The sequence below is a fragment of the Streptomyces sp. NPDC046909 genome, from assembly GCF_040644695.1.
Classification (GTDB): Bacteria; Actinomycetota; Actinomycetes; order Streptomycetales; family Streptomycetaceae; genus Streptomyces.
Genome location: NZ_JBEYXC010000025.1, coordinates 1 through 53,985, shown reverse-complemented (window position 1 = coordinate 53,985; position 53,985 = coordinate 1). Strand labels below are relative to the sequence as shown.

The window sequence follows — 53,985 nt, the reverse complement described above, 5'->3', positions numbered from 1 at the left end:
GGGTTCCGGGACGGGGACGACGTCGATGCCGAGCACGACCGGGTCCGGCCAGACGAACCCGCCGTCGGAACCGCTGCCGGGACCGACGTATGTGGTGACGCCGGCGCTGTAGGCACTCCAGCCGAGTGCCTCCGCCCAGAACCGGCCGACCGCCGAGGCGTCAACAGCCTTGATGTTCACATGAACGGGTCGCAGTGGCATGCCCGCGATCCTATGCACCCGCCCCCCGGCCCCCGTCCCTCCGCCCCCGCCCACACGTCGGTCACGACCGCGCGGTCCGGAACGCGAGATACCGCCTGAAGGCCTCATGGCTGTCGGGGGTGAAGCGCCACTCCCGCAGGGCCGACCGCAGCTCCGGCTCGGTCAGCCAGCCATACCAGGCGATCTCATCGGGATCGGCGGTCACAGCGTCCGGCACCACGGCTTCGTGCACGCCGAGCCAGTGAGGGCTCAAGCCGCTGCGGTTGATGAACGTGAACAGCAGGCGCGGCAGCGCACCAATGCCCAGCTCTTCGGCCACCTCCCGCGCGGCGCCCTGTTCATAGGACTCACCGACATTCACGGCGCCACCGGCCCCGACCTCATAGAACCCGGGGAAGCGCGACAGCTGCTCCGACCGCCGTGTGACGAGGATCCGCCCCCGCTCATCACGACACACCGTCAGGGCGATCCGGTGCAGCCAACCCTTCCGAACCGCCTCCAGACGGTTGACCACCCCCAACACGCGATCTTGAGCGTCGACACGCTCCACCAATTCATCCACGACGCACACCCTGGCAGAGCCCACTGACAACGCTGCTTCCCAGCGACTCCCTCCCCCCCCACGTGGCGTGGCGCACTTTTGCAAGCGGGTGCTTGCAAAAGTTAGCGGGAGTGCGGCAGAGTAGAGGCATGGCATCGCTCAACGTCGGCAATCTCGGTGAGTACCTGCGCGAGCAGCGGCGAAACGCCCAGCTCTCGCTCAGGCAGCTCGCCGACGCCGCCGGGGTGTCCAATCCGTATCTGAGCCAGATCGAGCGCGGGCTGCGCAAGCCGAGCGCGGAGGTGCTTCAGCAGGTCGCCAAGGCGCTGCGGATCTCCGCCGAGACGCTGTACGTCCGCGCCGGCATCCTCGACGCCGAGCGGGACCGGGACGAGGTGGAGACGCGCGCCGTCATCATCGCCGACCCGACGCTCAACGAGCGGCAGAAGCAGGTGCTGCTCCAGATCTACGAGTCCTTCCGCAAGGAGAACGGATTCGGGATCGACACCGGGGAGACCCGGGAGGCCGAGGAGAACGGCTCCGCGGAGCCGGAAGCTCCGGTGGCCGACGTGCCGGGCAACGACGCCCAGGGCAGCGCCACCAAGCGCCGTACCCGCAAGAAGACCACGGCCACTCGCAAGAAGAGCACGGCCGACGGCAGCGACGCCGACCCGCAGCAGACGGCCAGTTGAGAAACATGTGCCACAGACACACGCACCACTCACACCGGCCCGACTGACCGCGGGACCCCAAAACCCTCACCTGAAAGCGACCGGGAGGTCCATCACCATGGCCATCACCGACGACATCCGCAAGGCCGTCACCGACCCGACCCCGCTCTACTTCCTCGCCGGCGCCGGCGACCTGGCCTACCAGGAGGCCAAGAAGGTCCCCGGCATCGTCGAGCAGCTGCGCGCCGAGGCCCCGGCCCGGATCGAGGCCGTACGCGGCACCGATCCCAAGGCCGTGCAGGAGAAGGCCGCCGCCCGCGCCAAGGAGGCCGGTGCCCGCGCCAAGGAGGCGCAGGAGACCCTCCAGACCAAGGTCAACGAGTTCATCGCGACCCTGGACGGCGACATCAAGAAGCTCGGCTCCACCATCGACGCCGACCTCAAGAAGTTCGGCGAGTCCGCCCAGGACCTGGCCCTGCGCGGTGTCGGCGTCGCCGCCGAGTACGCCGTCAAGGCCCGCGAGACCTACGAGAAGGTCGCCGAGCACGGCGAGCAGGCCGTGAAGACCTGGCGTGGCGAGGCCGCCGAGGAGATCGAGGAGCTCGCCGTGGCCGTCGAGCCCAAGGCCGAGCCCGTCGAGGTCAAGGAGGAGCCGAAGCCGGCCGCCGCCGCTGCCCCGGACCCCGCGCCCGCGAAGAAGACGGCCGCCAAGAAGGCTCCGGCACGGAAGACCACCGCCAAGAAGACGACGCCGCCCGCCAAGTAAGCGGCGGTACCTGAAGCGGGCCGGGCACCTCTGGGGTGTCCGGCCCGTTCTCCGGGTACGGTGACCGCGTAACGACGAGCCGAGTCGGGTGGTGGATGTTGTGCTGATGCAGGGCTTCGCGGGGTTGATGTGGCTGCTCTACCTCGCCATGCTGGCGTTCGCGGTGGTGGCCTTCGTGATGGCCGCCCTGTTCCGCGAGGACGCGTACCGCGCCGCCGACAAGCAGAACAAGGGCTTCTGGCTGATCATCCTCGGCGTGGCCGTAGCGGTGAACCTCCTGGTCCCGATGCTGTTCCTCCAGCTCGCGGGCCTGGTCGCCTCGATCGTCTTCTTCGTGGACGTACGCCCGGCGCTCCGCCAGGTATCGGGCGGCGGAGGCAGGGGCGGCAGGGGCAGCAGCAGCGACGGACCTTACGGTCCTTGGAACGGCGGCAGGTAATAACGCGGGCCAGGACTGACGCGCCCCTTTAGGGGCGCGGGGCTGTATCAACGTGCGGCTCCGCCGCGTGGGCGCGACCAGCCACAACGGACCCGCAGTCGACCCACGACCGATAAAGCGGCCTCAGCTCACCCGATCCAGCAGCAAGACAGCCACGTCATCCGTCAGCTCGCCCCCATTGAGCTCCCGCACCTCACTCACCGCGGCCCGCAACAACGCCTCCCCGGCCAGCCCCTCGGACAGCTGACGACGGACCATCTCCACCATCCCGTCCTGCCCGAGCCGTTCCCCACCGGCTCCGACCCGGCCCTCGATCAGCCCGTCGGTGTAGAGCATCAGGCTCCACTCCCGCCCCAGCTCGACCTGCATACGAGGCCACCGCGCCCCGGACAGCAGCCCGAGCGCGGGCCCGTTGTTGTCGTACGGCAGCAGCTGGGCCGGCCGCCCGGGACGCGCGACCAGCGGCGACGGATGCCCCGCGAGACACAGCCCCGCCCGACGCCCGTCCGGCGCGATGTCCACCGTGCACAGCGTCGCGAAGATCTCCTCGTCGGACCGCTCGTGCTCAAGGACCTGCTGCAACGTGCCCAGCAGCTCGTCCCCGCACAGCCCCGCCAGCGTCAGCGCCCGCCAGGCGATCCGCAGCTCCACGCCGAGCGCCGCCTCGTCGGGCCCGTGCCCGCAGACGTCGCCGATCATGGCGTGCACGGTGCCGTCGGGGGTCCGTACGACGTCGTAGAAGTCGCCGCCGAGCAGCGCGCGCGAGCGCCCCGGCCGGTATCGCGCCGCGAACCGCAGCGACGAGCCCTCCAGCAGCGGCGTGGGCAGCAGCCCGCGCTCCAGGCGCCGGTTCTCCTGCGCCCGTACCCGGCCCTCGGCGAGCCGTCGCTCGGCCGTGTCGGAACGTTTCCTCTCCACGGCGTAGCGGATCGCGCGGCTCAGCAGCCGCCCGTCCAGTTCATCCCGGAAAAGGTAGTCCTGGGCGCCCACGCGCACCGCCTCCGCCCCGCGCTCGGCGTCGCCGGAGGCGGTGAGGGCGAGTACGGCATGGCGGGGCGCGAGCTGGAGGACGTGCTTGAGCACGGCGAGCTCGTCGCCCCCGTCACGGGCGGGCGCGGGCAGGGCGAGGTCCAGCAGGATGCAGTGGACGTCGTCGGTGAGCAGCCGCTCGGCCTCGGTGAGATTGCGGGCCGTGCGGACGCGGATGGGGTTGCCGGCGGAGTCGAGAAGTTCGGGCACGAGCGTGGAGCCGCCGGGATCGTCCTCGATCACCAGCAGCGTCAGATGGGTGCCGTTGTTCTTCTCGACCGTGACGTCCTTGCGCGGGGCCTCTTCCCTTGATGAAGGGCCGCCGACTGCGGTAGCGGCCTGCGCCTGACCACCTTCCACGGCCGGGATCGCTCTCTGCCGCGGTACGGGTACGGGCATCGTCCTGGGTTCCTTCCCTCCCCCCGAGGGCATGGCGGGGACGAGGGACCTCGACCCACCGACGGGGACCATAGCGGTAGTCGGCGCCGGAGCGGAATGGTGTACGGCACCCGGCTCGGCGGGCGGCCGCTGTCATATGCCGCGTTCCCTACCGCAGTTGGACACCCCGCCCGAGGTGCGGGAATGACGAACGTCACGTCGGCCGGGGGTTTATTCGACGCCCGAGGTGCCCTGCATCACGTGACCCCGGTCTCAAGCACCCACAGGCATCTCAGGCATCCGGCCGCACGACCGCCAGTATCGGCATCGACCCCGCCCCCGCGATCGTCACCGTCCGCCCCGGACGCGGCGCGTGCACGATCGCGCCGTCGCCTATGTACATCGCGACATGGCTGGCATCGGAGTTGTAGATGATGAGGTCCCCGGGCCGCATGTCCTTGATGTCCACATGCTCCAGCTGCTTCCACTGCTGCTGCGAGGTCCGCGGAATGGCCGTCCCGGCACTGGCCCAGGCCTGCGAGGTCAGCCCGGAGCAGTCGTACGACCCGGGCCCCTCCGCACCCCACTCATACGGCTTGCCGATCTGCGAGGTCGCGTACTCCACGGCCTTCTTGCCCTGCGCGGACGCCTTGCCGTTGATCTCGTCGAGGATCCCGGAGTCCAGCCAGGCGGTCTGCGACTTGTACGCGGCCTCCTGCTCCAGCCGGGCGAGGCGCTCCTTCTCCTCCTTCTCCAGCTTGGACTCGAGCTCCTCGGCTGCCGCGATCTGCTCCTTGACCTTCTTCTTCGCGGCGGCCTTGGTCTTCCGGTTGGCCTCCAGCTTCTCCCACTGCGTGGAGGCGTCCTTCGCGTACTGCTCCAAGTCCTGCTGGGTGCGGGTCATTTCCGCGATGAGCCCCTTGGTGGCGCGCTGCCCCTGGAGCACCCGCCCGGCACCGTCGAGGAACTGCCGTGGGTTGTCGCTGAGCATCAGCTGCGCCTCGTCGGGCAGCCCGCCGCTGCGGTACTGCGCGGCGGCGGCCGCCCCCGCCCGCTTCTTCAACTCGGCGAGCCGCTCCTGCCCCTTGACGATCTTCTTCGCCAACGCCACGATCGCGGCCGACTGCTGGTCGGCGGCCTCCTCGGCGGCGTTGTACGCGTCCGTGGCCACGGCGGCGGCGTGATAGAGCGCGTCCAGCTTCTCCCGTACGGCCTCAAGGTCCTTGTTGGTCCCGGCGGTGGCCGAAGCCGAAGGCGTGGGACTGGGGGTGGGGGTGGGGGTGGGACTCGGGCTGGCGAACGCCGTACCGGGCGCCGCGAGCACTGTGACCGCACAGACCACGGTCACGGCAGCCGTCACCAGCCCGCGCTTGCCCGCACCCATACCCCAGCCCCCAAATCTGATTTACCGTCAGTAACTTACGGACGTCTGGGGGATCGTGCCATGTCGTGAAAGAAAACGACAGAGGTAGTACGTCCCTCCCCCTGATCCACCCGCCCCATGACGATCTCCCCGCCTTTGTGACGAACGACTCAAGGAGATCGTTCCCCGCAGGTCAGACAGGCAAGTGCGATGTCAGCCGCGCGGCGCCAACGCCCCCCACGCCAAGGTCACTTCCCCCTGCCGCCACCGCACCGGCCCGTCCACGACCGGCCATTCGGCCGTGAGATCCCGTACCGCCCGCATCCACCGCTGCCGGGCCCCGTACGAGGCATAGGGCGCCGCGGCGGCCCACGCACGATCGAAGTCCCGCAGAAAGGCATGCACGGGCTCACCGGGCACATTCCGATGGATCAGCGCCTTCGGCAGCCGTTCCGCGAGATCGGACGGCCGCTCCAGCGACCCCAACCGGGTGGCGAAGGTAACCGTCCGAGGCCCTTCCGCCCCGAGCGCGACCCACACATGCCGCCGCCCGATCTCGTCGCAGGTCCCCTCGACCAGCAGCCCGCCCGGCGCGAGCCGCGCGCACAGCCGCCCCCACACCTCGGCGACCTCGCCCTCGTCGTACTGCCGCAGCACATTGGCGGCCCGGATCAGCATCGGCCGCTGCGGCACAGGGATCTCGAACCCCCCGTGGCGGAACTCCAGCCCCTCCCGCTCGTACGGCTTCGCGGCCGCCACGCGCGCGGGCTCGATCTCCACACCGACGACACGCGCGCGTGGAGCGACCGTACGGAGCCGCGCGAGCAGCTCGACGGCGGTCCAGGGCGCGGCCCCGTACCCGAGATCGACGGCGACGGGATCGGCGGCGCGCCGCAGCTCGCCCCCATGCACCGCGGCGATCCACCGGTCCATCCGCCGCAACCGATTGGGATTGGTGGTCCCGCGCGTGACCGTGCCCACAGGTCGGACGGAGGCACGGGATGTCATGCCTACGAGGGTATGCGCCCCGGCCGGGGCATCACGCACGCCGGCGCAACGGCGAGCAGGGGACGTACCGGGGGTGTCCGCCCGCAGCGGCGCGACGCGAGCCCCCACTCAGGGACGGGGCCGCCGCAGGCATCGACGGACGCACCCGCACCCCGAACAGTTGAGCGACCAACGGTAATGCCCCGGTAAAAATCACCGCCCCCGGAATGGGAACCCGTCCCTCCGATGTTGCACCCCCTTGGAGGGCGCCCCGCACCCTCCGTCCGGCATGCCCGCTGCAAGGAGGACCGCCACGTGAGCCAGTACGTCAGCAGGCTCGGGCGACGCTCCCCGGCAACGCCCCCGCGGCTCAGGCTGCACCGCCGACCCCGCCGTATCGCGATGCTGTCGGTGCACACCTCCCCGCTCCACCAGCCCGGCACGGGCGACGCGGGCGGCATGAACGTATACATCGTCGAACTCGCGCAGCGCCTCGCCGCGATCGGCGTCGAGGTCGAGATCTTCACGCGCGCGACGACGGCCGCACTGGAGCCGACGGTCCAGCTCGCCCCCGGCGTACTCGTCCGCCATGTCGACGCCGGCCCCTACGAGGGCCTCGCCAAGGAGGAGCTCCCCGCCCAGCTGTGCGCCTTCACGCACGGCGTCATGCAGGCGTGGGCCGGCCACCGCCCCGGCTACTACGACCTCGTCCACTCGCACTACTGGCTCTCCGGCCACGTCGGCTGGCTCGCCGCCCAGCGCTGGGGCGTCCCCCTGGTGCACGCCATGCACACCATGGCCAAGGTCAAGAACGCCAACCTCGCCGACGGCGACACCCCCGAGCCCGCCGCCCGGGTCATCGGCGAGACCCAGATCGTGGAAGCGGCCGACCGCCTCATCGCGAACACCACCGAGGAACGCGACGAACTCGTCCACCACTACGACGCCGACCCCGCCAAGGTCGCGGTGGTGCACCCCGGCGTGAACCTGGACCGCTTCAGCCCCGCAGACGGCCGCGCCGCCGCCCGCGCCCGCCTCGACCTCCCCCAGGACGCGCTCATCCCCCTCTTCGCGGGCCGCATCCAGCCCCTCAAGGCCCCCGACATCCTCCTCCGGGCCGTCGCCGTCCTCCTCGACGAGCGCCCGGAACTCCGCTCCCGCATGGTCGTCCCCGTGGTCGGCGGCCCCAGCGGCAGCGGCCTCGCCAAGCCCGAGGGCCTGCAAAAGCTGGCCTCTCGCCTGGGCATCGCGGACGTCGTACGGTTCCGCCCGCCCGTCGGCCAGGACCAGCTCGCGGACTGGTTCCGGGCCGCGTCCGTCCTGGTCATGCCGTCGTACAGCGAATCCTTCGGCCTGGTCGCCATAGAGGCCCAGGCGGCCGGTACGCCGGTGCTCGCGGCGGCGGTCGGCGGGCTGCCGGTGGCCGTACGCGACAACCAGACGGGCTTCCTCGTACGCGGTCACAATCCCGCCGACTACGCGCGCGTGCTCCGCGACCTCGCGGACCACCCGGACCTGGCCCCCCGCATGGGCGAGGCCGCCGCCCGGCACGCGCAGTCCTTCGGCTGGGACACCGCCGCCGCCGCGACCGCGGACGTCTACACAGCCGCGATGCAGGCGCACCGCCGTCGCGTACGCTCCCACCATGGCTGATGCGCAGAAGGTCATCGAGGGCGTCCTCAAGGACGCCGAGCTGGAATGGGAGAGCCCCGAGCCCGGCCATTACGTCATCCAGCTCCCCGGCACCCGCAAGCTGAAGACCACGGTCTCCCTCCTCGCCGGCCGCCACTCCCTCTCCCTCAACGCCTTCGTCATCCGCCACCCCGACGAGAACGAACCCGGCGTCCACCGCTGGCTCCTGGAGCGCAACCTCAAGCTGTACGGCGTGAGTTACGCCGTCGACCAGCTCGGCGACGTCTACGTCACCGCCAAGCTCCCCCTCGCCGCGGTCACCCCGGACGAGATCGACCGCCTCCTCGGCCAGACCCTGGAAGCGGCGGACGGCGCCTTCAACACCCTCCTGGAGCTCGGCTTCGCGTCCGCGATCCGCAAGGAGTACGAGTGGCGGGTGTCCCGCGGCGAGTCGACCCGCAACCTGGACGCCTTCACCCACCTGACGCAGCGCCCGTCGTCGGCCTGACCGGGCCGACGTCTCACCTGGCCCGCAGCACGTCGTACCCCACGAACTCGAACATCCGCTCCCCGCGCACGAGCGGCCGCAGCTCGCCGCCGAACCGGTGCGCCCCCACCCCGAACCCCAGCCCCGGGTCGGACACCCACAGCCGCTCGAACCCCCGCTCCTCCAGCCACGCGCACACCTGAGGCACCAGATCGGGCTCGATGTGCCGGCTCCGCGTCCAGATCACCGTGCCGCCGGTACGGCACAGCCGGGTGCAGTGGTCGAGGAGCCGCTCGACGTCGGCGTCGGTGATGTTCCCGAGGATCCCGCAGATCAGCACGAGATCGGCGGGCACGAGACCGGCGTAGTGATCGGTGAGCGAGGCGTCCCCAGCGACGACCTCGACCCCCGGGAGTCCGACGGCCGCAGCCCTGGCCGCGGCCACGTTCCGTTCGTCCAGCTCGACCAGCCGCGCCCGTACGTCGTCCCGCCGCGGATGGCCGGCCAGTACGCCGATGAGGTCCCGCCCCTGCCCGGCGCAGAGGCTGACGGCGGTCAGGGGGCCGGGCGGGGCGTCGTCGAGGGCGGCACGGACGCGGTCCTGGACGAGGGCGAGGCGTCGTCCGAGGTAGGAGTCGGGGGAGTCGTACTTCTCGTGCCAGTCATGCCAGTCCATGGGGTGGACGATAGGTCGGCCGCTCCGCGAACCGCCGCCGGTTTACGCGGACTTCGCGTAGCGGCCCGGCGTGACCCCCACCAACTTCCGGAAGTGCCGGGTGAGATGGGACTGGTCGAAGAACCCGGTGGCCGAGGCGACGTCCCCCGGCCGCTGCCCGTCCAGGAGCAGCCTCCGGGCGCGGTCGACGCGGCGGGAGGTGAGGTACTGGTGCGGGGCGATGCCGTACGCGGTGCTGAACGCCCGTACCAGGTGGGCGGGATGGGCGTGGACGAGCGCGGCGGCCTCCTCCAGGGAGACGCCCTCCACCACCCGCTCGTCGAGCAGCTCGCGCAGCCGGCGGGCGAGGGCCGGGTCGGTGCGCGGGACGTCGGGGACGAGGCGCGGGCGCAGTTGCGCGGTGAGCCGCTCCCCGATGAACGTCAGCCTGCTCGCGGCCTCCAACTCGTCGCCGGGATGGTCGAGGGACTGGTGCAACTGGCCGACCCGGAGCCGCAGCAGCGGATCGCGGAGGTCAGGGGTGTCGACGGCGGGCCCGACGAGGTCCTCGCCGAGCAGCGAGGTGTCGAGGTAGACGACCCGCTTGCGGAAACCGCCCGGCGTGGCGGGGGAGCCGTTGTGCGGGACATGCGGCGGCAGCAAGGTCACCGTGTCGTGCGGGGTGCCGTGCTCATGCCGGTCGAGGTCGTACCGTACGGCCCCGTCGTCCACGATGAGCAGCGTCCACGCCTCATGGACGTGCATCGGATAGGCGTACTCGGTGAAGTGGGCGTGGAAGACCTCGGTGACGCCCGGGACCCGGGGACGCCACGCGGTGACTTCCTGCCGGGCGGCCATGCAAAGAACGTACAAGACGTAGTCGGACCGCGGTCGGCAGTCTCAGTGCATGAGCACCGAACCTCCTGCGAACGCCGAACCCATCCGCTTCGACACCAAGATCGCCGTCCTCCTGCGCGAGGACCTGGAGCCCTGGCAGCGCCTGAACGTCACCGCGTTCCTGGTCAGCGGCCTCGGCACGGCCGCCCCCGAGGCGATCGGGGAGCCGTACGAGGACGCCGACGGCGTGCCCTATCTGCCGATGTTCCGGCAGCCGGTGCTGGTCTTCGAGGGCACGAAGGAGACGCTGAAGGCGGCCCACGCGCGCGTGCTCTCCCGTGCCCTCCCGCGCGCGGTGTTCACGAGCGACCTGTTCTCGACGGGCAACGACCGCGACAACCGGGCGGCCGTACGGGCGGTCGGGACGGACGGTCTCGACCTGGTGGGGATCGCTGTGTACGGGCCGCGCAACGCCGTGGACAAGGTGCTGAAGGGCGCGCGGATGCATCCGTGAACCGAATCTGCACAGTGCTTGCGCAACCGCGCGGCGGGCGGGGGCCGTTGACGGGGAGTTGCTGGGGAGTTGTCCTGTTCGCGGGTCCCGGGGCAACGGCTGTGAGCCGCCTGTGGCGCCCGCGGTGTAGAGAAGCTGCCCCCAATTGGTGTGCGCGCCCTCATGGTTCCGTCGACCGGTGGACCAACTGCCCTTCCATGGCCGCGATCGCACTGGATGCCGGGCACGCTCCGTGATTTGATCCTGCGCACCGCACCCCGCCCGCTGTCCCCCGCGGGGCGGTCCCCCCTCTGTACGTCCACGCGAAGGGCAGTCTCCCCATGAACTCCGCTCCCCAGATCCAGACCCTCGAGATCTCCGACGCCGACCTCGACGCCGTCTCCGGCGGCCTGGCCCCGCAGATCACCGTCACCGCCGGCGACACCACCCTCAGCAGCAGCGACGTCCTGGCCCAGCTGGACGGGGTCAAGGCGACGGCGCTGGGTGCCCTCGATGGCACGCTCGGCGCGCTGCCCACCCAGGTGGGCGTGACGGTCGGTCTCTGACCTCTGCTCGTGCGAGAGGCCCTCCGCCCGCGGTTCCGCGCGGTGGGGGGGCCTCTCTCCGTTTGGCCGAGCCGTGCTCGGGAGTGTGCTTCAGGCCGCGCTGACCTCGGGTTTCACGACGGTCGTGGTCGGCTCGGCGACCATCGGTTCCTCCGCCGGCAGGCCCCGCATCAGGACGGCGTACCCGACCCCGGCGACCGTGCCGACGACCGCGCACAGCCCCCACAGCCACTCGGCGCCGTAGTGGTCGATGACCAGGCCGGACATCAGCGGGGCGATGAGGGAGGCGACGGCCCAGGACAGGGTGTACATGCCCTGGTAGCGCCCGCGCCCGTGCACGGGGGAGAGCCGCACGACCAGGCTGGTCTGAGTGGGCGCGTTGACGATCTCGGCGAGGGTCCAGACGCAGACCGTGAGGGCGAAGACGCCGATGGACCCGGCGAAGGCGGTGAGCCCGAACCCGTACCCGGCGAGCAGGGACGAGATGACAAGCAGCCGGCGCGGATCGCGGTGCTGGATGAACCGGGTGACGGGGATCTGCAACGCGACGATCAGCACGCCGTTGACCGCGATGGCCATGCCGTAGTCGGCGGGCGTGAACCCGGCCTCGCCCATGGCGACGGGGAGTCCGACGGAGCCCTGCTGGAAGACGAGGGCGACGAGGAAGGAGAGGGAGACGACACCCATGTACCGCCCGTCGCGCAACACGGTCCCGAGCCCCACTTCCGGTGCCGCCTTCTCACCGGTCGTGCGCTCGGGCCGGGACTCGGGGAGCTTCAGGAAGACGACGACCGCGCATACGGCGGTCATGCCCGCCTCGATGAGGAAGCCGGCGAGGTAGCTGAACTCGGCGATGAACCCGGCGCCCATGGAGGAGACGGCGAACCCGAGGTTGATGGCCCAGTAGTTGAGCGAGAAGGCGCGCACCCGGTCCTCGGGCCGCACGATGTCGGCCATCATCGCCTGCACGGCCGGCCGGGACGCGTTGCTGGTCATGCCGACGAGGAAGGCGACGGCGGCGATGGCGGCGGGGTGGTGCATGAACCCGAGCAGCGCGACGGAGCCGGCGGTGGAGGCCTGGGCGACGAGGAGGGTGGGCCGCCGCCCCAGCCGGTCGGTCATCACCCCGGCCCCGACGGAGGAGACGACTCCGCCGAGCCCGTGGAGGGAGGCGACGAGGCCGGCGTAAGCGGCGGAGTACCCACGATCGAGGGTCAGATAGAGCGCCATGAAGGTGGCGACGAAGGCGCCGAGCCGGTTGACGAGGGTGCTGGTCCACAGCCACCAGAACTCGCGGGGAAGCCCGGAAACGGACTCCCTCAGGGCGCGTCTCATGGTGGCTGGTGACATGGCGGTTCCCCCGGGGTGATGTAAGCGTCTCTGGCGGCATCGGCAACTTACAAGTGGCAGGCCCGGGGAGGCCACTGAATTAACAGATCCCGTCAACCGTCCGCCTGCCGAGCACCGGCACAAGCGAGCGAGTCGGTGGATTACGCTCATACGCATGGCCGACGCACCGTACAAGCTGATCCTCCTCCGCCACGGCGAGAGCGAGTGGAACGCGAAGAACCTGTTCACCGGCTGGGTGGACGTCAACCTGAACGAGAAGGGCGAGAAGGAGGCAGTCCGCGGTGGCGAGCTCCTGAAGGACGCCGATCTCCTCCCCGACGTGGTCCACACGTCCCTCCAGAAGCGCGCGATCCGCACGGCCCAGCTCGCGCTGGAGTCCGCGGACCGCCACTGGATTCCCGTCCACCGTTCGTGGCGCCTGAACGAGCGCCACTACGGCGCCCTCCAGGGCAAGGACAAGGCACAGACCCTGGCGGAGTTCGGCGAGGAGCAGTTCATGCTCTGGCGCCGTTCGTACGACACCCCGCCCCCGCCGCTGGAGGACGGCACGGAGTTCTCCCAGTCGGCCGACCCCCGCTACGCCTCGATCCCCCCGGAGCTCCGCCCCCGCACGGAGTGCCTGAAGGACGTCGTGGTCCGCATGCTCCCGTACTGGTACGACGGCATCGTCCCCGACCTCCTCGCCGGCCGCACGGTCCTGGTCGCCGCCCACGGCAACTCGCTCCGCGCCCTGGTCAAGCACCTCGACGGCATCTCCGACGCGGACATCGCGGGCCTGAACATCCCCACGGGCATCCCGCTCTCCTACGAACTGGACGCCGACTTCAACCCGCTGAACCCGGGCGGCACGTACCTGGACCCCGAGGCGGCGGCTGCTGCCATCGAGGCGGTCAAGAACCAGGGCAAGAAGAAGTAGCCATTGCGATCATGCCCCTGAGCTGCGCATACGGCGCGGCTCGGGGGCATTTTCATGCCCCTGGGACCTCTCCGGGTGCCTCCAGGACAAAGAACAGGAAGCACATCTGGGTCGAGAGGCTCGCGAAGTCGTCGGGGAACAGGGTCCAGTCGGCCGTGTAGCTGGTGGTGGCGTGGTAGTCGGGGCGGGGGTCCTGGATGACGTAGTCCACGAACGGGTGCTGCACCGAGGCGAGCAGGCGGCCGCCGGGTCTCAGGACGCGCCGTATCTCGGTCAGCGTCGGGCCCCAGTCCTCCAAGTAGTGCAGCACCAGCGAGGCGACGACATCGTCGAACGTCCCGGCGTCGAAGGGCAGGGGGTCGCTCAGATCGGCTATCCGTATGTCCGCCCCCTCTCCCAGTCGCCGCCGCGCCAGCTCCACCATTCCCGCACTGCGGTCGAAACCGCTGACCAGGGCGCCTCGCTCGCGCAGTGCGGCGGACAGCGGACCTGGGCCGCAACCGGCGTCGAGGATGCGGCGGCCGGACACGTCACCCGCCAGCGACAGCATCGCGGGGCGTTCGTAGTAGGCGTTGAGGAAGCTGGTCTCGCTCAGGTTCGCGTACGCCTCGGCGAAGCCGTCGTAGTCGTTCGCCCGGGCATGGTCATGGGCATCGGCATGGGCATCGTGGTTGGCGGTGGTCATCTCGGGATCTCCGTCGTCGTGAAGCCCGCCGAGCGGTCCAGGTGGAACGGGGGGCCCGGGGCCGTGGGGAGCCAGCCCGCGGTGCGGGCCAGTTGGATCGAGCGGGCCACGTCGGAGGGGAGGACCGGCTTGGACTCGCGGCCGAACCAATTGCCGGCGTGGGGCTGGTCCGTGGTGACGACGAGGGTCGTGCCCGGCGCGTCCGCGTGCTCCACGGCGTACGTGCACGGCGACCACGTCAGGGCCTGCGAGTAGGTCGGCCTGCGGCGCAGTCGCCAGCGGTATGTCGTGCCGTCGACGACGATCCGCCGTGCGCCCTTGCGTCCCACTGCCATGGCTCCCCCTCCGCTCAGGCCGGTATCCAACCAGGCCACTGTGGCGGGATGTTGCTCGCGGGGCAGTTGCCGGAGTCGCCCGGGTAGTCGGACAACGTGCCCACCGTGGCGAAGAACCACCAGGCGAGCAGGACCGTGGCGCAGAGCACCGACAAAGGTGGCAGGCAGCGGCGTACGAGGGGCGGTGCGTGGCGGGACAGACGGCGGGCGACAGCGAGGGCCGCGAGTGCGGTCATGCCTCCGGCGAGCGCGGTCACGGGGAACAGGGCGTTGAGTTCGAGGCGGCCGCCGGCCTCGTACCCCGCGTCGCAGTACGCGCGCGCCCATGCCGTCAGGGTCCAGGCCGCCAGGCCCATCGCGGCGCCGAAGCAGCACGCGACCGCCCCGGGCAGGCAGCTGGTGCGCTCGGACTCGACAGTGCTCATGACAGGGGACGACGCCGATCATGGGCACTGTGGTTCCGGCGGCTGCTCGCCCTGAGCGTTTCCGTTTCCTGCAAACTCGCCAAACTCGCCTACGAGATCGTCAGCGGCACCGCGTGGATCTCGTCCGCCTTGTGCCCCGTGCGCTCGTGGATGCGCTGGACCGCGTCCGCCGAGGGGGCCTCGGAGAGGCAGTAGACCGTGCCGGACTCGGGGTCCGCCCAGGCCCGTTCGAAGTGGACGCCCTCCTCCTTCTCTATGGCGAGGTCGGCCTGGTGGGCCTGCTTCAGCTGCTCGGCCGTGATGCCCTGCATCCCGTGATGTACGTCCATGAACCGCGTCATGTCCCGCACCTCCTTACGGCTCGTACCGCTCGTACCGCTCCCTTCCATGCTGCGCCTCACACGGCAGCAGAAGCGACCGCACACAGACGAAGGGCCCCGGCAGCACACCGGGGCCCTTCACCGTCGTACGACAAAAATCGCGGCGTCAGCCGCACTGGCACGGATTGCCTGACTGGCACCCGCACCCGCACCCCGAACCGCAGCCGCACGCGCCGATCAGCATCAGGTTCCTGATCTCGGCGGGCTGCTCGGTCTGGCGTTCCTGGGTGGGGTCGGGCGTGGGAGTGCTGGGGGAATCGGCCATGGGTCCCTCCTGGAAGGCTGGATGCCTGTACCCATTCCATGCCCGTTCAGCTGGGCGCATCAACGGCGCACTGAGGCTTGCGCACGCCCCGAACAGGCACCCACGCGCCCGACGTCAGGCCCCCTCCACCCCCGTCACCGGCTGGATGTCCGCCTGGAGCTCGTCCGCGTGCTCGCCCGTCACCAGGTACACCACCCGCTTCGCCACCGACACCGCGTGGTCCGCGAACCGCTCGTAGTAGCGGCCCAGCAGGGTCACGTCGACGGCCGTCTCGATGCCGTGCTTCCAGCGGTCGTCCAGCAGGTGCTGGAAGAGGGTGCGGTGCAGCAGGTCCATCTCGTCGTCGTCCTGCTCCAGCTGGAGCGCGAGGTCGACGTCCTTGGTGATGACGACCTCGGCCGCCTTCGCCATCAGACGCTGCGCGAGCTGGCCCATCTCCAGGATGGTCGCGTGCAGGTCGGCCGGGATGGCGCGCTCCGGGAAGCGCAGCCGCGCCAGCTTCGCCACGTGCTGGGCGAGGTCGCCCGAGCGCTCCAGGTCCGCGGACATCCGGAGCGAGGTGACGACGATACGGAGGTCCGTCGCCACCGGCTGCTGCCTGGCCAGCAGGGCTATGGCGCGCGCCTCCAGGTCGTGCTGGAGGTCGTCCACCTTCTGGTCGGCCTCGATGACGCTCTCGGCCAGCTTCAGGTCGGAGTCGAGGATGGCGGTCGTGGCGCGCCCGATCGCCGACCCCACCAGCCGGGCCATCTCCACCAGACCGTCGCCGATCGAGTCAAGTTCCTCGTGGTACGCGTCCCGCATCAGGGATCCCTCTCTTACGTCTGCCTCGGGGGTTCCGGGGGCCAGAACCGGCCGTCGGTCGCTTCCGAAAACCGGCGCTGTGAACCCCACGCTCCCACGTTCGGCCCTGTACGCGTCGATTTCCGTCACCCCAAATGAACCATCACTGGCTCCAAGGTGAACTCTGGGCGACGAGTGTTCGAGCTCGCACTCCGATGGCTGTGGCCAGGACCGGACCCATGCCTAACCTGGATGCATGGACGTGAACGCGGCGGTCGCCGCAGTGGCAGCGATCGCCGGAGCAGTCACCGGCGTGATCGCCATGCTGGCGTTCCGCTTCAGCGAGCGGGAGCAGAAACGCCCCACTCGCAGCTCTCTGCACACCGACCCGGTGCTCCCGCCGGGCGTGGACACCGTCCTGTCCGTCCTCCGCTCCTCCGCCGTCGTCCTCGACGAGGCCGACGGCGTCGTCAAGGCCAGCTCGGCCGCCTACGCCCTCGGCCTGGTCCGCGGCGGCAAACTCGCCGTCGAGCCCATGCTCCAGATGGCCCGGGACACCAGACGCGACGGAGAGATACGACAGGTCGAGCTGGACCTCCCGAGGCGCGGGACCGGGCGCGGGGAGGCCCTCGCCGTCTCCGCCCGCGTCGCGCCTCTCGGCTCCCGGCTGGTGCTCCTCCTCGTCGAGGACCTCACCGAGGCCCGCCGTATCGAGGCCGTCCGCCGTGACTTCGTCGCGAACGTCAGCCATGAGCTCAAGACCCCGGTCGGCGCTCTCTCCCTGCTCTCCGAGGCCGTCATGGACGCCTCCGACGACCCCGAGGCCGTCGAGCGCTTCGCGGGCCGGATGCAGATAGAGGCGACCCGGCTCACCAACCTGGTCCAGGAGCTCATCGACCTCTCGCGGGTCCAGAACGACGACCCGCTGGAGGACGCCGAGCCGGTCCGTATCGACGAGCTCGTCGCCGAGGCCATCGACCGCTGCCGGCACCAGGCCGGCGCGAAGAACATCACCATGGCCGCCGGCGGCACCGCGGACCTCAGGATCTGGGGCAACCGCGGCCAGCTCGCCGCCGCCCTCGGCAACCTCGTCGAGAACGCCGTGAACTACTCCCCGGCCCGCACCCGCGTCGGCATAGCCGCCCGCCGGGTGACCGCGCCCGGCGGGGACCTCATCGAGATCGCCGTGACCGACCAGGGCATCGGCATCTCCGACAAGGACAAGGAGCGCATCTTCGAGCGCTTCTACCGCGTCGACCCGGCCCGCTCCCGTGCCACCGGCGGCACGGGTCTCGGCCTGGCGATCGTCAAACACGTGGCCGCCTCCCACGCGGGGGAGGTCACGGTGTGGAGCTCCGAGGGACAGGGCTCCACGTTCACCCTGCGGCTGCCGGAGGCGGGGGCTGCCCGCGACCGCGCAATCCACCACACCGACCTCGACGACGAGGACGGCCCCGACCCATCCCCGTACGAACCGCTTCCCGCCCCGGAGGTCCTTCCGTGACCCGAGTGCTTGTCGTCGAGGACGAGGAGTCCTTCTCCGACGCCCTGTCGTACATGCTCCGCAAGGAGGGCTTCGAGGTCGCGGTCGCGACCACGGGCCCCGACGGACTCGACGAGTTCGAGCGCAACGGCGCCGATCTCGTCCTCCTCGACCTGATGCTGCCGGGGCTGCCCGGCACGGAGGTGTGCCGTCAGCTGCGCGGCCGCTCCAACGTCCCGGTCATCATGGTGACCGCCAAGGACAGTGAGATCGACAAGGTCGTAGGCCTGGAAATAGGAGCCGACGACTATGTCACCAAGCCGTTCTCCTCGCGCGAGCTGGTCGCCCGTATCCGTGCCGTACTGCGCCGACGCGGCGAGCCCGAGGAGGTCACCCCGGCCGCACTGGAGGCCGGCCCGGTCCGGATGGACGTGGACCGCCATGTGGTCACGGTCTCGGGCTCCAAGGTCGACCTCCCCCTCAAGGAGTTCGACCTCCTGGAGATGCTCCTGCGCAACGCCGGTCGCGTACTGACCCGCATGCAGCTCATCGACCGGGTCTGGGGCGCCGACTACGTGGGCGACACCAAGACCCTCGACGTCCACGTGAAGCGCCTGCGCGCCAAGATCGAACCGGACCCGGGCGCGCCCAGGTACCTGGTGACGGTCCGGGGTCTGGGCTACAAGTTCGAGCCCTAAGCCGTACGACGACGAAAGGGCGGGACCTCCTCTGAGGTCCCGCCCTTTCGTATACGACTGCCCGGTGCCTGACGGCGCACTACTGCGCGGCGCTCTCGCTCGCCGTCGCGGAAGCCGACGCCTCGTCGGTCGAGGTGGCGGTCGCCGAGGGGGAGGCGGTGCCCGTGGCGGACTCGGTCGGGGAGGCCGACGGGCTCTCGCCGGTGCCCGGGGCCTCGGGGACCTCGGTCGGGCCCCACTTCTCGAAGTAGTGCTTGGCGGGCACGACGAACGCGCGCAGGCTCACGTCACCGGTCTTGCTGAAGGTGAAGGTGATCTTCTGGGCGTTGCCGTCCTTGATCGCCTCACGGCTGCTGGGCAGCACCGCGGAGGCGTTGCCCTTGCCGCCGATGATGACGTAGCCGCCGGCCGGGATGGTCAGCGCGCCCTTGCCCTTGGCGGGGGAGAGCTCGGCGGACTTGCCGGTGCCGGCCACGGTGATCGAGTCCAGCGTCTCGGCGGTCGTGCCGTTGTTGAACAGGGTCGCGGAGATCACCGCCGGGCCCGTCGACTCCAGGTCGGGCTGGGTGATGACGACCGCGTTCTGCACCTTGATGGTGCCGACGGTCGTGGCGGCGTTGTCCGGCTTGATCTCCAGCGTCTGGGCGTTGTTGCCGGCACCGCACGCGGCGAGCGAGGCGATCGAGAACGCGATGACGGCGGCGGCGAGGGCGCCGCGTCGAAGGCTGCTGCTCACGGCGGCGGCAACTCCTTGACTCGAACGGGGCGGGCGAATAAAGCCGCCCTAAGTGTCTGTCAGCGGCCTTAGGTTACCGAGCCGTTCCCGCGTCGCCGCACCCGACCCTCCCCAACGGGCCGTGTTCGTTCCTCGGAGCCCCGTCGCATCACCCGCATCACTCGCGTCACCCGCCACAAGTGACTCACGAGTCACTTTGGACTCCCACTCGTCCGCCATTCACATAAGACCCCCGCGTAAGGCCCCCGCGTAAGACCCCGCGCATCCGCTCGCAAATCTTCCGTGAAGGAAATCGCGATCGCCCACGAAATTGATCACGGGCTGATCCGGTGGCTCCCGGCGATTGCGAGTGATCAATTCCGGAAACGGCGCGGAAGTGACTCCGGGCACCGAACGGAGTAGCGGAAGTCGCACACTTGGAACCAGACATATGTGGACGTTCGTCTACGCTGAAGGGCCTCCGGATGTGTGTAACGTACGCGTTTCACCTCCCCCGGAGAGCCGCTCCGACCTGCGAATACCTTCTTCCGCTCGGCCTCCGCAGCACGTTCCTGTTGCTGTTGTCAAGCCCCGAGATATGCCCTGACCTGCGAAAACGCCATTCAGAACCCGCAGTTTCCGTGTTACCCTGGATAGCCACGGAAGGGGTACCTGTCACATGACGTTCAAGGTTGGCGACACCGTGGTCTATCCCCATCACGGGGCCGCGCTGATCGAGGCTATCGAAACTCGCCAGATCAAAGGCGTGGACAAGACCTACTTGGTGCTGAAGGTCGCCCAGGGTGACCTGACGGTACGTGTGCCAGCGGACAATGCGGAGTTCGTCGGCGTGCGTGATGTGGTCGGTCAGGACGGGCTGGACCGGGTCTTCGAGGTGCTGCGCGCGCCGTACGCCGAGGAGCCCACGAACTGGTCCCGTCGTTACAAGGCAAATCTGGAGAAGCTCGCCTCCGGCGATGTCATCAAGGTCGCGGAAGTCGTGCGTGACCTGTGGCGTCGTGAGCGTGAGCGCGGACTTTCCGCAGGTGAGAAGCGCATGCTCGCCAAGGCCCGCCAGATCCTGGTGAGCGAGCTCGCCCTCGCGGAGAACACGAACGAGGACAAGGCCGAGGCCCTGCTCGACGAGGTCCTCGCGTCCTGACGACGCCCGCTGCCGCCAGGTCAGCACATTGAATGCCGCGGTGCCCGATGACGTATTTCTGTCGCCGGGCGCTGCGGCATGTCTGTGCCCCGACACCGCGCGGAGGCCGGAGCGGGGTCCGAGGTCCCCGATACTTGGCGTGCCGGGCCCGGGCAGCAGGCTCGACCGGTGTCACGGAAGGGTCCGGTCAAGGCGTCGCGCCCGGCACGCTGTCTGTCGTACCCACCTTGGCCGAGCACACAAACCTGACAGGAACCGATGTCTGACGATTCGCGCCCTTCGCCCTCGACAGCCGGGACGGAAGCCCGTACGGCCGTCGTGATCCCGGCCGCCGGCCGGGGCGTACGACTCGGCCCGGGCGCCCCCAAGGCGCTCCGCGCGCTCAACGGCACTCCGATGCTGATTCACGCGGTCCGGGCGATGGCGGCCTCCCGCGCGGTGTCCCTGGTCGTCGTCGTGGCCCCGCCCGACGGCGCCGGAGAGGTCAAGAGCCTCCTCGACGCCCACGCCCTCCCCGAGCGCACCGACTTCCTGGTCGTCCCCGGCGGCAAGGAACGCCAGGACTCCGTGAAGGCCGGCCTGGACGCCCTGCCGCCGGACTACGACATCGTCCTCGTCCATGACGCCGCCCGCCCGCTCGTCCCCGTGGACACGGTCGACGCCGTCATCGAGGCCGTACGGGAGGGCGCACCGGCCGTCGTGCCCGCGCTGCCCCTCGCCGACACCGTCAAGGAGGTCGAGCCGGCCCCGGTCGCCGGTGACCCCGAGCCCGTCGTCGCCACCCCCTCCCGCGCGCGCCTCCGTGCCGTCCAGACACCCCAGGGCTTCGACCGAGCGACCCTCGTCCGCGCCCACGAGACGGTCATCGACGACGTCACGGACGACGCCAGCATGGTTGAGCGGCTCGGCCTCACGGTCGTGGTCGTCCCCGGCCACGAGGAGGCCTTCAAGGTGACCCGCCCGCTGGACCTGGTCCTGGCCGAGGCGGTCCTGGCGCGCAGGAGGCTCAACGATGGCTTCTGACAACCACGTGTTGCCCCAGGTCGGCATCGGCACCGACATCCACGCCTTCGAGGAGGGCCGCGAGCTGTGGTGCGCCGGCCTGAAGTGGGAGGGCGAGGGTCCGGGGCTCGCCGGGCACTCCGACGCCGACGTCGTCGCCCACGCGGCGTGCAACGCGCTGTTCTCGGCGGCGGGGCTCGGTGACCTGGGCCAGCACTTCGGTACGGGGCGGCCCGAGTGGTCGGGTGCCTCCGGGATCACCTTGTTGACGGAGGCCGCCCGGATCGTGCGCGAGGCGGGCTTCCGGATCGGCAACATCGCCGTACAGGTCGTGGGCCCCCGCCCGAAGATCGGCAAGCGCCGCGACGAGGCCCAGAAGCTGCTGTCGGAGGCGGCCGGAGCACCGGTGTCGGTGTCCGGGGCGACAACGGACGGACTCGGCTTCCCCGGCAGGGGTGAAGGGCTCATGGCCGTGGCCACCGCACTGGTCGTGAGAACCGCAGACTGACTGTTATCCACAACCGTCCGATGCACCCGGCATCGCCTACTACCCTTGGACTCGTGACTATTCGGCTGTACGACACCAGCGCCCGGCAGATCCGTGACTTCGCCCCGCTCACACCGGGTTGTGTCTCGATCTACCTCTGTGGTGCCACCGTGCAGGCCGCACCGCACATCGGGCACATCCGCTCGGGGCTGAACTTCGACATCCTGCGCCGCTGGTTCGAGTACCGCGGCTACGACGTCACGTTCATTCGCAACGTCACCGACATCGACGACAAGATCATCGCCAAGTCGCACGACCAGGGCCGCCCCTGGTGGTCGATCGGCTACGAGAACGAGCGGGCCTTCAACGACGGCTACCAGGCCCTCGGCTGCCTCCCGCCGACCTACGAGCCGCGGGCCACCGGGCACGTCCCCGAGATGATCGAGATGATGCGCGGTCTCATCGAGCGCGGTCACGCGTACGAGGCGGACGGCAACGTCTACTTCGACGTGCGCTCCTTCCCGGGCTACCTCCAGCTGTCCAACCAGGAACTGGACAACCTGCTCCAGCCCTCCGCGGACGGCGAGACCGGCAAGCGGGACTCCCGGGACTTCGCGCTGTGGAAGGCGACCAAGCCGGGCGAGCCCGACTGGGAGACGCCGTGGGGCCGGGGCCGTCCCGGCTGGCACCTGGAGTGCTCGGCGATGGCCCACAAGTACCTGGGCTCCGCCTTCGACATCCACGGCGGCGGCCTCGACCTGATCTTCCCGCACCACGAGAACGAGATCGCCCAGGCCAAGGCCTACGGCGACGACTTCGCCGCGTACTGGGTGCACAACGCCTGGGTCACCATGAGCGGCGAGAAGATGTCGAAGTCGCTCGGCAACAGCGTGCTCGTCAGCGAGATGGTCAAGGCGTGGCGGCCCATCGTGCTGCGCTACTACCTCGGCACCCCGCACTACCGCTCGATGATCGAGTACAGCGAGGAGGCCCTGCGCGAGGCCGAGTCGGCGTTCGCGCGCATCGAGGGCTTCGTGCAGCGCGTCGTCGAGAAGGCCGGGGGAGTCGTCGAGCCCTCCGCCGAGGTCCCGCCCGCCTTCGCCGAGGCCATGGACGACGACCTGGGCGTCCCGCAGGCGCTCGCCGTCGTCCACACCACGGTCCGGCAGGGCAACAGCGCGCTGGCCGCCGACGACAAGGAAGCGGCCGTGGCCCGTCTCGCCGAGGTCCGCGCCATGCTCGGCGTCCTCGGCCTCGACCCGCTCGACGCCCACTGGGCCGGCGAGGAGAGCCGCGGCGAGGATCTGCACGGCGTGGTCGACAGCCTCGTACGACTCGTCCTCGACCAGCGTGAGTCGGCTCGTGGCCGGAAGGACTGGGCGACCGCGGACGCCATCCGTGACCAGCTCAACCAGTCCGGTCTGGCCATCGAGGACGGTCCGCAGGGGCCGCGCTGGACGCTCGGTCCGCGCTAGGCCGCTCTCCTGGCCGTTTCCCCGTCGATTCCTTGATCGATTGTGCCGCCCGGCCCTCCGGGCGGCACACTGCATAGACGAACGTATTCATCTCACTGGAGAACAGGTAGGTCATGGCCGCCAACAACCGCCGCATGTCCGGCAAGAAGGGCGCGCAGGTCGGCAGTGGCGGCCAGCGACGCAAGGGTCTCGAGGGCAAGGGTCCGACCCCGCCCGCCGAGATGCGCAAGAAGCACAAGGCGAACCGCATCGCGAACGCCAAGGCCAAGCAGGCCGCGCGCCGTCCCGCGCCGCGCGGCCGGGGCGGCAAGGGCACGTCCGAGATGGTCGTCGGCCGCAACCCGGTCGTCGAGGCGCTGCGCGAGGGCGTGCCGGCGTCGACCCTCTACGTCCAGCAGTTCATCGACAACGACGAGCGGGTGCGTGAGGCGCTCCAGCTCGCGGCCGAGCGCGGCGGCATCAACCTCATGGAGGCGCCGCGCCCCGAGCTCGACCGTATGACCAACGGGCTCAACCACCAGGGCCTGGTCCTCCAGGTCCCGCCGTACGAGTACGCGCACCCCGAGGACCTTGTGAGCGCCGCGTACGACGAGGGCGAGGACCCGCTGATCGTCGCGCTGGACGGGGTGACCGACCCGCGCAACCTGGGCGCCGTCGTCCGTTCCGTCTCCGCCTTCGGCGGCCACGGCGTGGTCGTGCCCGAGCGGCGCGCGGCCGGGATGACCGCCGGTGCCTGGAAGACGTCCGCCGGTACGGCCGCCCGCACCCCCGTCGCCCGCGCCACCAACCTGACGCGCGCCCTGGAGGCGTACAAGAAGGCCGGCATCGCCGTCGTCGGCCTCGCCGCCGACGGAGAGCACGAGATCGGCGACCTGGAGGCCCTCGGCGGCCCGGTCGTCATCGTCGTCGGCAGCGAGGGCAAGGGCCTGTCCCGACTGGTGGGCGAGACCTGCGACTTCCGGGTGCGGATTCCGATGCCGGGCGGCGCGGAGTCTCTGAACGCCGGTGTGGCGGCGGGGGTTGTGCTGTACGAGGCGGCTCGTCGGCGGGCCTGAGCAGGCTTGTTGGTGTTCTGAGCAGGCTTGACGGGGTCCGGACACATCCGGGCGGTCAAAGCAGTGTCCTAAACACACGTCACTCGGTTAGATGAGTGTGGACACCAGAACACCCCGCACACCCACGGGGGACCGCTCGTCGGGATTCGATTCCGGATTCGACGACGCTCCCGCGCTGAGCATGGTGAAGGTGCCGAGCGATCCGGCGCAGGTCATCGTCAATCACGCCAGCTTCCGCGTGCAGTTGGGCGCGTCGACGAGACGTGCCGCCCAATCCCCGCGGATCGCCCGGCACTTGAGCGCCGCCGAGGACACCGCCCGGATGCCCGCCGTGGGAGCCGGGGCCGGTGGCACGGCCCGGCGCCGGCCCGTCGTCTGGAGCGGCAAGTCCGCCCCCGACGACACCGGCGCCCACCGCCTGCTCCAGGCCGTCCGCGGCGGCGTCCGCCCGGCCGACGAGACGGCCGCCGACGCCGGAGCCACCCAGGTCATCCCTCGAATCGACGTCTACGACGACGAGTTGGCGCAGACCGTGGAGACGCCCGTCGTCGGCGCCCAGCGCACCCACGAACCGCTCCTGCCCGGCATGCGCCCCGTCGGCAGTGCCTACGACGAGGAACTCGCCTACGGCGACGAGGAGTTCGGCGACCCCTCCCGGCCCGACGAGACCGGCGCCCCCACCCGGCGCCACGGCGTCGACCCCGCGCGGCACGCCTACTACCCGGGCCGCCGGATGAACCTGGGCGTCGTCCTCCTCCCGCTGCGCATCTTCCTCGGCTTCATCTCCATCTACGCCGGCATGGGCAAGCTCTGCGACCCCGTCTACTTCGACGGCGGCAAGCGCGGCTCCATGGTCAAGTGGCTCAACACCCTGCACCCGTGGGAAGTCGCCGAGCCGCTGCGCCAGTTCGCCCTCCACCACCCCGTCGGCTCCGGCCTCGTCATCGCCTTCCTCCAGGTCATCGTGGGTGTCCTCACGATCCTGGGCTGCTGGCAGCGGGTCGCCGCCGCGGTCGGCGCGCTGCTCTCCGCCGCGCTGCTGCTCACCGTCAGCTGGAAGAGCGTCCCCGCCTACGACGCGCCCGACATCATCTACCTCGCCGCCTGGTCCCCGCTGATCATCGCGGGCGCGCCCGTCTACTCCATCGACGGCCGCCTCGCGGGCAGCGCCTGGCGTCGCCTCGGACCCCGCTCCGACCTGTGGGAGCTGCGCCGCTACGTACTGCGCCGCGGCGCCCTCATCACGGCCGTCGTCGCCGGGCTCACCCTGCTGATCGGCTCGCTGCTGGGCGGTGCGGTCCGCGACGCCGACCGGGTCATCGTCCCCGGCCCCGGCGAGGCCCCTCGCAACGAACTCCCCGGCTCCCCGCTCCCGCAGGAACCCGGCAAGCACAAGAAGACCCCGTCGGCCTCCACGTCCCCGACGCAGGGCGCCACGTCGGGCGCGGCGACCCCGTCCGGCGCGGCGACCACCCCGGGCGCCACCCGGGACGCCGGCACCACCCCCAGCCAGACCCAGGGCACCGTCCAGGAGCCGCCCCAGCAGTCCTCGCCGACCGGCGGCGCCCCCAGCACCAGCTCGGGCCCGACCGGCGGCAGCGGCTCCACGGGCGGCACCGGCGGTTCAAGCGGCGGCTCGGACACCGGAGGCTCCTCCGGCGAACCGGGCCTGGTGGGCGGCCTGTTGGGGTAGCTGAGCCGGTGGGCGGCATTCTCGGCCAGTCGCCCACCGGCTGATTCCAAAGACGCCAGAAGGGCCCCGCACGAGCTTCGTACGGGGCCCTTCTGCTGTCCGCGTCTGCTGTCCGCGTTCGCTGCCCGTGCTGCTACCGTCCCAGCGCCGCCAGCTCCTTGGCCGCCTCCGTCAGATCCTTCGCGGTGTCGATGGCCCGCCAGTAGGCCCCCTGCGGAATCGGATACCCCGCGAGCCGCCGCTCCCGGGCCAGCCGCGGGAACGTGGACCGCTCGTGATCCCCCCGCTCGGGCAGCATCTCGGCGAACCCGGGCGAGAAGACGTACACGCCCGCGTTGATCTCGTACGCCGTCGGCGGTGACTCGATGAAGTCCGTGACGTGCCCGAACCCGTCCGTCTGGACGGCCCCCCAGGGAATCCGCGGCCGGGCCAGCGCGAGCGTCGCCACCGCGTCGCGCTCGGTGTGGAAGTCCGCCATGTCCCGCAGCGAGAACCGGGTCCAGATGTCACCGTTCGTCGCGTACCAGGGCCGGTCGGGGTACGGAAGGTGAGAAGCCGCGTACTTGAGTCCGCCGCCGCGCCCCAGCGGCTCCGTCTCGACGACCGTCGACGCGTTCAGCGGCAGATCGGCCGACGCCAGCCACTCCTGGAGCACGTCGGCGAGGTGGCCACAGCTGACCACGACGTCCGTCACACCCTCCTCGGCGAGCCAGGCGAGCTGATGGCCGATGATCGGTGTCCCCGTGCCGGGGATCTCGACCATCGGCTTGGGCCGGTCGTCGGTGTACGGACGCAGCCGGGACCCCTGGCCACCTGCCAGGACCACGGCTTGAACAGGACGGGACGCGGCGTTGGGATCGGTCATGGCCGAACCCTAGCCGCGTCCCGTTTCCGGCTTTCGCGTGACCGGGCCCCAGGGCCTGATCCACCGGACTGGCCCTAGTTGTGGGCTGCCGCCACCCCCGTGGCGAAGGACGTGTCGCAGACCGGGCGGGCGTATGACTGGGCGCGCGTCGGGCCGTACACGCGGACCGCTGCGCGGCCGAGGGCGCGGGCGATGGAGACGCAGTGCTTGGCGAGCGAGGGGCGGCCGTTCACGGCCTCCTGGAGGTGGGTGAGGGCGATGCCCGGGTCCTTCTCCTGGAGCTCCGTCAGGAGCTTGTCCCGGAGGATCTCCTGGGGTGCCCGGGCCTTGGCCTTGGAGGAGGCGCCGGCCGCCGAGACGTCGGAGGCGGTGAGCACCGAGCCCGAGGGATCCCCCGACCAGTCGACTCGGGTGACCGCGAGGGTCCCGGAGAGCACCAGGACGACGGGCAGGACAAGGGCGAGCGTACGGCCGATACGGCGGGCGGGGCCCCGGCCGCGTCGCGTCTGTTGGTTAGTGGAGTGCTTCACGCGTGTGAGGGTAGCGCGGGGTGATGATTTGGCGACATTTAGTCACCGGTTCGGGGGATGAACTGGTGCCTCGAATTGGGTAAGGCGTTGACGCACGCTGCTCGAAATGACCGGTCTGCCGGGGTATTTGTCGACAGTTTTTCGAATGCGAGAAGGGCCCCGCAGCAGGCTGCGGGGCCCTTCTCGTCAACCTGGGTGAATTACCCGGGATGTACTGCCTGTGGGTCGGTCGTCAGGCGTCCGTCGGCGGTCTCAGTCGGAGAGGCGCGCACCCGTGGAGGTCGAGAACACGTGGGTCTCGCCCGAGCGCGGCACGACGTGCAGCGTGCTGCCCTTCTCCGGGACGTCACGGCCGCTGACGCGGACGACGAGGTCCTTGGAGTCGTCGCCGAGCTTGGCGGTGCCGTAGACGTACGCGTCGGCGCCGAGCTCCTCGACCACGTTCACGGTGACCGCGAGACCCTTGTCCGAGTCCGCGCCGGCGACCTCGAAGTGCTCGGGGCGGACGCCGACGGTCACGGTCTTGTCGGTGATGCCGGAGATGGCGTCACGCTGGACCGGGACGACGCTGTTGCCGAACTTCACACCGCCGTCGGTGATCGGGACCTCGACCAGGTTCATCGCGGGGGAGCCGATGAAGCCGGCGACGAAGAGGTTGGCCGGGCGGTCGTACATGTTGCGCGGGGTGTCGACCTGCTGGAGCAGACCGTCCTTGAGGACCGCCACGCGGTCGCCCATCGTCATGGCCTCGACCTGGTCGTGGGTGACGTAGACGGTGGTGATGCCGAGGCGGCGCTGGAGCGAGGCGATCTGCGTACGGGTGGAGACACGGAGCTTGGCGTCGAGGTTCGACAGCGGCTCGTCCATGAGGAACACCTGGGGCTCACGCACGATGGCGCGGCCCATGGCGACACGCTGGCGCTGACCACCGGAGAGCGCCTTCGGCTTGCGGCCCAGGTACTCGGTGAGGTCGAGGATCTTCGCCGCGTCCTCGACCTTCTGCTTGATCTCGGCCTTCGGGACGCCGGCGATCTTGAGCGCGAAGCCCATGTTGTCGGCGACGGTCATGTGCGGGTACAGCGCGTAGTTCTGGAACACCATGGCGATGTCCCGGTCCTTCGGCGGGAGGTGCGTGACGTCGCGGTCACCGATGCGGATCGCACCGCCGTTGACGTCCTCGAGCCCCGCCAGCATGCGGAGCGAGGTGGACTTGCCACAGCCGGACGGACCGACCAGGACGAGGAACTCGCCGTCCTCGATGTGGATGTCGAGCCCGTCGACAGCGGGCTTCTCGGTGCCCGGGTAGATCCGGGTCGCCTTGTCGAACGAAACAGTGGCCATGGTGATGGGCCCCCTTCTACCGGCAGGAACGTGCCGGACGATCCGTTGTAGGAAGGTGGTGGTGTAGTCCACACAGGTGAACTGGGTCAGGACGGTACCCGGCGTTCACCCGTATGTCAGTACCTGGGCGACTGTGAACTTCGCGGAAATTTTCGAAGGGGGCAGAGCCACGCACTTTTGACCTCGCTGGATGCTTCCTGCTTCATCGCCCACTGCCGACCACACACAGCCCTGGTGAGCTGTGCCTGGCCGGTCTCACGCGGACTCCACAGGCATTCCGGCCGACGGCCCGTCGGTCCGTACCGCGCCAGCCGCCTCTACGCGACTGCCAACAACCGCATCCCCTCGTCCCGGAGATTCACGGCCGCATTCACATCACGGTCATGGAGCACACCGCACTCGGCGCACGTCCACTCCCGGATCTTGACGTCCATCCTCGGCCCCATCGCATGACAGGCCGAACAGCGCCGAGTGGAGGGGAAGAAGCGGCCTACGACCACCAGCTCACGGCCGTACCACTCGCACTTGTACGTCAGCTGCCGCACCAGCTCACCCCAGCTGGCATCGATGATCGCCTGATTCAGCTTCGCTTTCCGGCGCCGCCCCTTGCCATGCGCCGCACGCATGAGGGTCTGCACAGACAAGTCCTCCACCACGATCACTTGGTTCTCGCGAACGAGGCGGGTCGTGAACTTGTCCAACATGTCCCTGCGAACGTCACCGATGAGCGCATAGAGGTGCGCGATCCGCTGTCTGACCTTCCCCCGGCTCTTCGACCCCATCACCTTCTTGTGCAGCTCCCGCTGCAACCGAGCCAGCTTCTCGGCGTACTTCTTCAACAGCCGCGGATGATCAACTTTCGTGCCGTCGTCCAAGGTGACGAGTGACGCCAACCCCAGATCCAGACCGACCACCTTCGGCTCCCGCGTACCCGGCACGAACACCGGAGCCAGCGGCGCTATTCGCTCCTCCACCAACGTCGACACGAAAAACCGACCCGCCCGATCCCGCGTCACCGACAACCGCACCGGAACTGCCCCGACAGGCAGAGCCCTGGACCAGCGGATGTCCAACGGCTGCGACTGCTTGGCGAGCTTGACCAACCCCGTCCCCGGACGCTCCGGGTCCTCGACCCACGTGAAGCCGGTTCTCACATACGTCGCCGAGTCACGCGACCGACCCTTCTTCTTCCGCTTCGGATACTTCGCCTCGCCCTTGAAGAACCGCTGGTACGCCTGGTCCAGATGCCGCAGAGACTGCTGGAGGACTGTCGACGACACGTCCTTCAACCACGCCGTCTCCTCCACCCGCTTCCAGCCCGTCAGAGCCCGACACGTCTCCGCGAACCCCACATTCACCAGGTATCGCTCCCACGCCCCCGACCGCAGCGCCAGCCCCTCGTTGTAGACCCACCGACACGCACCGAACGTCCGCTGCAACTGCTCCGCCTGCTCCTCGGTCGGATAGAAGCGAAAGCGGTAGAGGCGGTGGCGCGTGTCCGGGTCCTTGGTGTGGGACTTCAGCGGAGTCGCCTTGCGGGCGTGGTGCTTCTGCCGGTCGCCGATGCTTAGGACCTCCCGCTTGATGCGCTTGGCCTCCGCTTCCCCCATGAAACCCCCGACCATCTGATCTTCGGAAGAGCACGTCAGATCGATCAACGAACGGGTGCACGGTTGGTTACGCACACTTTTTGGGTCGTGCGGAGTGGAGAACCTCGTGGCTGAAGGAAATGCGCCCTGTGTACAGTGGAGCCGCCCTCGCGCGTGGCGTTGTAGTGCGCGGTGCCTCCTTAGCTCAGCTGGAACGAGCAGCTCACTTGTAATGAGCAGGTCGTCGGTTCGAATCCGACAGGGGGCTCAACAAAAGCCCAGGTTAGCCCCAAGCTGACCTGGGCTTTTGCGCACTCGAACCCTCAGTGCCGCCCCGCCACCAAGTCAGCCACCCGCGCCAACCGCGAGGACTCTGCCCCGTTCGAGGCCATCTCCCGCCGATCCGCCGCCCGATACGTCGCGTACATCCCCTGTACCCCCAGCCACCGCAACGGCTCCGGCTCCCACTTGCGCACCCGGTGCCCCACCCACGGCAGCTCCGTCAGCTCGGTCTTCCCGCCCTGCCCGGAGTCGAGCTGTACGAGGTCCCGCAGGGTCCGGGCGGCGAGGTTCGTGGTCGCGACGCCCGAGCCGACGTAACCGCCCGCCCAGCCGAGCCCCGTCGCGCGGTCCAGCGTGACCGTGGCGCACCAGTCGCGCGGCACGCCCAGCACCCCCGACCAGGCGTGCTCGACCCGCACCCCCGCGAGCGAGGGGAAGAACCGCACGAGGATCTCCCGCAGCGCGTCGATCGTCGCGTCCTGGGTCCGCCCGTCGTTGTCCGTCCTGGAGCCGAAGCGGTAGGGCACTCCGCGCCCGCCGAGCGCGATCCGTCCGTCCTCCGTCCGCTGGGCGTACATGTACGCGTGCGCCATGTCCCCGAGCGCCTCCCGTCCGCCCCAGCCGACCGTCTCCCACTGCTCGTCGGTCAGCGGCTCGGTGACGACCATGGAGGAGTTCATCGGCAGCCAGGTCCGCCGCTGCCCCTTGAGGTTCGCGGTGAAGCCCTCGGTGCAGCGCAGGACATAGGGCGCGCGGACGGTGCCGTACGGCGTGACCGCGTGCCGGGGCCGGATCTCCGTCACCGGCGTCCGCTCATGGATGACGACCCCGAGCGCCTCGGCCGCCGCCGCGAGCCCCTTGACCAGCTTCACGGGGTGCACGCGCGCGCCGTGCGGCGTCCACGACGACCCGACCGCGTCCGCGACCCGGATCCGCTCGGCGGTCTCACGGGCGCCGTAGAGCTCGCGGTCCGTCTCGCCGTACGACAGCTCGTGCGCGTGGAACTCCTTCAGCCGCGCCAACTGGGCGGGCGTGGTGGCGACTTCGAGCACCCCGCCCTTGTGGATCCCGGCGTCGATGCCCTCTTCCCCGGCGGCGCGCACGACCTCGTCGACGGTGTCGTTCATGGCCTTCTGGAGGCGTACGGCGGCCTCGTGACCGTGCAGCTTCGCGTACCGGTCCCGGCCCGCGATGCCGTTGTAGAGCCAGCCGCCGTTGCGGCCGGAGGCGCCGTAGCCGCAGAACTTCTGCTCCAGGACGGTGATCCGGAGGGAGGGGGCCGCCTTCTTCAGGTAGTACGCGGTCCACAGTCCCGTGTATCCGCCCCCGACGATCACGACGTCCGCGGTGGCGTCCCCGGTGAGGGGCTCCCGCACGTCCGGGAGGCCGTCGTCCGCGTACCAGAAGGAGATGCCGCCGTTCACGACAGCGCGTTCCGAGCTGCTCATGCCCGGACGCTAACCCGTCACCGCACCCGCTGTCTCCTTCGGATTTCGTGGTCTTGCACGCCCCCTGACCAGCGGATAACACCCGAACCCGATCAGTACGGAGGTGAAGTGCCCCAGATCGGTGAAGGTCCGCCCGGTCACCAACGGCACCCCGTACACGACGAGCACGGCCATCCCGTACGGATACCGCCACCACGCCGGAATCCGGTACACGAGCACCGCGATCACCCCGGCCAGCGCGTAACTCACCCCGATGTCGAGGGTGTTGACCGCCGACTCGGGCGCCATCCCGTGCCGGATGCCCCACAGCAGCGCACCCTCGCTGATCAGCGTGGCCAGCACATGCGCGGCCGCGCACACCCCGAGCCAGCGGGCGGTACCGAGCCAGCGCTCGGCGGGCGCGTGGAAGACGGAGTAGAGCACGGCATACGGCAGCCAGCGCCCGCCGTCGATCCACAGCGCGCTGGAGACCAGCACCCGGACCGGATTGCTGGACAGCTCATGGATGTTGGTGGACCGCTGCCGCAGGAACTCGTCCTCGAACTCCGGCGACATGCGGTGCAGGGCGACGGTCGTCACGAACAGGATCCCCAGCCAGACGTATGTGCCGGGGGCGCCGCGGACGTACATCCACACCCTGTGGACACCCCGACGAATTCGCATGCCCCGATTCACGCACGTCGGTAGGGTCCCCGGCGTGATCGACATCCCGGAGGAACTGGCCGCGACGCAGGCGGAGTACCAGGGCGAGGCCGGGCGCGCCTTCATATCCGGACTCCCGAACCTGGCCGCCGACTTCCTGCACCGCTGGGACCTGCGCCTCGACGGACCGTCCATGTACGGCATGTGCGCCCTCGTCCTGCCCGTCACCCGCGCCGACGGCACACGGGCCGTGCTGAAGCTCCAGCTCCTCGACGAGGAGACCGCTGGCGAGCCGGTCGCGCTGCGCGCCTGGAACGGCGACGGCGCCGTCCGCCTCCTCGCCCACGACGACACCACCGGCACGATGCTGCTCGAACGCCTGGACGCGGCAAGGGCGTTGACCCATCTTCCCGACACCCGCGAGGCTGTCCTGGTCATCGCCCGCCTCCTGGCCCACCTGACGGCGGTACCGGCCCCGAAGGGCCTGCGCCACCTGAGGGACATCGCGCACGGCATGCTGAACCGCGCCCCCGAAGCCCTGCCCCACGTGCCCGACCCGGCCGACCGCGCCCTCCTCAAGGACTGCGCGGCCGCACTGCGCGAGGTGGCGGACGAACCCGGCGACCGTCTCCTGCACTGGGACCTGCACTACGACAACGTCCTCGCCGCCGACCGCGCCCCCTGGCTCGCCATCGACCCGAAACCCCTCGCGGGCGACCCCGGCTTCGACCTCTTCCCCGCCCTCAAGAACCGCTTCGACCCCACCGAGACCCGCCGCCGCTTCGACGCCATGACGGACGTCCTGGGCCTCGACCGCGCACGCGCGCGTGCCTGGACCCTGGCCCGGGTCCTCCAGAACTCCCTGTGGGACATCGAGGACGGCCGGCCCCTGGAGCCGGAGACCCTGGCCATCGCCCGCCACCTGAAAGGCACCCCCACCGCATGATCCGCACCGCCACCCCCGCCGACATCCCCGTCATCCACACCCTGATCCGCGAACTCGCCGCCTACGAGAAGGCCCCGGAGGAGGCGAAGGCCACGCCGCAACAACTCCACGAGGCGCTGTTCGGCGAGCACCCGGCCGCCTACGCCCATGTCGCCCAGGACGACACGACCGGCGAGGTCGTCGGCTACGCGGTCTGGTTTCTGAACTTCTCCACCTGGCGAGGCGTCCACGGCATCTACCTGGAGGACCTCTACGTCCGCCCCACCGCCCGTGGCGCGGGCCACGGCAAGGCCCTCCTGACCGAACTGGCCCGCCTCTGCGCCGAGCGCGGCTACCAGCGCCTGGAGTGGTCCGTCCTCGACTGGAACGCCCCCTCCATCGCCTTCTACGAGTCCCTCGGCGCCCGCCCGCAGGACGGCTGGACGGTGTACCGGCTGACGGACGAGCCGTTGGCGGCGTTGGGTGCGCGGGCATGAAAAAAACCAGGTCGGGCCGGGTCCGACCGGGGTTTTCGCGGAGCGTGCTGTCGGTTTCGAAGTGTGTTGGCCTGGTGGTGGCCCCTCCGTGGTGTTCTCAGGCCAGCGATTCCTTCACCGCGGCGCCCGTCGGCGCGTCGTGCGTCGGGGGCTTCGTCGTGACCATCAGGGCCGCTATCAGGCCGGCCAGCAGCATGATGCCTGCCGCGCACCAGATGGCGACCGTGTAGCCGTGGACGATGCCCTCGCTGGTGACCAGGGCGCGCTGGGAGGGGTCGGTGAGGTGGGTGGTGATGTAGGTCGTGCTGCTGGTGGTGGCGATGGTGTTGAGCAGGGCCGTGCCGATCGAACCGCCCACCTGCTGGGAGGTGTTGACGGTGGCCGAGGTGACGCCGGCGTCCTGGGGGGCGACTCCCGCGGTCGCGGTGGAGAAGACCGGCATGAAGGTGAGGCCCATGCCGAGGCCCATGAGGATCAGGGCGGGGAGGATCTCCGTGGCGTAGTCGGAGTGGATCGTCATGCGGGTCAGGATCAGCATGCCGCCGGCGGCGAGGACCATGCCGGGAGCCATCAGGAGGCGGGGCGGGACGCGGTTCATCAGGCGGGCGGAGATCTGGGTGGAGCCGATGATGATCGCGGCGGTGAGGGGCAGGAAGGCCAGGCCGGTCTTGACGGGGGAGTAGGCCAGGATCACCTGGAGGTAGTAGGTCATGAAGAGGAACAGGCCGAACATGCCGATGACGGCCAGGCCCATCGTCAGGAAGCAGCCCGCGCGGTTGCGGTCCTTGACGATGTGCAGGGGGAGCAGGGGCATCGGGGCCCTCGACTGCCACCACACGAAGGTCGCGAGCAGGACCGCGCCCGCCGCGAACAGGCCCAGGACCAGGCTGTCGGTCCAGCCCCTCGGCTCCGCCTCGCTGAAGCCGTAGACGATCGCGACCAGGCCGCCGCAGCCCAGCAGGACACCGGGGACGTCGAGGCGGGCGCCCGCGTGGCCGGGGCGGTCGTGGAGGAGGATCAGGGCGCCGATGACGGCGATCACCGCGATGGGCACGTTGACGTACAGGCACCAGCGCCAGTCGAGGTACTCGGTGAGCAGACCGCCGACGATGAAGCCGATCGCGGAGCCGGAGCCGGCCAGGGCGCCGTAGATGCCGAAGGCCTTTCCGCGCTCCTTCGGGTCCGTGAAGGTCGTCGTCAGCAGGCTCAGCGCGGACGGGGCCAGTACGGCGGCGAAGACGCCCTGCAACGCGCGGGCGCCGAAGAGCATGCCGGAGTTCTGGGCCGCGCCGCCCAGCGCCGAGGCCGCGGCGAAGCCGATCAGGCCGATGACGAAGGTGCGTTTGCGGCCGACCAGGTCGGCGATGCGGCCGCCGAGCAGGAGGAGGCCGCCGAAGGCCAGGGTGTAGGCGGTGATCACCCATTGCCGGTTGCCGTCGGACATGCCCAGGTCCTGCTGTGCGGAAGGGAGGGCGATGTTCACGATGGTCGCGTCGAGGACGACCATGAGCTGGGCGAGGGCGATGACGACCAGGCCCCACCAGCGGCGGGGGTCGGCGGATGCGGATGCGTGTTCGTCCGTCCGGGTGACGCTCACCTGGTCAGAAGACCATGAATCAGGGCGTATCGCATCTGCGGATGTCTTGCGGTCTGCGGATGTCTTGCGGCTGGTCATGGTTCCAGTACGACCTTCCCGGTGGTGCCGCGGGTTTCCAGCGCCCGGTGCGCGGCGGCTGCCTCGGCGAGCGGGAAACGGTGGACGGCGGGGGTGAGGCGGCCCGCGGCGGCCTCGGCGAGAGCACGGAGTTCGAGGGTGCGGACGGGGTTGGGGCCACCGGCCGCGCGCATCATCGCGGGGCCCAGGACCTGCTCGGAGACGCCTTCGACGAGATACGGCCCGCCGTCGTGGATGCCGTCCGCGGACCAGCCGAAGACGAGGTGCTTGCCGCCGGGGCCGAGCAGCTCCGTGGCGTGCCGGGCGACCTCGCCGCCCACGCCGTCGAAGACGATGGTGGCGTGGCGTCCGCCCAGGTGGGCGCGGACCTTGTCCGGCCATGCCGGGTCCTTGTAGTCGACGGCTAGGTCGGCGCCGTTCGCCTCGACGCGGGCCACCTTCTCCGGGCCGCCGGCCAGGCCGATGACGGTGGCGCCGGTGTTCTTGGCGTACTGCACGAGGAGGGTGCCGATGCCGCCCGCGGCGGCCGGGATCACGGCGACCGCCTCGGGGCCGAGCTCGGCGAACTGCACGATCCCCATCGCCGTACGGCCTGTTCCGATCATGGCGACGGCCTCGGCGGCGTCGAGGTTCGCGGGGATCTCGTGGACGCGTTCGACGTCGGTGACGGCGAACTCGGCGTAGCCGCCGGGGGCGAACCCGAGATGGGCGACGACGCGCTTGCCGAGCCAGAGGGCGGCGACGCCCTCGCCGAGGGAGTCGATGACTCCGGCGACCTCGCGGCCCGGGATGGTGGGCAGTTCGGGCAGGGACGGCAGGGGGCCCTGGGCGCCCTCGCGGAGGGTGGTGTCGAGGAGGTGGACGCCGGCCGCTTCGACGGCGATACGGACCTGGCCGGGGGCGGGGAGAGGGGTTTCGACCTCCTCGTGGACGAGATTCTCGGCCGGGCCGAAGGTGTGCAGACGGATGGCGTGCATATGGGTTCCCCCTGTTGGCCGTTGGGATCCCCACTCTTCAACCTCAAGCATGCTTGAGGTCAAGGGCGTTCCGGAGGCCCAGCGCCAGCGATACGGCGGTCAGGGCGCTGTTGAAGGACACCTCGGACAGCACTCCGGGGGCGGCGACCTGGTCACCGGCGAGGTACACGCCGTCGCCGCGGTCGATGGCCGGGCGGTCGCGCCAGCTCGTGCCGGGCAGGTCCACGGCACCGGTACGGCCGTTCGCGACGGACTCGCGGCGCCAGGTGACACGGTCGCGCCAGCCGTCGAAGGCCAGGTCGAGAAGGTGCTCGGCGCGGGCGACGCCGTCGGCCTTCGACTCGTGCGGGGCGATGGGGATCTGGCCCTGGATCAGCTGCTCGCCGGCCGGGGCGAGGGTGCGGTCCTGGGCGGTGAAGCGTTCGATCCAGCCGGGGGAGTCGAGGTCGGAGACGGCGAAGGCGTCACCGCGGCGCGTGCGGAGGGCGAGGTCGATGAGGGTGGTCCGGCCGCTGGTCCAGGTGAGGGAGTCGTCGGACTCGTGTGCGAGGAGGAGGCGGCGGGCGGCGTCGAGGGAGGTGGCGACGACGACAGGGGTGTCGGTGGGGAGGGTGTCGACGCGGGAGAGGGTCTCCATCCGTACGCCGAGGTTCCACGCGCGGGCGGCCATGCGGTCGATGACGCTCGCCCAGCCGCCGCGCGGGTAGTGCGCCTCGGGCGGCAGCTTGGTGGCGCGGCGCAGGCGTTCCTGCACGAACGCGGCGGACAGGGCGCCGGGGTCGTGGTGGAAGAGGGCGACGGCGGAGTAGTGTGCGGCGGCACGGGCGCCCTCCTCGCCGGCGACGCCGGTCGCCCAGGTGAGGAAGTCGGTGTCGACGGGCGCGGGCGGGAGACCGGGGCGCAGCAGCTTCAGCAGGGCGAAGGGCGGGGTGCGGCGCAGGACGCCATGGTGCTTGAGGCGCAGCCGGGCCGCCTCCAGGGGCGGGAGCGGGGCGAGCGGGCCGATGAGGTCGCGCTGCCGGAGCCAGGACCAGTGCGGGCCGCCGCGGTAGAGGGCGTGCGGGCCGTCGTTCGTCCGGTACGGCCCCTCGGCGGTCCGGGCCCGCCCGCCGAGCGTGTGATGAGCCTCGTACACGGTGACCTTGGCGCCCGCCTCGGCGGCGGCGACGGCCGCGGTGAGTCCGGCGAAGCCGCCGCCGATGACGGTGATGCGGTGCATGGGTGGGGTCTCCCTCGGGTCGCGTCCTTTGTGGGTTGCCGTTTGCGGGTTGCCGTCTGTGGGCTTCCGTTGTGAGTAGGACGGGTCGAGGGGTGGGGAGTGTGACATCGGGGGTGTTTTTGCAGGTCAGGATGCTGGTCCCTGGGCGTTGTCAGTGGTGGGGTGCAGCATGGGGGTATGGCGAGGAGAGCGGCGGGTGGGACTGGTGGTTCGGGTAGGTCGGGTGGTTCGGATAGGTCGGGTGGGTCAGGTGGCTCCGGCGGTTCCGGAGTGAAGCGTGCGCGGCCGCCGGAGGTGCGGCTGCCGCCGCTGGTGGCGTACGGCGGTGGCGGGCTCGAGCCGGACGGGGATTACGACGGGCTGGAGTTCGCGGAGGCGGACTTCGCCGGGCAGGACGCCTCGGGCGCCCGCTTCATGGACTGCGCGCTGACGGGGTGCGCGCTGGACGAGACCCGGCTGCGCAACGCGCGCTTCCTGGACTCGGTGCTCACCGGGGTCCGGGGCGTGGGGACCAACCTGTCCGAGGCGACCCTGCGGGACGTGGAGTTCGTCGACGCGCGGATGGGCGGGGTCCAGCTGCACGGGTCGACGCTGGAACGGGTGGTCATCCGCGGCGGCAAGATCGACTACCTGAACCTGCGCATGGCGAACCTCAGAGACGTCGTCTTCGAGGGCTGCGTCCTCGCCGAACCGGACTTCGCCGGGGCCCGGCTGGAGCGCGTGGAGTTCGTGGACTGCGCGCTGAAACGGGCGGACCTCACCAACGCCACCCTCGTCGACGTGGATCTGCGGGGCGCGGCGGAGGTGGACATCGCGCGGGGCGTGGAGCGGCTCGCGGGGGCGGTGATCAGCACGGCGCAACTGCTGGATCTGGCGCCGGTGTTGGCGGGGCAGATGGGGATTCGGGTGGAGGGCTGACGGCGTTCAGCTCAGCCTGGGGAAGCGGGCCTGGAGGGTCCAGATCGCTGGGTTTTCCGCCAGGTCCTCGTGGAGGTCGCACAGGTCGGCGAGGAGGTCGTGGAGGAAGTCGCGGGACTCGCGGCGGAGTTCGGAGTGGGGGAAGGTGAGGGGCGGCTCTTCGGGCGGCATCCAGTCGGACTCGATGTCGACCCAGCCGAAGCGGCGCTCGAAGAGCATGCGGTCGGTGGACTCGGTGAAGTCGAGTTCGGCGTGCTGGGGGCGGGAGGCGCGGGAGCCGGCGGGGTCGCGGTCGAGGTGTTCCACGATGTCGCACAGGGCCCACGCGAAGTCGAGCACCGGCACCCATCCCCAGGCTGTGGACAGTTCCCGGTCCGCCTTGGTGTCGGCGAGATAGACGTCGCCGCAGAACAGGTCGTGACGCAGCGCATGGACGCTCGCGCGGCGGTAGTCCATCTGGGGCGGGTCCGGGAAGCGGTTGGAGAGGGCGTAGCCGATGTCGAGCACGTAGGTGATGGTGTCACGCCGTACGGGGGGTGCCTGTGCCCCGCCCTAGGATCACTGTCATGTCCCGATCCGTGCGCCTTGTCCCGGCCTGTACGTCCCTCCTCGTCACCCTCTCCCTCTCCCTCTCCTTCTCCCTCGCGCTCACGGCGTGCAGTGGGGGCGGCGGGGGCGGAGTGCAGGGCACGCCCGGGGGTTCCGGGGTGCGGGATCCGTACTTTCCGAAGGCGGGCAACGGCGGGTACGACGTCAGCCACTACTCCCTCCGGCTCGACTATGAGCCCGACGACGAGCAGCTGTCCGGCACCGCCGTCGTCACCGCCCGGGCCACGCAGGATCTGTCCGCCTTCGACCTGGACCTGACGGGGATGGACGTCGAGGAGGCCACCGTCGAGGGCGAGGCCGCGCGCTGGAACCGGGTCGGGCAGGAGCTGACCGTACGGCCGGGCGACGAGCTCGACGACGGGGAGACCTTCGAGGTGCGGGTGCGGTACTCCGGGACCCCGCAGACCCTCACCGATCCGGACGGCTCCGAGGAGGGCTGGCTGCCGACGGAGACTGGGGCGGTCGGGCTCGGCGAGCCGAACGGGTCCATGGCCTGGTTCCCCGGCAACCACCACCCCTCGGACAAGGCCACGTACGACATCGCGGTCACCGTGCCGGAGGGGCTCCAGGCCGTCTCCAACGGGGAGTTGACCGGTGAGACGACCACGGGAGGGCGTACGACCTTCTCCTGGCACACCGCCGAGCCGATGGCGAGTTACCTCGCGACGGTCGCCGTCGGCGACTACAAGGTCAGCCGCTCCACCGCCGGTGACGTGCCCGTGTACACCGCCGTCGCCCCGGGGCAGGTGAAGGCGAGCGCGAAGGTGCTGGCCCGGCTGCCCGAGGTGCTGGACTGGGCGGAGACCAACTTCGGGCCGTACCCCTTCTCCTCCGCCGGCGCGATCGTCGGCGGCGAGGACGACGCCGGGTACGCCCTGGAGACCCAGAACCGGCCCTTCTTCCCGGGCGCGCCCGACACCGGGCTCCTCGTCCACGAGCTGGCCCACCAGTGGTTCGGTGACTCCGTCACGCCGAAGACCTGGCGGGACATGTGGCTCAACGAGGGGTTCGCGACGTACGCGGAGTGGCTGTGGGAGGAGGACGAGGGCGGCGACACGGCCCAGGAGACCTTCGACGCGCTGTACGACCACGGGGAGGAGACCTACGAGGACCTCTGGGCCTTCCCGCCCGCGAAGCCCACGAGCGCCGCGCATCTCTCCGACGAGGGGCCCGTCTACCAGCGCGCCGCGATGGTCGTCCACAAGATCCGGCAGACCGTCGGCGACGACGCCTTCTACGACATCGTCCAGGGCTGGACAGCCGCCCACCGCCACGGCAACGCCGACACCGACGACTTCACGGCGTACGTCGAGGAGCAGGCCCCGGACGAGGACTTCGACGCGATCTGGGAGGACTGGCTGTACGGGGACGGGAAGCCGGGCAGCCCCTGAGCCGGGCCGCCCCTGAGCGCCGGCAACGGGGGCGACCGGATCAGGATGCGTCACACCTGGCGGTCGAGATCGTGGCGCATCGCCTCGCGGGCCGCGGCGACCGTGCGGGTGTGGGCGCGGCGGGCCTCCTTGTAGTCGGCGGAGGCGAGGGGGTGGCCGGCGGCCAGTACGTCCCGGAGTTCGCGCAGGCTCAGGTGGGCGTCCTCGACGGCGGCGGCCAGGGCGGGCGGTACGCAGATCAGGGCCGTCTCGCGGGCCTCGTTGCAGCCCGACGCGCGGAACGCCTCCCGTACGGCCGCGTCGAGGGCGGCGGCCTCGCGCTGCTGGTCGCCGGTGGCGACGGCGCGCATGGCCTCGTGGGCCTGGCGGAAGCTGGTCAGACAGGCGACGTATATGTCCTTGCGCTCCTGCCGGGCCTGGCCGGCGGAGTCGCGGCGCCAGCGGGCCCGGTCGGCGAGCAGCGTCGAGCCGACACCGACGAGGGCGCCGAGTCCGGTACCGGCGAGGGTCATCCACTCCACGGGAGTTCAGACTCCTTGCCAGTTGTCGAGGAGGCGGGCGAGGGACGGTGGCCAGAGTGGCTCGGGTGCCTCGGCGAGCTTCTTTCGGGTCCACCAGTCCCAGGTGAGGATGCCGTCCTCGGCGTGTGCGGCGGCGAGGTGGGGGCCGGTGGGTTCGCGGTGGGGGCCGTGGGTGACGTAGATGTGCTCGTGCTGGTGGACGGGGCCGACGATGGGGGTCCCCCCGCTCGAGCGAAGTCGAGAGTGGGGGAGCGTGAAGTCGTGTTCCCAGGTGTGCACCAGCAGGCCGGGGTGGGTCAGGTCCGTCCAGCCCGTCTCCTCGTGCAGCTCGCGCAGGGCGCCCTCGGACGGGCGCTCGTCCGCCTCCAGGCCGCCGCCGGGCAGGGCCCAGTGGACGCCGACCTCGACGTTGTCGTACCGGAAGAGGAAGACGGAACCGTCCGGGTCGACCACAGCGACGCGGGCCGCGCGGCGCGGGGTGCGCAGAGGAGTGCTGAGCGCCTTGCGCAGGATCGCGCAGGGGCGGCCCAGTGCGCGGTCCTCGCGGTGGCCGATCACCTCGTAGCCGAGGGCGGTCCAGAAGGCGAGGCTCTTGGGGGTGGCGTCGAGGACGCCGAGGCGTACGGCGGTGTGGCCGGCGCTCCGGAAACGGTCCTCGGTGAGGGACGCCAACCGGCGCCCGTACCCCTGCCGTTGGGCGTTCGCGTCGACCATCAGCAGCCCGATCCACGGGTCCGGGTCCGCCGGGTCGGGATGTTCGGCGAGCGTGACCACGAGCCCGACGAGCCGCCCCGCGCTGCGGGCGAGGAGCACCTGGGCGCCCGGGTGGGCGAGTTCGTCCGCGAGCGCCGCCGCCACCTGTTCGGGGCGTACGTCGTCGGGGTCCGGGAAGTCCCCGCTGAGGGCGTGGAACTCACGGTTGGAGGCGTACAGCGCGGTGAGTTCGGTGAGGACGGGGGCCGGGATGTCGCCGTCGGGGGTGCGGGGGAGGGGCGTGAGGATCACGCGGGGCAACTTATCGCGCACACGTCACGCGTAAGCCGGTGAACGCCGGGACCCCCGGCCGAAGCCAGGGGTCCCGGTGCGGTGCGGTGACCGTCGGACGGGGTGACCCGTCAGACGTTGACGCCGAAGTCCTGGGCGATGCCCACCAGGCCCGAGGCGTAGCCCTGGCCGACGGCGCGGAACTTCCACTCGGCGCCGTTGCGGTAGAGCTCGCCGAAGACCATGGCGGTCTCGGTGGCCGCGTCCTCGGACAGGTCGTAGCGGGCGATCTCGGCGCCGCCGGCCTGGTTGACGATGCGGATGTAGGCGTTGCGGACCTGGCCGAAGTTCTGCGAGCGGTTCTCCGCGTCGTAGATCGAGACCGGGAAGACGATCTTGTCGATGTCGGCGGGGAGGCCCGCCAGGTTGACGTTGATCGCCTCGTCGTCGCCCGCGCCCTCGCCCGTGCGGTTGTCGCCGGTGTGGACGATGGTGCTGTCCGGGGTCTGCTTGTTGTTGAAGAACACGAAGTGGGCGTCGGAGTAGACCTTGCCCTGCGTGTTGACCGCGATCGCGGAGGCGTCGAGGTCGAAGTCCGTGCCGGTGGTGGTGCGGACGTCCCAGCCGAGGCCCACGGTGACGGCGGTCAGGCCCGGAGCCTCCTTGGTGAGCGAGACGTTGCCACCCTTGGACAGGCTTACAGCCATGGTTGGGAGTCCTTTCCCTCGTTTAGGTACTGCCTGAAGCTACATCTACCCGTATGAACGCCGAGAGGGGTAGCGAAGGTTCCTGGTGTCTTTACTTTCTTTACCGAACAGACAGTGAACGTTATTCGCGTGACGTGTGCCGGTCAGCCGGGGGACGATAGGCGGCATGTCCGGTCCTCACGTCATCCGCGGCTCCGTCTCCCTCCCGGAGGCCGAGCTCATGTGGCGTTTCTCGCGGTCGTCCGGACCGGGCGGCCAGCACGTCAACACCAGCGACTCCCAGGTGGAGCTCCGCTTCGACCTGGCCAAGACGGAGTCGCTGCCCGAGGTGTGGAAGCGGCGGGCCCTGGAGCGGCTGGCCGGCCGCCTCGTCGACGGGGTCGTCACGGTCCGCGCCTCCGAGCACCGCTCCCAGTGGCGCAACCGCGAGACCGCCGCCGTACGCCTCGCCGCCCTCCTCGCCGAGGCCACCGCCCCACCGCCGAAGCCCCGCAAGCCCACCCGCATCCCGCGCGGCATCAACGAACGCCGGCTGCGGGAGAAGAAGCAGCGCGCGGAGACGAAGCGGGGCCGGACGGGGCGCGACTGGGGGTAGGTCCCCCCGGGGGGGCCTGCTCGATGCCCGGTGTCACAGAAACGTCGTGCGATGCGTCATGTCACTGACCACCGCGACGAGACGCTGTGACGAGAGGCTGTGACGACCGATGAGCGAGAACGAGTTCCTTGCCCGGCGTTTCGAGGAGCACCGCGATCGGCTGCGGGCCGTCGCCTACCGGATGCTCGGGTCGGGGGCGGAGGCCGAGGACGCGGTGCAGGAGGCGTGGGTCCGGCTGAGCCGCTCCGACGCCGGGCAGGTGGACAACCTCGGGGGCTGGCTGACGACCGTCGTCGGACGGGTCTGCCTGGACATGCTGCGCTCCCGCACCGCGCGCGCCGAGCTGCCGCTGACCCCGGACGCGCCCGTGCCGGCCACGGTCGCCGACCCCGAGCAGGACGTCCTGCTCGCCGACTCGGTGGGCGCCGCGCTGCTCGTCGTACTGGAGACGCTGACACCCGCCGAGCGGCTCGCGTTCGTCCTCCACGACCTGTTCGCGGTGCCGTACGACGACGTCGCGACCGTCGTCGGCCGCACCCCGACCGCCGCACGCCAGCTCGCCAGCCGGGCCCGGCGCCGGGTGCAGGGGGCGCCCGCGCCGGACGCGGATCTCGTACGGCAGCGGGAGGTCGTCGACGCGTTCCTCGCCGCCGCGCGCGGGGGTGACTTCGAGGCCCTGATGGAGGTGCTCGACCCGGACGTCGTGGCCCGCAGCGAAGCCGGGGTGGTCGCGGGTGCGCTTGCGGTGGCGAAGGGTGCGTCCACCTACTCCCGGCTCGCCGCGATCGCGCTGCCCGCGCTGGTCGACGGGGCGACGGGGCTCGCCGTACTGGTCGACGGGCGGGTGGAACGGGCGCTGGCGTTCACGTTCGTACGGGACCGGATCGCCGTCATCGACATCAGCACGGAGCCGGGGCGGGTGGCGGGACTGGAGGTGGAGTTCCTTTAGGGGTGCTGTGCGACCAGAGATTGCTGTGCGACAGGGGCTTCCTATCCGGCGTCTCCGATGTCCAGCACGCCCACGATCTCTCCCTCGACCATCTCCCCGTTGGGGCGGAAGCCGAGGTTCAGATAGAAATTCTCGGGGCCGTTCTCACCTTGGTGCCAGCTGACGTACAGCTCTTTGCCACCGCGACCGCGGATCTCGGCCGCGACGGATTCCACGGCGAAGCGACCGTATCCGCGGCCCTGTTCACCGTCGGCGATGTTCAGCCGCCACAGGCCGGAGCGGAACAGGGTGCCGTCCTCGCGCCAGTCGATGTCGAAGAAGGCCATCAGGAAGCCGACGGGGCGGTCGTCGTCGGTGATCAGGCGGGGCCAGGCGGTGTCGGGATGGACGTATGCCTCGGCCAGCGACTTCACCACCGGGGCGACGGCGAACTCCTGCTCCGGGCGGACGCGTACGGAGAGGGCGGCGTCGAGGTTGCGGGAGGTGATCTTCTCCAGGCGGGGGGTCATGGGGGGACCCTAGGGCGGGAGGCGAGAGGGGGCGAGGGGATTTCGGGCGGGGGTGAGGTCGGTGGTCGGTGGGCACCGGTCGGTGGGTGGTGGCCGGTGATTGGCAGATCTGTCCCGACCCCGAACAGCAAAACCGCAGGTCGCCGAAAAGCTCAGCCCCGACGCAACTGCCAATTGCCGAGCTCGCTCCGGCCGCTCAGCCCAGCCGTCAGCCCAACTGGCGGTACCTGCCCTTGAAGTACGCCAGCGGGCCGCCGTCCGCGCTCGGGACCGCTGCCGTCAGGACCCGGCCGATCACCAGTGTGTGGTCGCCCGCCTGCACCCGCTGTTCCGTGCGGCACTCCAGGGTTGCCAGCGCGCCGCCCACCAAGGCCGCTCCGGTCGCCTCGCCCCTGACGTACGGGATGTCCTCGAACAGCAGACGGTCGCTGATGCGGCCCTTCATCGCGAAGCGGCCGGCGATGTGGCGTTGGGACTCGGAGAGGACCGAGACGGCCCAGAGGGGCTGTTCGTCGAGGAGTTCGTCCATGCGGGAGCCCTCGCGGAGGCTGACCAGGACCAGGGGCGGGTCCAGGGACACCGACATGAAGGCGGTGGCCGTCATGCCGACGTCCTCGCCCTTGGGGCCGTCGGCATCGAGCGGGGGCTCGAAGGCGGTCACCAGGACCACACCCGCGGCCAGCCGGGACATGGCGGCGCGGAACTCGTCGTTGCTCACCCCCACAGGATGCCCGTAGGCGGCGGGGGCGGTGATCGGGGGAGTGTTCGGCACGTTCCGGAACGCTAGTGTCCGGCCGGTCCCGTCCGCATCGGACCTCCGCCCGAGCCGGGACCCGCTCTCCGACCTAGGACCCTCGGCACACCCCCACCAGCGCCTCCCCGTGAATCTCCACAAACCCCCAAAGATTGCGTTCAGTAAACGCACAGGGAAAACGCAGAAACCCCACTCAATTGTTCATCTTTCGCTGTGACTTGAGTCACAAGGGGCATTAATTGTTGACCCTGTGTACCGAGTGGGCAGCGCGCTGTGATTCAGTGGCGGGGAAGCTGCCAGAACGATACGCCGATGAGAACCCTTGATTCGCTGCGAGGTCTCGGGGGGAGGGCGAGCATGGAGACCGAGTCGGAGCCCTACGTCCGTCTTGCGACTCTGCGACAACTGCATCAGGTCATGGCGGACATGAACACCGCCCGGTCTCTTGCGGACACGTTGCAGACCGTCGCCGACGGCGTCGTCACCGGTCTCGGCTACGAGCTGGCCTGCGTCAACCTCGTCCGCCCCGACGGCGATCTCGTCGTCGCCGCGTTCGCGGGCAACCCCGCCGCCGAGGCGCTCATCACCGGGCGGGTCGGCTCCCGCGACTCCTGGGAGCGCCGGCTGAGCATGGGGGAGAACTGGGGCGACCTGGTCTTCATCCCGCACACCGAGGGCTGGATCCTCGACGACGACGATGTACCGCAGTGGTACACCGACGGCCCCGCGCCCCGCTTCGAGGACGAGTGGCACCCCTCCGACCGGCTCTTCGCGCCCATGTTCACGCCGGGCGTGAGCGGCGGCTCGTGCGGCGAGCTGATCGGCGTCCTGTCCGTGGACCGGCCCAGGAACGGCCGCCGGCCGGGCGCGTGGGGGCGCGAAGCGCTTCAGATGTACGCCTTCCAGGCCGCGATCGCGATCAGCAACGCGCGTCTGCGTGCCAATATGCAGCGCGCGCTGGTCCGGCTGGAGCGTGAGCAGCAGGCCCTGCGCGCCAGCGAGGAGAGCTTCCGGCAGGCCTTCGAGTACGCCCCCTCCGGCATGGCCATCGCCGAGATGGGCGGCGATCAGCACGGCCGGATCCTGCGCACCAACGACGCCCTGTGCCGGCTCCTCGGGCGTCCCGCCTCCGCGATGCGGCGCTACTCCTTCTCCGACCTCGTCCACCCCGAGGACATAGGGACGCTGCTGCGGACCTCGGCCGAGGGCGGCCGGGCCGAGCTGCGGCTCGGGCGCCGCGACGGCAGCTACGTCTGGGTCTCGCTGCGCAACTCCGTCGTCGCCGACGCCGCCGACGGGCCCCGCTTCCTCCTCACCCACGTCGAGGACATAGAGGACCGCAAGCGCCGCGAGCTCCAGCTCGCCCACCGGGCCTCCCACGACTCCCTCACCGGCCTGCCGAACTCCGCCGAGCTGCGGGCCCGGCTCTCCTCGCGGCTGTGCCAGCGCCCGACGCACCACGCCGCCCTCGAATCCATCGACGCGGCCTACGGCGGCCATCCCGCCTACGACGCCAACGGCCACGGCTTCGACTTCCGGCCCGGCACCGAGGCGTTCGACGTCGGCTACGACCACCATGTGCACACCGCCGCCCCCGAGGGCGAGCACGACGACGGCACCAAGGGGCTCGCGGTCCTCTTCTGCGACCTCGACGGCTTCAAGTCGATCAACGACCGCTTCGGGCACAACGCGGGTGACGCGGTGCTCATCGAGGTCGCCCGGCGGCTGTCCCGGCAGGTCCGTGACGGTGACACCGTGGCCCGGCTCGGCGGCGACGAGTTCGTGATCCTCGCCGACGGCCTCGGCCGCGCGGACGCCGCCGACCTCGCCGTACGTCTGCGCAACGAGATCATCCAGCCCATCCGCGCGGAGGGGCGTGCCGTCCGCGTGGGCGCCAGCTTCGGTATCGGGTGGGCACACTGCGGGATGACCGCGGACGAAGTGTTGAAGTCCGCCGACGAGCGGATGTACGTAGAGAAACGATCTCGTCCCAAACAGCACAGACGTGCGGGCTGATCCCCTGGTCAGGGAGCAGGTCGGTGAGCTGATGCGGTCTGAGTCACCCGTTTGGGGCAGCCGGAGCGGGTAGGCTCGCCACTTACCACGCGTACCGCATCCGTCCCCGCACCTGCTGAGGAGTTACTGGGATGACGTCCGGCACCACCGGCGCGAACACGCCGCCCGAGGACGACGACCCGTTCGGCTACCTCTACGCCGACGGACAGGCCAACGGGGCCCAGCCGCCGTCCGGCGGTTACGGCTACCCGGGCTCCGTCAACCGGCAGCGCCCGGTCGGCCAGCGCCAGTACGGCCAGCAGCAGACCGCGGCATACGGACAGGTCCCGCAGCAGCAGGGCGCCTACGGCCAGCCCAACGCGCACTACGCCGCCCCCGAGACGTTCCCCGGCGGCGCCCCCACCACCCAGACCCCCCAGCCGTCGTACGGCGGCCACGGCGGCGGCGGTCGCGGGCGGGGCCCCAACACCAAGGGTCTGCTCATCGGCGCCATCGCGGTGGTCGCGGCGGTCGTCATCGGCATCGGGGTGGCGATGATGGGCGGCGACGACGACAAGGACGCGGGGGGTGGCGGCGCGTCTACCTCGCCGTCCGCTCAGCAGAGCAGCGAGCCGAGTGCGTCCCCGAGCAGCAGTGAGGTCAGCACGGACGACCTCCCGGAGCTCGACGCGAAGGCACTGAAGCTCGGGACCGGCGTGACGACCGCTTCTGACGTGCAGGGCGCCACCTCCGACGGCGGCATCTATGTGACCGGGCTCAACCAGACCGGCGCCGAGGTCACCTGGACCGTCAACGGCATCCCGAAGGAGGGCGTCTACACCCTCTTCACGCAGTACAGCGTCCCCGGCAAGGACCAGAGCATGACGCTCACGGTCAACGGCAAGGTCTTCGGCACCAAGCTGAACCTGGGCAACTTCGCGAAGGCCGCCGAGGGCGACTACACGAAGGGCTGGACGCAGACCTACTCCTGGCCGACCCTCAACCAGGGCACCAACACCATCAGCATCTCCTGCCAGGCCGGCGACCAGTGCGACGTCCTGCTCGACCATCTGCGGCTGAAGGCCGGGCAGGTCGAGAAGTAGCGGCCCTCACGCCGCGCTGACCTCCCCGGTCACCGCCACCCGCCCCCGCAGCTCCTCATAAGCCGAGGCGTCGAACTCGCCCGCCACCGGGGCCAGTACGGTCGCCGCCGAGAGGGCCACCGCGCGGGTCAGGCGGTCCGGCCAGGGGAGGTGTTCGACCAGGCCCGACAGCAGGCCCGCGACCGCTGAGTCGCCGGCGCCCGTCGGGTTGCCGTGGATGCGGGCCGGTGGGGTGGCGCGCCAGCGGCCCTCCGGGGAGGCGGCCAGGAGGCCGTCCGGGCCCAGGGAGGTCACCACCGCTCGGGCGCCCCGGCGGCGCGCGTCCTGGGTGGCGCGCAACGGCTCGTGGGAGCCGGTGAGTTCGGCGAGTTCGTCGGCATTGGGCTTGATGATGTCGGGGCGGGCGGCGACTCCGCGGCGCAGGGGTTCGCCGCTGGTGTCGAGGAGGACCGGGACGCCGGCCGCGCGGGCGGTGCGGACCAGCCCGGCGTACGCGCCCACCGGGACGCCCGGCGGGAGGCTGCCGCACAGGGCCACGGCGGACATCGACGGGAGCAGATCCTCGTACGCCTCCTGGAAGGCGGACCACTCGGCGGGGGTGATCGTCGGGCCGGGTTCGTTCAACTGGGTGGTGTCGCCGGTCTGTTCGTCCGTCACGGCTATCGTGCGCCTCGTCGCGCCGGCCACCGGGATCAGCGCGTCCACCACGCCCGGCACCGTCGTGAGCTGCTCCTGGAGCAGCCGGCCCGTCGCACCGCCCGCGAAGCCGGTGACCGTCACCTCGTGGCCGAGGGCGGCGAGGACGCGGGCCACGTTCAGGCCCTTGCCGCCGGGGCGTTCGATGACCTCGGAGACGCGGTGGGAGGCGTGCGGGCGGAGGGCGCCGACGCGGTAGGTGATGTCGAGAGCGGTGTTCAGTGTGACCGTGAGGATCACCTGTGCCGACCTCCCCCGAGACGAGTCCTGCGAAGCCTGTGTAAGCGCGCCCGTCACGGCGGACGGCGGCGTCCCAGTCTTCCAGGACAGCCGCCGCCTCAACAGATGGACAGATCAGGCCAGTTGGGGATCGACCACCCATTCACCGCGCCGCATCACGCCCTTGAGGGCGAATTGATGGTCGAGAAGCAGCAGGTCGGCGTACTTGCCCGGCTCCAGCGAGCCGATCGAGTCGTACATCCCCAGCAGCCGCGCCGGGTTGGCGGACAGCGCCGCGACGGCGTCCTCGACCGACAGCCGGTCCACCGTCACCGCCCGCCGGAACGCCCGGTCCAGGGTGAGCGTGGAGCCCGCGATCGAACCGCCCTCCACCAGCCGCGCCACCCCGTCCTTGACCTCGACCGCCATCGGGCCGAGCGAGTAGAAGCCGTCGCCGAAGCCCGCCGCGTCCATCGCGTCCGTGATGAACGCGACCCGGTCCGCGCCCGCGTGATGGAACGCCAGCTGGAGGGCGGCGGGGTGCAGATGCGTACCGTCGTTGATCAGCTCGACCGTGATCCGCTCGTCCTCCAGGAGCGCGGCGATCGGGCCGGGCGTGCGGTGGCCCAGCGGGGGCATCGCGTTGAACAGGTGCGTCGCGACCGTCGCGCCCGCGTCGATCGCCTCCACCGTCTGCTCGTACGTCGCGTCCGTGTGGCCGATCGCCGCGATGACGCCGTGTTCGGTGAGGAGTCTGACCGAGTCGATGCCGCCCGGGAGTTCGGTCGCGAGGGTGACCATCTTGGCCTTGCCCCTTGCCGCGTCGATCAGTTTGCGGACCTCCGCGGGGTCCGGGTCGCGCAGCAGTTCCTCGGAGTGCGCGCCCTTGCGGCACGGGGAGATGAACGGGCCCTCGAAGTGGATGCCGGCGATGTCGCCCTGTTCGGCGAGCTCGGAGAGGAGGCCTGCCCGCTGGACCAGGGAGTCCATGTCTCCGGTGACGGTGGAGGCGACGAGGGTGGTGGTGCCGTGCAGGCGGTGGGTGTGGATGCCCCTGACTACGTCGTCTGCGGTGCCTGAGGTGAAGGAGGCTCCGCCGCCGCCGTGGTTGTGGATGTCGACGAAACCTGGGACCAGGGTGTAGCCCGATACGTCGATGAGGCGGGCGTTCTCCGGGGCGCTTCCGGCGATGCGGGGGCCGTCGATGATCACTCGGCCGTCTTTGACGGTTCCTGTGGGGAGGACCACGGTTGCGCCGGACAGGACGAGGGGCGCCTTGCCGGATGCGGGCTGCGGGTCGTGTGTGGCTGGTCGCGCAGTTCCCCGCGCCCCTGAGGGGGTTGCCATCAGCGCGTTACCTCCGTGCCGTCAGTTGTTGTGAGGAGATCCCAGGCCAGCAGCCCGGCACCCAGGCATCCCGCCGTGTCTCCCAGCGCGGCCGGAACGATCTCCGGCAGCTTCTGGAAGGTGACCCGCTGCCGGACCGCGTCCCGCAACGGTGTGAACAAGGTTTCCCCCGCCTCCGCCAGGCCGCCACCGATGATCACGATCCGGGGGTCCAGGAGGGTGAGGGCGGTGAGCAGGCCGTCGGCGAGGGTGTCCAGGGCCGCCTGCCAGACCTGTGCGGCGCGCTGGTCGCCGGACTCGACCGCCTTGGCGCAGTCCGCCGCGTCGGCGTCCGGGTCCCCGCAGGCGGCGGCCCATGCCTCACTGACGGCGGCCGCGGAGGCGTACCGCTCCAGGCAGCCGTGCTGGCCGCAGGGGCAGGGGGTGCCGCCGGGGCGTACGACGATGTGGCCGATCTCGCCCGCGAAGCCGTGGGCGCCCGCCTCGACCTGGCCCGCGATGCCGATGGCGCCCGCGATGCCGGTGCCGAGGGGGAGGAAGAGGAAGCGGTCGGCGCCCTGGCCGGCGCCGATGCGGCCCTCGGCGAGGCCGCCGGTGCGGACGTCGTGGCCGAGGGCGACCGGGATGCCGTCCAGCTTGGAGGTGAGCAGGGCGCGTAGCGGTACGTCGCGCCAGCCCAGGTTGGCCGCGTAGGCGGCGATGCCGTGCTCGGCGTCGACGATGCCGGGGACGGCGACGCCGACGGCGGAGGCGGGCTCGCCGAGGTGCTGGGCGCCGTACGCGTGGAGCTCGGCGGCGAAGTCGAGGATGCCCTCGACGACCGCGTCCGGGCCGCGCTCGCGGCCGGTGGCCCGGCGGGCCTGGTGGAGCACGGGGGGTCTGGGGGGTGTCCCCCCAGAAGGCACAGTTCCGGAGGCGCCGACGAGGGCGGCCTTCATTCCGGTGCCGCCCACGTCGAGGGCGATGACATGTCTCACGGGGGTAGTGTGGCCCGCCGACCCATAAGAGGTCTAGTCCACTTACGTGGTGTAGACCTTATGTCTGACCTTTCGAAAGTTTCGACGATGATCTGGGGCTCGGCAGCAGTGCAGTGGCGGCGTAGGACAGGAACGATCGCGGTGGTGTCCGCACTGGGCATGACGGCGGTACTGAGCGGCTGCGGCCTCGGCTCGGGCTCCGACGAGGTGACCCTCAGACTGGTCGCCGCCGACTACGGCGACAGCAAGGCCAACAGCTCGCGGAAGTACTGGGACGGGCTCGTCGAGGAGTACGAGAAGAAGCACCCGAATGTGACGGTGGACGTCACCGTCTATTCCTGGAACGACGTCGACCGCGAGGTCAAGGAGATGGTCGCCGCCGGGGACGCGCCCGACATGGCGCAGATCGGCGCGTACGCCGACTACGCCGCCGACGGCCTCCTGTACTCCGCCGACGAACTCCTCTCCATCTCCACCCAGGCCGACTTCCTCCCGCAGCTCGCCTCCGCGGGCGAGGTGGACTCGACGCAGTACGGCATTCCGTTCGCCTCCTCCACCCGGCTGCTCTTCTACAACAAGACCCTCTTCGCCAAGGCCGGTCTCAGCGCGCCCACCACCTGGGACGAGCTCGCCTCCGACGCCGCCGCGCTCAAGGCCGACGGGGTGAAGTACCCGTACGCCCTTCCGCTCGGGTCCGAGGAGGCGCAGGCCGAGACGATGCAGTGGCTGCTGAGCGGCGGGGGCGGGTACACCGACAGCCTCGGTACGTACGGCATCGACTCCGCCGAGAACGTCGCGACCTTCACCTGGCTCAAGGACGACCTCGTGGGGGAGGGGCTGACCGGGCCGGTCGCGCCGGGGAAGCTGAACCGGGCGGACGCGTTCGCGGCGTTCGCCGACGGGGAGGTGGGGATGCTCAACGGGCATCCCACGCTGATGAAGGCGGCCGCGGCGAAGGGGGTGAAGTTCGGCATGGTGCCGATGCCCGGTGTCGACGGGCCCTCCAAGTACTCCATGGGCGTCGCCGACTGGATGACCGCCTTCAAGAAGAACGGCCACGCCGAGCAGGTCGGGGACTTCCTCGACTTCGTCTACAGCGACAAGAACGTCCTCGACTTCTCCCGTGAGTACGACCTCCTCCCCGTCACCGCGTCGGCGTCCGACGTCATGAGCTCGGCCGCGGAGGACAAGGATCTGCGGCCCTTCCTCAAGGAGCTTCCGCAGTCCGAGCTGTACCCCGTCGGGCGGACGTCCTGGGCGTCGGTGAGTTCGGCGGTCAAGGAGCGGATCGGGGGTGCGGTGAGTTCGGGCGGGAATCCGGCGGCTGTGCTGGGTGATCTTCAGGCGACGGCGTTGCGGGCGGAGAGCGCGGAGTAGGGGCTGCGGGGCTGAGGGGCTGTAGGCGTTGTCAGTGGTGGGCGCTACGGTCCTGTCATGAGCGATCTCGGCGCCCGTGAGCTGGCCATCCTCGCGTTGGAGCGGCGTGGGTTCGGCGGGCCCGGGGCGAAGGAGCGGGCGATACGGGAGGAGCTGGGGCTGGTGCCGGTGCGGTACTACCAGCTCCTGAACGCCCTGCTGGACGATCCGCGTGCCCTCGCCTCTGACCCGGTGACGGTGAACCGGCTGCGGAGGGTGCGGGACGCACGCCGGTCGGAGCGGTGACCGTCGGGTGTTTCTCGCCCCCGCCGCCCCTACCCGTCCCATCCTTCTGGGGCTCCGCCCCAGACCCCGCTCCTCAAACGCCGGAGGGGCTGGGTTTTTCAGCCC

At 70.5% G+C, this 53,985-nt stretch carries 59 protein-coding genes and 1 tRNA gene (1 of these 60 only partly in view); 27 read left to right on the top strand and 33 right to left on the bottom strand.

Going from position 1 to position 53,985, the window contains the following annotated elements; translation table 11 throughout:
• Both ABZ928_RS48450 and ABZ928_RS48445 read right to left on the bottom strand, forming a co-directional pair.
• Positions 1-201, bottom strand: partial view of a VOC family protein gene (locus ABZ928_RS48450; protein WP_361534977.1) — the 5' portion only. 555 nt of this gene lie to the left of the window's left edge; only the first 201 of its 756 coding nucleotides appear in the window; its start codon is at positions 199-201; its stop codon lies beyond the left edge, outside the window.
• A 61-nt stretch (positions 202-262) separates the two neighbouring features.
• Positions 263-772, bottom strand: coding sequence for an NUDIX domain-containing protein (locus tag ABZ928_RS48445; RefSeq protein WP_361535247.1), 510 nt, complete (start codon positions 770-772; stop codon positions 263-265).
• Positions 773-891: 119 nt separating this feature from the next.
• On the opposite strand from ABZ928_RS48445, the gene ABZ928_RS48440 reads away from it, so the two are divergent.
• The 3 genes from ABZ928_RS48440 (at position 892) to ABZ928_RS48430 (ending at position 2,618) form a co-directional block, all read left to right on the top strand.
• Entirely contained in the window at positions 892-1,434 is a 543-nt protein-coding gene (locus tag ABZ928_RS48440; protein ID WP_361534974.1) for a helix-turn-helix domain-containing protein, read from the top strand.
• Between the two features lie 97 nt (positions 1,435-1,531).
• Positions 1,532-2,179 carry a hypothetical protein gene (locus ABZ928_RS48435; protein ID WP_361534971.1) on the top strand — a complete coding sequence of 216 codons (648 nt, stop codon included), beginning with the start codon at positions 1,532-1,534 and terminating at the stop codon, positions 2,177-2,179.
• 100 nt (positions 2,180-2,279) lie between these two features.
• On the top strand, positions 2,280-2,618 hold the full coding sequence (locus ABZ928_RS48430; RefSeq protein WP_361535244.1) for a DUF2516 family protein: 339 nt from the start codon (positions 2,280-2,282) through the stop codon (positions 2,616-2,618).
• A gap of 123 nt (positions 2,619-2,741) precedes the next feature.
• On the opposite strand, the gene ABZ928_RS48425 is transcribed toward ABZ928_RS48430, so the two are convergent.
• The 3 genes from ABZ928_RS48425 to ABZ928_RS48415 all read right to left on the bottom strand — a co-directional run bounded on the left by ABZ928_RS48425 (position 2,742) and on the right by ABZ928_RS48415 (position 6,396).
• Complete coding sequence (locus ABZ928_RS48425; RefSeq protein ID WP_361534968.1) at positions 2,742-4,046, bottom strand: SpoIIE family protein phosphatase; 1,305 nt, start codon at positions 4,044-4,046, stop codon at positions 2,742-2,744.
• A gap of 271 nt (positions 4,047-4,317) precedes the next feature.
• Positions 4,318-5,409, bottom strand: a complete 1,092-nt coding sequence (locus ABZ928_RS48420; protein ID WP_361534965.1) for a C40 family peptidase — start codon at positions 5,407-5,409, stop codon at positions 4,318-4,320.
• 192 nt (positions 5,410-5,601) lie between these two features.
• A complete protein-coding gene (locus tag ABZ928_RS48415; protein ID WP_361534962.1) occupies positions 5,602-6,396 on the bottom strand; it encodes a class I SAM-dependent methyltransferase in 795 nt (264 codons plus the stop codon).
• 294 nt (positions 6,397-6,690) lie between these two features.
• Between ABZ928_RS48415 and mshA the strand changes: the two genes are divergently transcribed.
• Both mshA and ABZ928_RS48405 read left to right on the top strand, forming a co-directional pair.
• Positions 6,691-8,028, top strand: a complete 1,338-nt coding sequence (mshA, locus tag ABZ928_RS48410) for a D-inositol-3-phosphate glycosyltransferase (protein ID WP_361534959.1) — start codon at positions 6,691-6,693, stop codon at positions 8,026-8,028.
• Positions 8,021-8,515 (top strand): YbjN domain-containing protein, encoded by a 495-nt coding sequence (locus tag ABZ928_RS48405; protein ID WP_361534956.1) that lies wholly within the window; start codon positions 8,021-8,023, stop codon positions 8,513-8,515. The genes mshA and ABZ928_RS48405 overlap by 8 nt, the downstream gene beginning before the upstream one ends.
• A gap of 13 nt (positions 8,516-8,528) precedes the next feature.
• Here the strand turns inward: ABZ928_RS48405 and ABZ928_RS48400 are convergent, their stop codons facing one another.
• Positions 8,529-9,170, bottom strand: coding sequence for an SAM-dependent methyltransferase (locus ABZ928_RS48400; RefSeq protein ID WP_361534953.1), 642 nt, complete (start codon positions 9,168-9,170; stop codon positions 8,529-8,531).
• 42 nt (positions 9,171-9,212) lie between these two features.
• Positions 9,213-10,007 (bottom strand): AraC family transcriptional regulator, encoded by a 795-nt coding sequence (locus ABZ928_RS48395; protein WP_361534950.1) that lies wholly within the window; start codon positions 10,005-10,007, stop codon positions 9,213-9,215.
• A 49-nt stretch (positions 10,008-10,056) separates the two neighbouring features.
• On the opposite strand from ABZ928_RS48395, the gene ABZ928_RS48390 reads away from it, so the two are divergent.
• The gene (locus ABZ928_RS48390; RefSeq protein WP_361534947.1) at positions 10,057-10,500 is read left to right on the top strand and encodes a DUF2000 domain-containing protein; all 444 of its coding nucleotides are present in this window, start codon (positions 10,057-10,059) and stop codon (positions 10,498-10,500) included.
• A gap of 320 nt (positions 10,501-10,820) precedes the next feature.
• Positions 10,821-11,045, top strand: a complete 225-nt coding sequence (locus ABZ928_RS48385) for a hypothetical protein (protein WP_361534944.1) — start codon at positions 10,821-10,823, stop codon at positions 11,043-11,045.
• Positions 11,046-11,135: 90 nt separating this feature from the next.
• Here the strand turns inward: ABZ928_RS48385 and ABZ928_RS48380 are convergent, their stop codons facing one another.
• Positions 11,136-12,395: an MFS transporter gene (locus ABZ928_RS48380; protein ID WP_361534941.1), complete on the bottom strand. Its 1,260-nt coding sequence runs from the start codon at positions 12,393-12,395 to the stop codon at positions 11,136-11,138.
• A gap of 154 nt (positions 12,396-12,549) precedes the next feature.
• On the opposite strand from ABZ928_RS48380, the gene ABZ928_RS48375 reads away from it, so the two are divergent.
• Positions 12,550-13,311: a phosphoglyceromutase gene (locus ABZ928_RS48375; protein WP_361534938.1), complete on the top strand. Its 762-nt coding sequence runs from the start codon at positions 12,550-12,552 to the stop codon at positions 13,309-13,311.
• A 52-nt stretch (positions 13,312-13,363) separates the two neighbouring features.
• Here the strand turns inward: ABZ928_RS48375 and ABZ928_RS48370 are convergent, their stop codons facing one another.
• The 6 genes from ABZ928_RS48370 to phoU all read right to left on the bottom strand — a co-directional run bounded on the left by ABZ928_RS48370 (position 13,364) and on the right by phoU (position 16,205).
• Complete coding sequence (locus ABZ928_RS48370; protein ID WP_361534935.1) at positions 13,364-13,996, bottom strand: class I SAM-dependent methyltransferase; 633 nt, start codon at positions 13,994-13,996, stop codon at positions 13,364-13,366.
• The gene (locus ABZ928_RS48365; protein WP_361534932.1) at positions 13,993-14,331 is read right to left on the bottom strand and encodes a hypothetical protein; all 339 of its coding nucleotides are present in this window, start codon (positions 14,329-14,331) and stop codon (positions 13,993-13,995) included. Before ABZ928_RS48365 ends, ABZ928_RS48370 begins: the two co-directional genes overlap by 4 nt.
• Before the next feature lie 14 nt (positions 14,332-14,345).
• The gene (locus ABZ928_RS48360; protein ID WP_361534929.1) at positions 14,346-14,756 is read right to left on the bottom strand and encodes a hypothetical protein; all 411 of its coding nucleotides are present in this window, start codon (positions 14,754-14,756) and stop codon (positions 14,346-14,348) included.
• Positions 14,757-14,845: 89 nt separating this feature from the next.
• On the bottom strand, positions 14,846-15,097 hold the full coding sequence (locus ABZ928_RS48355) for an SCO4226 family nickel-binding protein (RefSeq protein ID WP_361534926.1): 252 nt from the start codon (positions 15,095-15,097) through the stop codon (positions 14,846-14,848).
• A 145-nt stretch (positions 15,098-15,242) separates the two neighbouring features.
• Entirely contained in the window at positions 15,243-15,401 is a 159-nt protein-coding gene (locus tag ABZ928_RS48350; RefSeq protein WP_361534923.1) for a hypothetical protein, read from the bottom strand.
• A gap of 114 nt (positions 15,402-15,515) precedes the next feature.
• Positions 15,516-16,205 carry a phosphate signaling complex protein PhoU gene (phoU, locus tag ABZ928_RS48345; RefSeq protein WP_361534920.1) on the bottom strand — a complete coding sequence of 230 codons (690 nt, stop codon included), beginning with the start codon at positions 16,203-16,205 and terminating at the stop codon, positions 15,516-15,518.
• Positions 16,206-16,440: 235 nt separating this feature from the next.
• Between phoU and ABZ928_RS48340 the strand changes: the two genes are divergently transcribed.
• Both ABZ928_RS48340 and ABZ928_RS48335 read left to right on the top strand, forming a co-directional pair.
• Positions 16,441-17,688 carry an ATP-binding protein gene (locus ABZ928_RS48340; RefSeq protein WP_361534917.1) on the top strand — a complete coding sequence of 416 codons (1,248 nt, stop codon included), beginning with the start codon at positions 16,441-16,443 and terminating at the stop codon, positions 17,686-17,688.
• Positions 17,685-18,365, top strand: a complete 681-nt coding sequence (locus tag ABZ928_RS48335) for a response regulator transcription factor (protein ID WP_015659563.1) — start codon at positions 17,685-17,687, stop codon at positions 18,363-18,365. Before ABZ928_RS48340 ends, ABZ928_RS48335 begins: the two co-directional genes overlap by 4 nt.
• A 79-nt stretch (positions 18,366-18,444) precedes the next feature.
• Here the strand turns inward: ABZ928_RS48335 and ABZ928_RS48330 are convergent, their stop codons facing one another.
• Positions 18,445-19,101, bottom strand: coding sequence for a DUF461 domain-containing protein (locus tag ABZ928_RS48330; RefSeq protein ID WP_361534914.1), 657 nt, complete (start codon positions 19,099-19,101; stop codon positions 18,445-18,447).
• Positions 19,102-19,759: 658 nt separating this feature from the next.
• Here ABZ928_RS48330 and ABZ928_RS48325 point away from each other — a divergent pair.
• The 6 genes from ABZ928_RS48325 to ABZ928_RS48300 all read left to right on the top strand — a co-directional run bounded on the left by ABZ928_RS48325 (position 19,760) and on the right by ABZ928_RS48300 (position 25,954).
• The gene (locus tag ABZ928_RS48325) at positions 19,760-20,242 is read left to right on the top strand and encodes a CarD family transcriptional regulator (RefSeq protein WP_003953493.1); all 483 of its coding nucleotides are present in this window, start codon (positions 19,760-19,762) and stop codon (positions 20,240-20,242) included.
• A gap of 258 nt (positions 20,243-20,500) precedes the next feature.
• The gene (ispD, locus tag ABZ928_RS48320) at positions 20,501-21,265 is read left to right on the top strand and encodes a 2-C-methyl-D-erythritol 4-phosphate cytidylyltransferase (RefSeq protein WP_361534911.1); all 765 of its coding nucleotides are present in this window, start codon (positions 20,501-20,503) and stop codon (positions 21,263-21,265) included.
• Positions 21,255-21,752, top strand: a complete 498-nt coding sequence (gene ispF / locus ABZ928_RS48315; protein WP_361534908.1) for a 2-C-methyl-D-erythritol 2,4-cyclodiphosphate synthase — start codon at positions 21,255-21,257, stop codon at positions 21,750-21,752. The genes ispD and ispF overlap by 11 nt, the downstream gene beginning before the upstream one ends.
• A 53-nt stretch (positions 21,753-21,805) precedes the next feature.
• The gene (cysS, locus tag ABZ928_RS48310; RefSeq protein ID WP_361534905.1) at positions 21,806-23,206 is read left to right on the top strand and encodes a cysteine--tRNA ligase; all 1,401 of its coding nucleotides are present in this window, start codon (positions 21,806-21,808) and stop codon (positions 23,204-23,206) included.
• 113 nt (positions 23,207-23,319) lie between these two features.
• A complete protein-coding gene (gene rlmB / locus ABZ928_RS48305) occupies positions 23,320-24,261 on the top strand; it encodes a 23S rRNA (guanosine(2251)-2'-O)-methyltransferase RlmB (RefSeq protein ID WP_361534902.1) in 942 nt (313 codons plus the stop codon).
• Positions 24,262-24,352: 91 nt separating this feature from the next.
• Positions 24,353-25,954 (top strand): DoxX family membrane protein, encoded by a 1,602-nt coding sequence (locus ABZ928_RS48300; protein WP_361534899.1) that lies wholly within the window; start codon positions 24,353-24,355, stop codon positions 25,952-25,954.
• A gap of 133 nt (positions 25,955-26,087) precedes the next feature.
• Here the strand turns inward: ABZ928_RS48300 and ABZ928_RS48295 are convergent, their stop codons facing one another.
• The 4 genes from ABZ928_RS48295 to ABZ928_RS48280 all read right to left on the bottom strand — a co-directional run bounded on the left by ABZ928_RS48295 (position 26,088) and on the right by ABZ928_RS48280 (position 30,300).
• Positions 26,088-26,819, bottom strand: coding sequence for a nucleotidyltransferase family protein (locus tag ABZ928_RS48295; RefSeq protein WP_361534896.1), 732 nt, complete (start codon positions 26,817-26,819; stop codon positions 26,088-26,090).
• 74 nt (positions 26,820-26,893) lie between these two features.
• Positions 26,894-27,349 (bottom strand): hypothetical protein, encoded by a 456-nt coding sequence (locus tag ABZ928_RS48290; protein ID WP_361534893.1) that lies wholly within the window; start codon positions 27,347-27,349, stop codon positions 26,894-26,896.
• Between the two features lie 252 nt (positions 27,350-27,601).
• Positions 27,602-28,690 carry a sn-glycerol-3-phosphate ABC transporter ATP-binding protein UgpC gene (gene ugpC / locus ABZ928_RS48285; RefSeq protein ID WP_361534891.1) on the bottom strand — a complete coding sequence of 363 codons (1,089 nt, stop codon included), beginning with the start codon at positions 28,688-28,690 and terminating at the stop codon, positions 27,602-27,604.
• Between the two features lie 317 nt (positions 28,691-29,007).
• Entirely contained in the window at positions 29,008-30,300 is a 1,293-nt protein-coding gene (locus ABZ928_RS48280) for an RNA-guided endonuclease TnpB family protein (protein WP_361534888.1), read from the bottom strand.
• Positions 30,301-30,473: 173 nt separating this feature from the next.
• Here ABZ928_RS48280 and ABZ928_RS48275 point away from each other — a divergent pair.
• A tRNA-Thr gene (locus ABZ928_RS48275) sits at positions 30,474-30,547 on the top strand.
• A 55-nt stretch (positions 30,548-30,602) separates the two neighbouring features.
• Here the strand turns inward: ABZ928_RS48275 and ABZ928_RS48270 are convergent.
• Positions 30,603-32,009, bottom strand: coding sequence for an FAD-dependent oxidoreductase (locus ABZ928_RS48270; protein WP_361534885.1), 1,407 nt, complete (start codon positions 32,007-32,009; stop codon positions 30,603-30,605).
• A 9-nt stretch (positions 32,010-32,018) separates the two neighbouring features.
• Positions 32,019-32,672, bottom strand: a complete 654-nt coding sequence (locus tag ABZ928_RS48265) for a rhomboid-like protein (RefSeq protein WP_361534882.1) — start codon at positions 32,670-32,672, stop codon at positions 32,019-32,021.
• On the opposite strand from ABZ928_RS48265, the gene ABZ928_RS48260 reads away from it, so the two are divergent.
• Together ABZ928_RS48260 and ABZ928_RS48255 are read left to right on the top strand one after the other, a co-directional pair.
• On the top strand, positions 32,671-33,597 hold the full coding sequence (locus ABZ928_RS48260) for an aminoglycoside phosphotransferase family protein (protein WP_361534879.1): 927 nt from the start codon (positions 32,671-32,673) through the stop codon (positions 33,595-33,597). The genes ABZ928_RS48265 and ABZ928_RS48260 overlap by 2 nt on opposite strands.
• Positions 33,594-34,073 carry a GNAT family N-acetyltransferase gene (locus ABZ928_RS48255; protein WP_361534876.1) on the top strand — a complete coding sequence of 160 codons (480 nt, stop codon included), beginning with the start codon at positions 33,594-33,596 and terminating at the stop codon, positions 34,071-34,073. The genes ABZ928_RS48260 and ABZ928_RS48255 overlap by 4 nt, the downstream gene beginning before the upstream one ends.
• Positions 34,074-34,170: 97 nt before the next feature.
• Here the strand turns inward: ABZ928_RS48255 and ABZ928_RS48250 are convergent, their stop codons facing one another.
• The 3 genes from ABZ928_RS48250 to ABZ928_RS48240 all read right to left on the bottom strand — a co-directional run bounded on the left by ABZ928_RS48250 (position 34,171) and on the right by ABZ928_RS48240 (position 37,944).
• A complete protein-coding gene (locus ABZ928_RS48250; protein ID WP_361534873.1) occupies positions 34,171-35,670 on the bottom strand; it encodes an MFS transporter in 1,500 nt (499 codons plus the stop codon).
• Positions 35,671-35,744: 74 nt separating this feature from the next.
• Positions 35,745-36,725 (bottom strand): zinc-binding dehydrogenase, encoded by a 981-nt coding sequence (locus tag ABZ928_RS48245; protein ID WP_361534870.1) that lies wholly within the window; start codon positions 36,723-36,725, stop codon positions 35,745-35,747.
• A gap of 43 nt (positions 36,726-36,768) precedes the next feature.
• Positions 36,769-37,944 (bottom strand): FAD-dependent oxidoreductase, encoded by a 1,176-nt coding sequence (locus ABZ928_RS48240; protein ID WP_361534867.1) that lies wholly within the window; start codon positions 37,942-37,944, stop codon positions 36,769-36,771.
• Between the two features lie 177 nt (positions 37,945-38,121).
• Here ABZ928_RS48240 and ABZ928_RS48235 point away from each other — a divergent pair, with 177 nt between their 5' ends.
• Positions 38,122-38,862, top strand: coding sequence for a pentapeptide repeat-containing protein (locus tag ABZ928_RS48235; protein ID WP_361534864.1), 741 nt, complete (start codon positions 38,122-38,124; stop codon positions 38,860-38,862).
• A gap of 6 nt (positions 38,863-38,868) precedes the next feature.
• On the opposite strand, the gene ABZ928_RS48230 is transcribed toward ABZ928_RS48235, so the two are convergent.
• The gene (locus ABZ928_RS48230) at positions 38,869-39,369 is read right to left on the bottom strand and encodes a hypothetical protein (protein WP_361534861.1); all 501 of its coding nucleotides are present in this window, start codon (positions 39,367-39,369) and stop codon (positions 38,869-38,871) included.
• Between the two features lie 59 nt (positions 39,370-39,428).
• On the opposite strand from ABZ928_RS48230, the gene ABZ928_RS48225 reads away from it, so the two are divergent.
• The gene (locus ABZ928_RS48225; protein WP_361534858.1) at positions 39,429-40,862 is read left to right on the top strand and encodes a M1 family metallopeptidase; all 1,434 of its coding nucleotides are present in this window, start codon (positions 39,429-39,431) and stop codon (positions 40,860-40,862) included.
• Between the two features lie 50 nt (positions 40,863-40,912).
• Here the strand turns inward: ABZ928_RS48225 and ABZ928_RS48220 are convergent, their stop codons facing one another.
• The 3 genes from ABZ928_RS48220 to ABZ928_RS48210 form a co-directional block, all read right to left on the bottom strand.
• Positions 40,913-41,383 carry a hypothetical protein gene (locus ABZ928_RS48220; protein ID WP_361534855.1) on the bottom strand — a complete coding sequence of 157 codons (471 nt, stop codon included), beginning with the start codon at positions 41,381-41,383 and terminating at the stop codon, positions 40,913-40,915.
• 6 nt (positions 41,384-41,389) lie between these two features.
• Positions 41,390-42,388 carry a bifunctional GNAT family N-acetyltransferase/NUDIX hydrolase gene (locus ABZ928_RS48215; protein WP_361534852.1) on the bottom strand — a complete coding sequence of 333 codons (999 nt, stop codon included), beginning with the start codon at positions 42,386-42,388 and terminating at the stop codon, positions 41,390-41,392.
• 110 nt (positions 42,389-42,498) lie between these two features.
• A complete protein-coding gene (locus ABZ928_RS48210; protein WP_037709701.1) occupies positions 42,499-43,074 on the bottom strand; it encodes a TerD family protein in 576 nt (191 codons plus the stop codon).
• Positions 43,075-43,231: 157 nt separating this feature from the next.
• On the opposite strand from ABZ928_RS48210, the gene arfB reads away from it, so the two are divergent.
• Together arfB and ABZ928_RS48200 are read left to right on the top strand one after the other, a co-directional pair.
• Positions 43,232-43,669 carry an alternative ribosome rescue aminoacyl-tRNA hydrolase ArfB gene (arfB, locus tag ABZ928_RS48205; protein ID WP_361535241.1) on the top strand — a complete coding sequence of 146 codons (438 nt, stop codon included), beginning with the start codon at positions 43,232-43,234 and terminating at the stop codon, positions 43,667-43,669.
• A gap of 109 nt (positions 43,670-43,778) precedes the next feature.
• Positions 43,779-44,618, top strand: coding sequence for a sigma-70 family RNA polymerase sigma factor (locus tag ABZ928_RS48200; protein WP_361534849.1), 840 nt, complete (start codon positions 43,779-43,781; stop codon positions 44,616-44,618).
• 41 nt (positions 44,619-44,659) lie between these two features.
• Here the strand turns inward: ABZ928_RS48200 and ABZ928_RS48195 are convergent, their stop codons facing one another.
• Together ABZ928_RS48195 and ABZ928_RS48190 are read right to left on the bottom strand one after the other, a co-directional pair.
• Positions 44,660-45,127: a GNAT family N-acetyltransferase gene (locus tag ABZ928_RS48195; RefSeq protein ID WP_361534846.1), complete on the bottom strand. Its 468-nt coding sequence runs from the start codon at positions 45,125-45,127 to the stop codon at positions 44,660-44,662.
• Positions 45,128-45,335: 208 nt separating this feature from the next.
• Positions 45,336-45,899: a flavin reductase family protein gene (locus ABZ928_RS48190; protein ID WP_361534843.1), complete on the bottom strand. Its 564-nt coding sequence runs from the start codon at positions 45,897-45,899 to the stop codon at positions 45,336-45,338.
• 339 nt (positions 45,900-46,238) lie between these two features.
• Here ABZ928_RS48190 and cdgB point away from each other — a divergent pair, with 339 nt between their 5' ends.
• Positions 46,239-47,897, top strand: a complete 1,659-nt coding sequence (gene cdgB / locus ABZ928_RS48185) for a diguanylate cyclase CdgB (protein ID WP_361534840.1) — start codon at positions 46,239-46,241, stop codon at positions 47,895-47,897.
• Positions 47,898-48,028: 131 nt separating this feature from the next.
• Positions 48,029-48,979: a carbohydrate-binding protein gene (locus ABZ928_RS48180; RefSeq protein WP_361534837.1), complete on the top strand. Its 951-nt coding sequence runs from the start codon at positions 48,029-48,031 to the stop codon at positions 48,977-48,979.
• A gap of 6 nt (positions 48,980-48,985) precedes the next feature.
• Here ABZ928_RS48180 and ABZ928_RS48175 read toward each other — a convergent pair whose 3' ends face one another.
• The 3 genes from ABZ928_RS48175 to ABZ928_RS48165 form a co-directional block, all read right to left on the bottom strand.
• Positions 48,986-49,915 (bottom strand): 1-phosphofructokinase family hexose kinase, encoded by a 930-nt coding sequence (locus tag ABZ928_RS48175; RefSeq protein WP_361534834.1) that lies wholly within the window; start codon positions 49,913-49,915, stop codon positions 48,986-48,988.
• A 114-nt stretch (positions 49,916-50,029) separates the two neighbouring features.
• Positions 50,030-51,241 (bottom strand): N-acetylglucosamine-6-phosphate deacetylase, encoded by a 1,212-nt coding sequence (gene nagA, locus ABZ928_RS48170; RefSeq protein WP_361534831.1) that lies wholly within the window; start codon positions 51,239-51,241, stop codon positions 50,030-50,032.
• A complete protein-coding gene (locus tag ABZ928_RS48165; protein ID WP_361534828.1) occupies positions 51,241-52,218 on the bottom strand; it encodes an ROK family protein in 978 nt (325 codons plus the stop codon). The genes nagA and ABZ928_RS48165 overlap by 1 nt, the downstream gene beginning before the upstream one ends.
• A gap of 159 nt (positions 52,219-52,377) precedes the next feature.
• Between ABZ928_RS48165 and ABZ928_RS48160 the strand changes: the two genes are divergently transcribed.
• Together ABZ928_RS48160 and ABZ928_RS48155 are read left to right on the top strand one after the other, a co-directional pair.
• Positions 52,378-53,595 carry an extracellular solute-binding protein gene (locus ABZ928_RS48160; protein WP_361535238.1) on the top strand — a complete coding sequence of 406 codons (1,218 nt, stop codon included), beginning with the start codon at positions 52,378-52,380 and terminating at the stop codon, positions 53,593-53,595.
• 57 nt (positions 53,596-53,652) lie between these two features.
• Entirely contained in the window at positions 53,653-53,880 is a 228-nt protein-coding gene (locus tag ABZ928_RS48155) for a DUF3263 domain-containing protein (RefSeq protein WP_361534825.1), read from the top strand.
• Positions 53,881-53,985: the final 105 nt, after the last annotated feature.

Bases quoted from the DNA above. Each gene is read 5' to 3' on its own strand.
- ABZ928_RS48440 (WP_361534974.1), top strand. From the start codon at position 892: ATGGCATCGCTCAACGTCGGCAATCTCGGTGAGTACCTGCGCGAGCAG.
- ABZ928_RS48435 (WP_361534971.1), top strand. From the start codon at position 1,532: ATGGCCATCACCGACGACATCCGCAAGGCCGTCACCGACCCGACCCCG.
- ABZ928_RS48425 (WP_361534968.1), bottom strand. From the start codon at position 4,046: ATGCCCGTACCCGTACCGCGGCAGAGAGCGATCCCGGCCGTGGAAGGT.
- ABZ928_RS48420 (WP_361534965.1), bottom strand. From the start codon at position 5,409: ATGGGTGCGGGCAAGCGCGGGCTGGTGACGGCTGCCGTGACCGTGGTC.
- ABZ928_RS48415 (WP_361534962.1), bottom strand. From the start codon at position 6,396: ATGACATCCCGTGCCTCCGTCCGACCTGTGGGCACGGTCACGCGCGGG.
- ABZ928_RS48405 (WP_361534956.1), top strand. From the start codon at position 8,021: ATGGCTGATGCGCAGAAGGTCATCGAGGGCGTCCTCAAGGACGCCGAG.
- ABZ928_RS48400 (WP_361534953.1), bottom strand. From the start codon at position 9,170: ATGGACTGGCATGACTGGCACGAGAAGTACGACTCCCCCGACTCCTAC.
- ABZ928_RS48395 (WP_361534950.1), bottom strand. From the start codon at position 10,007: ATGGCCGCCCGGCAGGAAGTCACCGCGTGGCGTCCCCGGGTCCCGGGC.
- ABZ928_RS48390 (WP_361534947.1), top strand. From the start codon at position 10,057: ATGAGCACCGAACCTCCTGCGAACGCCGAACCCATCCGCTTCGACACC.
- ABZ928_RS48385 (WP_361534944.1), top strand. From the start codon at position 10,821: ATGAACTCCGCTCCCCAGATCCAGACCCTCGAGATCTCCGACGCCGAC.
- ABZ928_RS48380 (WP_361534941.1), bottom strand. From the start codon at position 12,395: ATGTCACCAGCCACCATGAGACGCGCCCTGAGGGAGTCCGTTTCCGGG.
- ABZ928_RS48375 (WP_361534938.1), top strand. From the start codon at position 12,550: ATGGCCGACGCACCGTACAAGCTGATCCTCCTCCGCCACGGCGAGAGC.
- ABZ928_RS48370 (WP_361534935.1), bottom strand. From the start codon at position 13,996: ATGACCACCGCCAACCACGATGCCCATGCCGATGCCCATGACCATGCC.
- ABZ928_RS48365 (WP_361534932.1), bottom strand. From the start codon at position 14,331: ATGGCAGTGGGACGCAAGGGCGCACGGCGGATCGTCGTCGACGGCACG.
- ABZ928_RS48360 (WP_361534929.1), bottom strand. From the start codon at position 14,756: ATGAGCACTGTCGAGTCCGAGCGCACCAGCTGCCTGCCCGGGGCGGTC.
- ABZ928_RS48355 (WP_361534926.1), bottom strand. From the start codon at position 15,097: ATGACGCGGTTCATGGACGTACATCACGGGATGCAGGGCATCACGGCC.
- ABZ928_RS48350 (WP_361534923.1), bottom strand. From the start codon at position 15,401: ATGGCCGATTCCCCCAGCACTCCCACGCCCGACCCCACCCAGGAACGC.
- phoU (WP_361534920.1), bottom strand. From the start codon at position 16,205: ATGCGGGACGCGTACCACGAGGAACTTGACTCGATCGGCGACGGTCTG.
- ABZ928_RS48340 (WP_361534917.1), top strand. From the start codon at position 16,441: ATGGACGTGAACGCGGCGGTCGCCGCAGTGGCAGCGATCGCCGGAGCA.
- ABZ928_RS48325 (WP_003953493.1), top strand. From the start codon at position 19,760: ATGACGTTCAAGGTTGGCGACACCGTGGTCTATCCCCATCACGGGGCC.
- ispD (WP_361534911.1), top strand. From the start codon at position 20,501: ATGTCTGACGATTCGCGCCCTTCGCCCTCGACAGCCGGGACGGAAGCC.
- ispF (WP_361534908.1), top strand. From the start codon at position 21,255: ATGGCTTCTGACAACCACGTGTTGCCCCAGGTCGGCATCGGCACCGAC.
- rlmB (WP_361534902.1), top strand. From the start codon at position 23,320: ATGGCCGCCAACAACCGCCGCATGTCCGGCAAGAAGGGCGCGCAGGTC.
- ABZ928_RS48300 (WP_361534899.1), top strand. From the start codon at position 24,353: ATGAGTGTGGACACCAGAACACCCCGCACACCCACGGGGGACCGCTCG.
- ABZ928_RS48295 (WP_361534896.1), bottom strand. From the start codon at position 26,819: ATGACCGATCCCAACGCCGCGTCCCGTCCTGTTCAAGCCGTGGTCCTG.
- ugpC (WP_361534891.1), bottom strand. From the start codon at position 28,690: ATGGCCACTGTTTCGTTCGACAAGGCGACCCGGATCTACCCGGGCACC.
- ABZ928_RS48280 (WP_361534888.1), bottom strand. From the start codon at position 30,300: ATGGGGGAAGCGGAGGCCAAGCGCATCAAGCGGGAGGTCCTAAGCATC.
- ABZ928_RS48270 (WP_361534885.1), bottom strand. From the start codon at position 32,009: ATGAGCAGCTCGGAACGCGCTGTCGTGAACGGCGGCATCTCCTTCTGG.
- ABZ928_RS48260 (WP_361534879.1), top strand. From the start codon at position 32,671: ATGCCCCGATTCACGCACGTCGGTAGGGTCCCCGGCGTGATCGACATC.
- ABZ928_RS48265 (WP_361534882.1), bottom strand. From the start codon at position 32,672: ATGCGAATTCGTCGGGGTGTCCACAGGGTGTGGATGTACGTCCGCGGC.
- ABZ928_RS48255 (WP_361534876.1), top strand. From the start codon at position 33,594: ATGATCCGCACCGCCACCCCCGCCGACATCCCCGTCATCCACACCCTG.
- ABZ928_RS48245 (WP_361534870.1), bottom strand. From the start codon at position 36,725: ATGCACGCCATCCGTCTGCACACCTTCGGCCCGGCCGAGAATCTCGTC.
- ABZ928_RS48240 (WP_361534867.1), bottom strand. From the start codon at position 37,944: ATGCACCGCATCACCGTCATCGGCGGCGGCTTCGCCGGACTCACCGCG.
- ABZ928_RS48235 (WP_361534864.1), top strand. From the start codon at position 38,122: ATGGCGAGGAGAGCGGCGGGTGGGACTGGTGGTTCGGGTAGGTCGGGT.
- ABZ928_RS48225 (WP_361534858.1), top strand. From the start codon at position 39,429: ATGTCCCGATCCGTGCGCCTTGTCCCGGCCTGTACGTCCCTCCTCGTC.
- ABZ928_RS48210 (WP_037709701.1), bottom strand. From the start codon at position 43,074: ATGGCTGTAAGCCTGTCCAAGGGTGGCAACGTCTCGCTCACCAAGGAG.
- ABZ928_RS48200 (WP_361534849.1), top strand. From the start codon at position 43,779: ATGAGCGAGAACGAGTTCCTTGCCCGGCGTTTCGAGGAGCACCGCGAT.
- ABZ928_RS48195 (WP_361534846.1), bottom strand. From the start codon at position 45,127: ATGACCCCCCGCCTGGAGAAGATCACCTCCCGCAACCTCGACGCCGCC.
- cdgB (WP_361534840.1), top strand. From the start codon at position 46,239: ATGGAGACCGAGTCGGAGCCCTACGTCCGTCTTGCGACTCTGCGACAA.
- ABZ928_RS48180 (WP_361534837.1), top strand. From the start codon at position 48,029: ATGACGTCCGGCACCACCGGCGCGAACACGCCGCCCGAGGACGACGAC.
- nagA (WP_361534831.1), bottom strand. From the start codon at position 51,241: ATGGCAACCCCCTCAGGGGCGCGGGGAACTGCGCGACCAGCCACACAC.
- ABZ928_RS48160 (WP_361535238.1), top strand. From the start codon at position 52,378: ATGACGGCGGTACTGAGCGGCTGCGGCCTCGGCTCGGGCTCCGACGAG.
- ABZ928_RS48155 (WP_361534825.1), top strand. From the start codon at position 53,653: ATGAGCGATCTCGGCGCCCGTGAGCTGGCCATCCTCGCGTTGGAGCGG.